Annotated in this window: 55 protein-coding genes (1 of these 55 cut by a window edge); 28 read left to right on the top strand and 27 right to left on the bottom strand. The window is 68.7% G+C overall.

What is annotated here, in order from left to right:
• From EV644_RS38050 to EV644_RS38035, 6 genes are all read left to right on the top strand, one after another.
• On the top strand, positions 1 to 287 hold the 3' portion of the coding sequence (locus EV644_RS38050; protein WP_132195648.1) for a potassium channel family protein. Its footprint begins 241 nt before the window's first position; the window shows 287 of its 528 coding nt (coding positions 242-528); its start codon lies off the left edge, out of view; it ends in the stop codon at positions 285 to 287.
• A 135-nt stretch (positions 288 to 422) separates the two neighbouring features.
• Positions 423 to 539 carry a DUF7144 family membrane protein gene (locus EV644_RS48220; protein WP_439649191.1) on the top strand — a complete coding sequence of 39 codons (117 nt, stop codon included), beginning with the start codon at positions 423 to 425 and terminating at the stop codon, positions 537 to 539.
• A gap of 45 nt (positions 540 to 584) precedes the next feature.
• Entirely contained in the window at positions 585 to 1,709 is a 1,125-nt protein-coding gene (locus EV644_RS38045) for an AI-2E family transporter (protein WP_132195650.1), read from the top strand.
• Positions 1,706 to 1,837 (top strand): hypothetical protein, encoded by a 132-nt coding sequence (locus tag EV644_RS47335; protein WP_255511452.1) that lies wholly within the window; start codon positions 1,706 to 1,708, stop codon positions 1,835 to 1,837. Before EV644_RS38045 ends, EV644_RS47335 begins: the two co-directional genes overlap by 4 nt.
• A complete protein-coding gene (locus EV644_RS38040; protein ID WP_132195652.1) occupies positions 1,830 to 2,393 on the top strand; it encodes a hypothetical protein in 564 nt (187 codons plus the stop codon). Before EV644_RS47335 ends, EV644_RS38040 begins: the two co-directional genes overlap by 8 nt.
• 280 nt (positions 2,394 to 2,673) lie before the next feature.
• Complete coding sequence (locus EV644_RS38035) at positions 2,674 to 2,940, top strand: GlsB/YeaQ/YmgE family stress response membrane protein (RefSeq protein WP_132195654.1); 267 nt, start codon at positions 2,674 to 2,676, stop codon at positions 2,938 to 2,940.
• Here the strand turns inward: EV644_RS38035 and EV644_RS38030 are convergent.
• On the bottom strand, positions 2,933 to 4,300 hold the full coding sequence (locus EV644_RS38030) for an MFS transporter (protein ID WP_199240239.1): 1,368 nt from the start codon (positions 4,298 to 4,300) through the stop codon (positions 2,933 to 2,935). The two genes, EV644_RS38035 and EV644_RS38030, sit on opposite strands and share 8 nt — an antisense overlap.
• A 29-nt stretch (positions 4,301 to 4,329) precedes the next feature.
• Positions 4,330 to 4,890 (bottom strand): TetR/AcrR family transcriptional regulator, encoded by a 561-nt coding sequence (locus EV644_RS38025; RefSeq protein ID WP_132195658.1) that lies wholly within the window; start codon positions 4,888 to 4,890, stop codon positions 4,330 to 4,332.
• A gap of 211 nt (positions 4,891 to 5,101) precedes the next feature.
• On the opposite strand from EV644_RS38025, the gene EV644_RS38020 reads away from it, so the two are divergent.
• Positions 5,102 to 6,607, top strand: a complete 1,506-nt coding sequence (locus tag EV644_RS38020; protein WP_132195660.1) for a DUF2252 domain-containing protein — start codon at positions 5,102 to 5,104, stop codon at positions 6,605 to 6,607.
• A gap of 15 nt (positions 6,608 to 6,622) precedes the next feature.
• A complete protein-coding gene (locus tag EV644_RS38015) occupies positions 6,623 to 8,335 on the top strand; it encodes a SulP family inorganic anion transporter (protein WP_132195662.1) in 1,713 nt (570 codons plus the stop codon).
• A gap of 73 nt (positions 8,336 to 8,408) precedes the next feature.
• Here EV644_RS38015 and EV644_RS38010 read toward each other — a convergent pair whose 3' ends face one another.
• Positions 8,409 to 9,713, bottom strand: coding sequence for a hypothetical protein (locus EV644_RS38010; protein ID WP_132195664.1), 1,305 nt, complete (start codon positions 9,711 to 9,713; stop codon positions 8,409 to 8,411).
• A 249-nt stretch (positions 9,714 to 9,962) separates the two neighbouring features.
• Positions 9,963 to 10,310 carry a carboxymuconolactone decarboxylase family protein gene (locus tag EV644_RS38005; protein ID WP_132195666.1) on the bottom strand — a complete coding sequence of 116 codons (348 nt, stop codon included), beginning with the start codon at positions 10,308 to 10,310 and terminating at the stop codon, positions 9,963 to 9,965.
• A gap of 252 nt (positions 10,311 to 10,562) precedes the next feature.
• On the opposite strand from EV644_RS38005, the gene EV644_RS38000 reads away from it, so the two are divergent.
• Together EV644_RS38000 and EV644_RS37995 are read left to right on the top strand one after the other, a co-directional pair.
• A complete protein-coding gene (locus EV644_RS38000) occupies positions 10,563 to 12,317 on the top strand; it encodes a SulP family inorganic anion transporter (RefSeq protein ID WP_132195668.1) in 1,755 nt (584 codons plus the stop codon).
• A 103-nt stretch (positions 12,318 to 12,420) separates the two neighbouring features.
• A complete protein-coding gene (locus EV644_RS37995) occupies positions 12,421 to 13,074 on the top strand; it encodes a phosphatase PAP2 family protein (protein ID WP_199240238.1) in 654 nt (217 codons plus the stop codon).
• On the opposite strand, the gene EV644_RS37990 is transcribed toward EV644_RS37995, so the two are convergent.
• From EV644_RS37990 to EV644_RS37980, 3 genes are all read right to left on the bottom strand, one after another.
• A complete protein-coding gene (locus EV644_RS37990) occupies positions 13,071 to 13,838 on the bottom strand; it encodes a class I SAM-dependent methyltransferase (protein ID WP_199240237.1) in 768 nt (255 codons plus the stop codon). The genes EV644_RS37995 and EV644_RS37990 overlap by 4 nt on opposite strands.
• A gap of 1 nt (position 13,839) precedes the next feature.
• Positions 13,840 to 14,097 carry a hypothetical protein gene (locus EV644_RS37985; RefSeq protein WP_199240236.1) on the bottom strand — a complete coding sequence of 86 codons (258 nt, stop codon included), beginning with the start codon at positions 14,095 to 14,097 and terminating at the stop codon, positions 13,840 to 13,842.
• 208 nt (positions 14,098 to 14,305) lie between these two features.
• Positions 14,306 to 14,806: a DUF1269 domain-containing protein gene (locus EV644_RS37980; protein WP_158293047.1), complete on the bottom strand. Its 501-nt coding sequence runs from the start codon at positions 14,804 to 14,806 to the stop codon at positions 14,306 to 14,308.
• A 271-nt stretch (positions 14,807 to 15,077) separates the two neighbouring features.
• On the opposite strand from EV644_RS37980, the gene EV644_RS37975 reads away from it, so the two are divergent.
• Positions 15,078 to 17,432, top strand: coding sequence for an arylsulfatase (locus EV644_RS37975; RefSeq protein WP_132195674.1), 2,355 nt, complete (start codon positions 15,078 to 15,080; stop codon positions 17,430 to 17,432).
• A 9-nt stretch (positions 17,433 to 17,441) separates the two neighbouring features.
• Positions 17,442 to 18,395, top strand: a complete 954-nt coding sequence (locus EV644_RS37970; protein WP_132195676.1) for an HAD family hydrolase — start codon at positions 17,442 to 17,444, stop codon at positions 18,393 to 18,395.
• 4 nt (positions 18,396 to 18,399) lie between these two features.
• On the opposite strand, the gene EV644_RS37965 is transcribed toward EV644_RS37970, so the two are convergent.
• From EV644_RS37965 to EV644_RS37955, 3 genes are read right to left on the bottom strand one after another with little or no spacing between them, the layout of a single operon-like run.
• Complete coding sequence (locus EV644_RS37965; RefSeq protein ID WP_132195678.1) at positions 18,400 to 19,137, bottom strand: DedA family protein; 738 nt, start codon at positions 19,135 to 19,137, stop codon at positions 18,400 to 18,402.
• Positions 19,130 to 19,294, bottom strand: a complete 165-nt coding sequence (locus tag EV644_RS37960) for a SulP family inorganic anion transporter (RefSeq protein ID WP_242001039.1) — start codon at positions 19,292 to 19,294, stop codon at positions 19,130 to 19,132. Before EV644_RS37960 ends, EV644_RS37965 begins: the two co-directional genes overlap by 8 nt.
• Positions 19,291 to 20,589 carry a diacylglycerol/lipid kinase family protein gene (locus tag EV644_RS37955; RefSeq protein WP_132195680.1) on the bottom strand — a complete coding sequence of 433 codons (1,299 nt, stop codon included), beginning with the start codon at positions 20,587 to 20,589 and terminating at the stop codon, positions 19,291 to 19,293. Before EV644_RS37955 ends, EV644_RS37960 begins: the two co-directional genes overlap by 4 nt.
• 457 nt (positions 20,590 to 21,046) lie before the next feature.
• Here EV644_RS37955 and EV644_RS37950 point away from each other — a divergent pair, with 457 nt between their 5' ends.
• Positions 21,047 to 23,176 (top strand): DEAD/DEAH box helicase, encoded by a 2,130-nt coding sequence (locus EV644_RS37950; protein WP_132195682.1) that lies wholly within the window; start codon positions 21,047 to 21,049, stop codon positions 23,174 to 23,176.
• A gap of 67 nt (positions 23,177 to 23,243) precedes the next feature.
• Here EV644_RS37950 and EV644_RS37945 read toward each other — a convergent pair whose 3' ends face one another.
• Positions 23,244 to 23,678 (bottom strand): YchJ family protein, encoded by a 435-nt coding sequence (locus EV644_RS37945; RefSeq protein ID WP_132195684.1) that lies wholly within the window; start codon positions 23,676 to 23,678, stop codon positions 23,244 to 23,246.
• A 312-nt stretch (positions 23,679 to 23,990) separates the two neighbouring features.
• On the opposite strand from EV644_RS37945, the gene EV644_RS37940 reads away from it, so the two are divergent.
• Positions 23,991 to 24,278: a YiaA/YiaB family inner membrane protein gene (locus EV644_RS37940; protein ID WP_132195686.1), complete on the top strand. Its 288-nt coding sequence runs from the start codon at positions 23,991 to 23,993 to the stop codon at positions 24,276 to 24,278.
• Here EV644_RS37940 and EV644_RS37935 read toward each other — a convergent pair.
• On the bottom strand, positions 24,221 to 25,135 hold the full coding sequence (locus EV644_RS37935; protein WP_132195688.1) for a DMT family transporter: 915 nt from the start codon (positions 25,133 to 25,135) through the stop codon (positions 24,221 to 24,223). The two genes, EV644_RS37940 and EV644_RS37935, sit on opposite strands and share 58 nt — an antisense overlap.
• Before the next feature lie 76 nt (positions 25,136 to 25,211).
• Between EV644_RS37935 and EV644_RS37930 the strand changes: the two genes are divergently transcribed.
• Together EV644_RS37930 and EV644_RS37925 are read left to right on the top strand one after the other, a co-directional pair.
• Positions 25,212 to 26,108 carry a LysR family transcriptional regulator gene (locus EV644_RS37930; RefSeq protein ID WP_132195690.1) on the top strand — a complete coding sequence of 299 codons (897 nt, stop codon included), beginning with the start codon at positions 25,212 to 25,214 and terminating at the stop codon, positions 26,106 to 26,108.
• A 35-nt stretch (positions 26,109 to 26,143) separates the two neighbouring features.
• A complete protein-coding gene (locus tag EV644_RS37925) occupies positions 26,144 to 26,359 on the top strand; it encodes a hypothetical protein (protein WP_132195692.1) in 216 nt (71 codons plus the stop codon).
• Here the strand turns inward: EV644_RS37925 and EV644_RS37920 are convergent, their stop codons facing one another.
• Positions 26,360 to 26,749, bottom strand: a complete 390-nt coding sequence (locus EV644_RS37920) for a VOC family protein (RefSeq protein WP_132195694.1) — start codon at positions 26,747 to 26,749, stop codon at positions 26,360 to 26,362.
• 79 nt (positions 26,750 to 26,828) lie between these two features.
• On the opposite strand from EV644_RS37920, the gene EV644_RS37915 reads away from it, so the two are divergent.
• The 4 genes from EV644_RS37915 (at position 26,829) to EV644_RS37900 (ending at position 29,721) form a co-directional block, all read left to right on the top strand.
• Entirely contained in the window at positions 26,829 to 27,551 is a 723-nt protein-coding gene (locus tag EV644_RS37915; RefSeq protein ID WP_132195696.1) for an LmeA family phospholipid-binding protein, read from the top strand.
• Between the two features lie 77 nt (positions 27,552 to 27,628).
• Positions 27,629 to 28,333, top strand: coding sequence for a PadR family transcriptional regulator (locus tag EV644_RS37910; RefSeq protein WP_132195698.1), 705 nt, complete (start codon positions 27,629 to 27,631; stop codon positions 28,331 to 28,333).
• Positions 28,330 to 28,770, top strand: coding sequence for a DUF1707 SHOCT-like domain-containing protein (locus EV644_RS37905; RefSeq protein ID WP_132195700.1), 441 nt, complete (start codon positions 28,330 to 28,332; stop codon positions 28,768 to 28,770). Before EV644_RS37910 ends, EV644_RS37905 begins: the two co-directional genes overlap by 4 nt.
• 219 nt (positions 28,771 to 28,989) lie before the next feature.
• Positions 28,990 to 29,721 carry an SDR family NAD(P)-dependent oxidoreductase gene (locus tag EV644_RS37900; protein ID WP_132195702.1) on the top strand — a complete coding sequence of 244 codons (732 nt, stop codon included), beginning with the start codon at positions 28,990 to 28,992 and terminating at the stop codon, positions 29,719 to 29,721.
• 12 nt (positions 29,722 to 29,733) lie between these two features.
• On the opposite strand, the gene EV644_RS37895 is transcribed toward EV644_RS37900, so the two are convergent.
• The 5 genes from EV644_RS37895 to EV644_RS37875 all read right to left on the bottom strand — a co-directional run bounded on the left by EV644_RS37895 (position 29,734) and on the right by EV644_RS37875 (position 35,635).
• Positions 29,734 to 30,369 (bottom strand): SGNH/GDSL hydrolase family protein, encoded by a 636-nt coding sequence (locus EV644_RS37895; protein ID WP_132195704.1) that lies wholly within the window; start codon positions 30,367 to 30,369, stop codon positions 29,734 to 29,736.
• A 2-nt stretch (positions 30,370 to 30,371) separates the two neighbouring features.
• Positions 30,372 to 30,944, bottom strand: a complete 573-nt coding sequence (locus EV644_RS37890) for an adenylate kinase (RefSeq protein ID WP_132195706.1) — start codon at positions 30,942 to 30,944, stop codon at positions 30,372 to 30,374.
• A 121-nt stretch (positions 30,945 to 31,065) separates the two neighbouring features.
• Positions 31,066 to 32,040, bottom strand: a complete 975-nt coding sequence (locus tag EV644_RS37885; RefSeq protein ID WP_132195708.1) for a hypothetical protein — start codon at positions 32,038 to 32,040, stop codon at positions 31,066 to 31,068.
• Between the two features lie 5 nt (positions 32,041 to 32,045).
• Positions 32,046 to 35,249, bottom strand: coding sequence for a caspase family protein (locus EV644_RS37880; RefSeq protein WP_132195710.1), 3,204 nt, complete (start codon positions 35,247 to 35,249; stop codon positions 32,046 to 32,048).
• Entirely contained in the window at positions 35,249 to 35,635 is a 387-nt protein-coding gene (locus EV644_RS37875) for a hypothetical protein (protein WP_199240235.1), read from the bottom strand. The genes EV644_RS37880 and EV644_RS37875 overlap by 1 nt, the downstream gene beginning before the upstream one ends.
• A 233-nt stretch (positions 35,636 to 35,868) precedes the next feature.
• Between EV644_RS37875 and EV644_RS37870 the strand changes: the two genes are divergently transcribed.
• The 3 genes from EV644_RS37870 (at position 35,869) to EV644_RS37860 (ending at position 41,079) form a co-directional block, all read left to right on the top strand.
• On the top strand, positions 35,869 to 38,622 hold the full coding sequence (locus EV644_RS37870) for an ATP-binding protein (protein WP_241999335.1): 2,754 nt from the start codon (positions 35,869 to 35,871) through the stop codon (positions 38,620 to 38,622).
• A 158-nt stretch (positions 38,623 to 38,780) separates the two neighbouring features.
• Complete coding sequence (locus EV644_RS37865) at positions 38,781 to 40,127, top strand: dihydrolipoyl dehydrogenase family protein (protein ID WP_199240234.1); 1,347 nt, start codon at positions 38,781 to 38,783, stop codon at positions 40,125 to 40,127.
• Between the two features lie 31 nt (positions 40,128 to 40,158).
• Positions 40,159 to 41,079 (top strand): universal stress protein, encoded by a 921-nt coding sequence (locus EV644_RS37860; protein ID WP_132195712.1) that lies wholly within the window; start codon positions 40,159 to 40,161, stop codon positions 41,077 to 41,079.
• A 135-nt stretch (positions 41,080 to 41,214) separates the two neighbouring features.
• Here the strand turns inward: EV644_RS37860 and EV644_RS37855 are convergent, their stop codons facing one another.
• On the bottom strand, positions 41,215 to 42,264 hold the full coding sequence (locus EV644_RS37855; RefSeq protein ID WP_132195714.1) for a DUF3800 domain-containing protein: 1,050 nt from the start codon (positions 42,262 to 42,264) through the stop codon (positions 41,215 to 41,217).
• Between the two features lie 245 nt (positions 42,265 to 42,509).
• On the bottom strand, positions 42,510 to 43,343 hold the full coding sequence (locus tag EV644_RS37850) for an SAM-dependent methyltransferase (protein WP_132195716.1): 834 nt from the start codon (positions 43,341 to 43,343) through the stop codon (positions 42,510 to 42,512).
• 274 nt (positions 43,344 to 43,617) lie between these two features.
• Between EV644_RS37850 and EV644_RS37845 the strand changes: the two genes are divergently transcribed.
• Together EV644_RS37845 and EV644_RS37840 are read left to right on the top strand one after the other, a co-directional pair.
• A complete protein-coding gene (locus EV644_RS37845; protein ID WP_132195718.1) occupies positions 43,618 to 44,157 on the top strand; it encodes a dihydrofolate reductase family protein in 540 nt (179 codons plus the stop codon).
• 3 nt (positions 44,158 to 44,160) lie between these two features.
• The gene (locus tag EV644_RS37840; protein WP_132195720.1) at positions 44,161 to 44,730 is read left to right on the top strand and encodes a dihydrofolate reductase family protein; all 570 of its coding nucleotides are present in this window, start codon (positions 44,161 to 44,163) and stop codon (positions 44,728 to 44,730) included.
• A gap of 4 nt (positions 44,731 to 44,734) precedes the next feature.
• Here the strand turns inward: EV644_RS37840 and EV644_RS37835 are convergent, their stop codons facing one another.
• Positions 44,735 to 45,103, bottom strand: coding sequence for a YciI family protein (locus EV644_RS37835; RefSeq protein WP_132195722.1), 369 nt, complete (start codon positions 45,101 to 45,103; stop codon positions 44,735 to 44,737).
• A 103-nt stretch (positions 45,104 to 45,206) separates the two neighbouring features.
• Here EV644_RS37835 and EV644_RS37830 point away from each other — a divergent pair, with 103 nt between their 5' ends.
• On the top strand, positions 45,207 to 45,731 hold the full coding sequence (locus tag EV644_RS37830) for a GNAT family N-acetyltransferase (RefSeq protein WP_132195724.1): 525 nt from the start codon (positions 45,207 to 45,209) through the stop codon (positions 45,729 to 45,731).
• On the opposite strand, the gene EV644_RS37825 is transcribed toward EV644_RS37830, so the two are convergent.
• Positions 45,724 to 46,491, bottom strand: a complete 768-nt coding sequence (locus EV644_RS37825; RefSeq protein WP_132195726.1) for a class I SAM-dependent methyltransferase — start codon at positions 46,489 to 46,491, stop codon at positions 45,724 to 45,726. The two genes, EV644_RS37830 and EV644_RS37825, sit on opposite strands and share 8 nt — an antisense overlap.
• 26 nt (positions 46,492 to 46,517) lie before the next feature.
• Positions 46,518 to 47,447 (bottom strand): SDR family oxidoreductase, encoded by a 930-nt coding sequence (locus tag EV644_RS37820; RefSeq protein WP_132195728.1) that lies wholly within the window; start codon positions 47,445 to 47,447, stop codon positions 46,518 to 46,520.
• A gap of 98 nt (positions 47,448 to 47,545) precedes the next feature.
• On the opposite strand from EV644_RS37820, the gene EV644_RS37815 reads away from it, so the two are divergent.
• Positions 47,546 to 48,217: a TetR/AcrR family transcriptional regulator gene (locus tag EV644_RS37815; protein ID WP_132195730.1), complete on the top strand. Its 672-nt coding sequence runs from the start codon at positions 47,546 to 47,548 to the stop codon at positions 48,215 to 48,217.
• Between the two features lie 49 nt (positions 48,218 to 48,266).
• Here EV644_RS37815 and EV644_RS37810 read toward each other — a convergent pair whose 3' ends face one another.
• Entirely contained in the window at positions 48,267 to 49,118 is an 852-nt protein-coding gene (locus EV644_RS37810) for an HAD family acid phosphatase (protein ID WP_132195732.1), read from the bottom strand.
• A 107-nt stretch (positions 49,119 to 49,225) separates the two neighbouring features.
• Positions 49,226 to 49,531 carry an ArsR/SmtB family transcription factor gene (locus tag EV644_RS37805; RefSeq protein ID WP_199240233.1) on the bottom strand — a complete coding sequence of 102 codons (306 nt, stop codon included), beginning with the start codon at positions 49,529 to 49,531 and terminating at the stop codon, positions 49,226 to 49,228.
• Between the two features lie 61 nt (positions 49,532 to 49,592).
• Here EV644_RS37805 and EV644_RS37800 point away from each other — a divergent pair, with 61 nt between their 5' ends.
• A complete protein-coding gene (locus EV644_RS37800; protein WP_132195734.1) occupies positions 49,593 to 50,825 on the top strand; it encodes an MFS transporter in 1,233 nt (410 codons plus the stop codon).
• Here the strand turns inward: EV644_RS37800 and EV644_RS37795 are convergent.
• Together EV644_RS37795 and metH are read right to left on the bottom strand one after the other, a co-directional pair.
• Positions 50,812 to 51,288 carry a GNAT family N-acetyltransferase gene (locus EV644_RS37795; protein WP_132195736.1) on the bottom strand — a complete coding sequence of 159 codons (477 nt, stop codon included), beginning with the start codon at positions 51,286 to 51,288 and terminating at the stop codon, positions 50,812 to 50,814. The genes EV644_RS37800 and EV644_RS37795 overlap by 14 nt on opposite strands.
• Positions 51,289 to 51,303: 15 nt before the next feature.
• Positions 51,304 to 54,912, bottom strand: coding sequence for a methionine synthase (gene metH, locus EV644_RS37790; protein ID WP_132195738.1), 3,609 nt, complete (start codon positions 54,910 to 54,912; stop codon positions 51,304 to 51,306).
• Between the last annotated feature and the right edge of the window lie 493 nt (positions 54,913 to 55,405).

The raw sequence follows: 55,405 nt of genomic DNA, 5'->3' as shown, positions 1-55,405 counted from the left end.
CCACCACGACTCCCTTGTTCCTCCTGTTGTTCGCGTCCACGTACTTCATCCTCAGCCTGGACGATGCCGCGATGTTCAGCGAGCCGATTACCCGGTCGGACTCGCTCTACTTCACCGTCACCATCTTCGCCACGGTCGGCTTCGGCGACATCTCTGCCCAGGCCGAGACCTCACGGCTCGTCGTCACCGCTCAGATGCTGCTGGACCTCGTGGTGCTGGGACTCGGCATCCAGGTGATCCTCGGGGCCGTGAAACAGAGCAAGGCCAACGCCGACACCGAGAGCTGACGGGTAGCTCACCGGCCAGGTGGACCCCGGGATTTCACACGATGTAGGTGATTCGGCATCGGACCTGCGCCGGTTGGATGAAGCATGCCGTCGCGGCGGCAGGCTCCGCGCGGCAGGTCAAGGAGGGGTAGACAAATGACCGGGCAACCCCCACAGCAGAACTACTACCCGTTCTGGGCACTGCTGGTCATCGCACTCGACGTCTTCGTCATCCGGGCCCTGGCCGCCCACGGACGCGACATCACCAGCTGACCGACGGCCGCCGGCTGCCGTACCGGCGGCGACAGGAGAAATCAGATGACGAACACGCCCAGCTCGGCACGCGACATCTACGAGCGGACCCGGCCGTTCGCGCTGACCCTCCTGTTCGGGGCCGCCGCCTTCACGATCGCCATGGCCGGGGTCAGGTCCATCGCCGACATCATCGGGCCGGTGTTCCTGGCCCTGGTCATCACGGTCACCCTGCACCCGATCCGCCGCCGGCTCGAGCGGCACCGGCTGCCCGAATGGGCGGCCTCTGTCATCATGCTGCTCGCCGCCTACCTGCTGCTCTTCCTCCTCACCCTGGCCCTGATCGTCTCGGTGGCGCAGCTGGCCGCGCTGATCCCCGGCTACGCCGCCCAGATCAACGAGGCGGTCGCGAGCGTGGGCAACACCTTGCGCGATCTCGGGGTCAAGCAGGATCAGATCAATGCCGTGGTCAACGCGGTCGACCCGGGGCAACTCGTCGACCTCGCGATGTCGGTGCTGTCCAGCACGCTGGGAGTCGTCAGCAATCTCTTCTTCCTGTTCACGGTCCTGCTCTTCATGGCCTTCGACACCGACTCCACCCGCCGGAGCCTGGCCACGCTGGGCGAACGCTTCCCCCATCCCGTGGCCGCGCTGGCCAACTTCGCGCGCGGCACCCGCAGCTACATGGGCGTCTCGGCCAGCTTCGGACTCGTCGTCGCGATCCTCGACGGCATCGCCTTGCAGATCATGGGCGTGCCCGGGGCGTTCGTGTGGGCCGTGCTCGCCTTCGTCACCAACTTCATTCCCAACATCGGCTTCGTCATCGGCGTGATCCCACCCGCGCTGATCGCACTGCTGGACAGCGGCCTCGAGACGATGATCGCCGTGATCGCCGTCTACAGCGTGATCAACTTCGTGATCCAGTCGGTCATCCAGCCACGGGTGGTGGGCGACGCCGTAGGACTCTCGGCCATGCTGACCTTCCTCTCCCTGGTGTTCTGGACCTGGGTGATAGGACCGCTCGGCGCGCTCCTCGCCGTCCCACTGAGCCTGCTCACCAGGGCCCTGCTGGTCGAGGCCGATCCCCGCACACGGTGGGCCATCCCACTCATCGCCGGTACGCCGGAGCCGGCCAAGGAGCCGGAATCCAAGACCACCCCCGAACCTCTCCAAGAGGAGCCCTCCGGATGAGCGCGAGACGGGGTTCGTTCGATCTGTGTGATGTCTCGAATCGGCCGGAGGCGCAGGGTGGTTGTGGCGTCGTACTCGCCGTCACAGCAGACTTCCTCACACACACGATGAGCGACCCCGATGACTGAGCAGCCGGTCCCTTCGCGCGAGGCTCGCCAGACGGACCTGGGGTTGCGGCGGCTGGCCACCATCACAGTGGCGACAACGCTCATCGTGTGGTGGCCGGCCTTCACTCTCGGTGTGTACAAGACGATCTTCTTCGAGCAGATCTTCGCACTGTGGGCGGCGGCGACAGCGGCGTTCGTCGTCGCCGTGCTCCTGCTCGGACGGCGGGCGCAGCCCGCCGTCTACTCGCTCCTCCTCCCGTCGGTCTGGATCTTGTTGACGTGGTTGTCCCCCGCCGACACCAGCCCCGGCCACGACGTCCTGTTCTGGCTCGGCGTGGTGGTGACGCTCGCAGGGTTCCCCGCGATGGTCGCGCTCGTCCTCGTCATGGTCGTTCCGGGCGTGGAGTCTGTCCGTCGCCCACGCGACACAGTCGTGGCGGTTGGGGCCATCGCGCTCGTCGTCGTTCTGTCCTTCGCCCTGGGCACCCAGCATCCCCACCTACTGACCTGTGAAGACTTCAAGGTCAGTGGAAACGACCAGCCCGTCAACTGCACTCAAGGCACCGGTATCAGATGACGCGTACGTCGTCACGCCGGCGGCCGGAAACACTTTGCCGGCAGGACAGATAGTAGTTGCCACCGGCCCCTTCCAGGTTTCGTTGCCGGCGTTGAGCTCTTCGAGCATGGACAGGGCTGCCGGAAAGGAGCGTGCTGGTCTCAGCGCGGTCAGAATCGGACGTTACCTGTGGGGGTTGTGGCTGGTCGTGCTCGGCGTCCTGCTGCTCAGGCGGGTGAATGTGGCGCCTCTTTCGTAGTGGCTAGTGCCATCAGGCGCTTCGAGGCCGTAGCGTCGGGCCATGCTCATCATCGGGATCTTGCTGTTCGGCATGATCGTGGGAGCCGCGGCGCAACTTCTGCTCGGCACCCGCGGACACGGCATCAACTGGACCACCGCCATCGTCGCCGGATTGCTCGGCTCCGTCGTCGGCGGCCTGCTCATCAGCTTGCTGGCCGGCGACGGCCTCTCGCTGCGCCCGAGCGGGATCATCGGGTCGATCGCCGGCGCGATCCTGGTGACCCTCGCCTGGAACTACTGGCAGGGTCGCCGGAGCAAGGTCACCTGACCGCCGCGGCCGTACGTTCACGGGCGAGGGCGAGGGTGGTCAGCGCGGCGGCTGCTGTTGCCGCGGCGCCGATCCAGGCCGCCGTCGTGTAGGCGACGTCGGTTGGGAAGAGGTGGCCGGTGTCAGTCCCCGCGGCTAGGACCAGGCCGCCGACGGCGCTTCCGAGTGAGAAGCCGACGCTGCGCACGACCTGGTTGAAGCTCATGGCGCTCGACGTCTCGCTCTGGGGAGTGACGGCCAGGATGACCGCGGGCATGGCAGCGGAGAAGCTGCCGACACCGAAGCCGAGGATTGCCATCGCCACCAGCAGGTCGGCAACGTTCGACCGGGCGACCGCGAAGAGCACGAAGGCGCCGAGAACGACGACGGCGCTGCCGGCCAGAGACAGAGGTGCGCCGATCCGCTCGCGAAGACGAGGGGTGAACCTGCCGGCGATGAAACCGAGTAAGGAGAACGGAACGAGCACGAGGCCGGCGGTGAAAGTGGTGAGCCCGAAGCCGTAGCCGGTACTGCGCGGCGTTTGGGCGTACCGGGTGATGAGGGTGAGCAGGAGGTACATGCCGACGCCGCCGACGAGCGTGACGACGTTGGCGACGGCGACCGCTCGGTGCCGCACCAGCCGGACATCGACGAGCGGCGACTTAGCGCGACGTTCGTACGCCGTCCAGGTGCAGAGCAGGAGCACCGCAAGAGCGGCCAGTACTACGGCGAGGCAGACGTGCTGGCTCCACAGGCTGGTCTCACTCGCAAGGAGCAGAACGAGAAACAGTCCACCAGCGAGGAGCAGTGCGCCAGGCACGTCCACCCGAGCAGAGCGACCCTCAGGCGGAACGGGGATGCTCCGCAGCGCCGCCAGGAAAGCGACTGCCGTGACGAAACCACCGAGGCCGTAGGCGACACGCAAGCCTCCGAGTTCGGTCAGCAGACCAGCGAGTGGATAGCCGACGCCGATGCCGATGGTGGACGCCACCGACACCAGCGCGATGGTGGCTGCCCCCCGTTCCTCGGGGAGATGGTCCCTGGCCACGCCCATCATCAGCGCGGTCAGCCCGAGGCCGATGCCTTGCGCGGCTCGGCCGACGAGCAACCAGGCGAAGGGCAGGGAAAGGACGGTGAGCGCACTTCCTGCCACCACCACCGCCAGCGTGGCGAGGATGGTGCCACGGCGATGCGGACCCGCTCCCAAGCGCCCGAGGACGGGCGTCGCGATTGCGCCGCTGAGCAAGGTGATGGTCAGCGTCCACTGCGCGCTGGCGAGAGACACCTGGAACGTGGTCGCCACGCTGGTGATGAGGGGTGCGCCGAGACTGCCGACCGCGGCGACGACCAGAGCGATGAAGAACAGCGAGGGGACCAGCAACCGCGGCTCCGATCGGCTTGCCGGCCTGTTCACTGGTTCGTCTCGGTCGTGATGTGATCGAACAGGCCGGCGTGAATGCGAGTCTGCACGCCCGTCGCCCATGGCTCGTCCAGTTCGGCGACCTGGAGGGCGGCTCCGTTGTTGAGCAGCATGCCGAAGGCCAGGAACGCCTTGATCGTCACCGGGTCGAGTCCGGTCGCGTCGGCGACCACCTGCCACATCCGCCCGAAGCTGTCGCGCACGGCGTCGCGAACCTCTGGATCGCCGCAGGCGGAGAACCCCTGGAGCTGGAGGAGCAGCGACGTACGGTCGGCCAGCATCTCGTTGTACCGCGCACCCATCAGGGCGAGTCCGTCGAGACCGGTCTCTGTACCGGCGGCGTCGCGCATCCCCTCCGTGAGGCGCTCGAAGGCCGCGATCACCACCTCCAGGAACAGGGCCTTCTTGGTCCCGAAGATCCGGAAGATGTACGCCTGGGTGATCTCGGCACGCCGGGCGATCACCTCGGTCGACGCCCCGCGCAGGCCACCGTCGGCGAACTCCTCTGCCGCGATCCGCAGTACCTGCTGTCTGCGGTCCGACCCACTCATCCTCCGGCGGCGCTCCATGGCTCCGAGGTTACTAGTCACTAACTACTAACCCCAAGCCAAGGGGCACCGCATCGAGGGGCCCAATCCTCCGTCAGGGGTGATGCGTCGGGCCGAGTCTTGCTGAATCGTCGGCGGTGTACGCGGATTGCAGGGTGGTGACCCCGGCTCGTCGACGAGCGGCGCCTGCGACGCGGAGAGAGGGCGGGCGATCATGGCGACGAAGGTTGAACATCCGACTCTGGAGGAGCGCCGCGCACGCGGTCTGGAGGCTCGCACGCGAGCGATGACGGACAGTCACGCAGGGTGGAAGCCCGCCGCGGACCGGCCGGACCCGGTGGCACTCATCGAGGAGCAGAACCTCCGGCGTGACGCGGACCTGGTTCCGGTGCGGCACGGCCGGATGATGGCGTCGCCGTTCACGTTCTACCGCGGTGCTGCCAAGATCATGGCGGCGGACCTTGCCGAGACACCCACGGCCGGTCTCCAGGTCCAGCTGTGTGGGGACGCCCATCTGTCGAACTTCGGGGTCTTCGCCTCGCCGGAGCGAAACCTGGTGTTCGACATCAACGACTTCGACGAGACTCTTCCGGGCCCGTTCGAGTACGACGTCAAACGTCTGGCCGCGAGTCTCATGGTGGCGGCACAGAACAACGGCTGCTCGGAGTCGGACGCTCGGGCGATCACGAAGGCCAGTGTCACCTCCTACCGGGAGACGATGGCCGAGTTCGCCGCCATCAAGACCCTCGACGTCTGGTACGCCCACCTCGCCGAGGACCAGATCAGGCAGTCGGTGGCCGCCTTCCTGTCCGGAGCCGACGGCAAGGGCAAGGACAAAGACAAGGGATCCAAGAAGGGCAAGAGCAAGGGCAGCGGCGAGCAGGACAGTATGAGCGGGATGACGCCGAAGCAGGCGAAAGAGGCCCAGAAGCGCTTTGCGAAGAACGCACAGAAGGCGCACTCCCGCAACAGCGACCAAGCCCTCTCCAAGCTCGGCGAAGAGGTCGACGGCCGCTACCGCATCGCCAGTGTCCCGCCAGTGATCGTCCCCGCGCGCGAGCTCCACACGACGTACGGCGTACAGCCCGAGGAGCTCGAGGAAGTCGTCTTCAGCCTGTTCCGTGACTACCGTTCCACTCTTCGGCTCGACCTTCGACGGCTACTGGAGCGCTTCGAGGTCGTCGACTGGGCACGGAAGGTCGTCGGGGTCGGCAGTGTCGGAACTCGAGCGTTCGTCGTCCTCCTGCAGGGCCGCGACGGCGGCGATCCGCTGTTCCTCCAAGTCAAGGAAGCCACCAGGTCGGTTCTCGAAGGAACCTTGCGCAAGAGCGCGTTCAAGCAACCGGGCGAGCGGGTGGTCCAGGGCCAGCGCTTGATGCAGGCCAGTAGCGACATCTTCCTGGGCTGGTCCAAGGGTGTTCAGGCCGACCGCTACTTCTACTGGCGCCAACTGCGCGACATGAAGGGCTCAGCGCTCGTGGAGCTGCTGGCACCCGCAGAGCTGGCCTTCTACGGCCGCACGTGCGGGTGGACCCTGGCCCGTGCACACGCACGATCCGGCGACGCGGTCTCCATCGCTGCCTACCTCGGCGAAGACGATGCCTTCGACAAATCGATCACCGACTTCTCCGAACGCTACGCAGCCCAGAACGACCAGGACTTCGCAGACTTCGCCAAAGCCATCAGCTCGAACCGGATCGCCGCCATCCAGGACATCTGACCGCCGCAGGCCGGCATGAACCTGGTCCCCGAGTCCCTGCGTGGGTACCGCCGGGCCTGGCTGTCCCGCGACATCGTCGCCGGTCTGACGCTGTCGGCGGTGGCGATCCCCGAGGTGATGGGCTACACGTCCATCGCCGGGACGCCGATCGTGACCGGGCTCTACACCATCATCTTCCCCACCCTGATCTTCGCCCTGCTGGGCTCCTCGCGGCTGCTCGTCGTGGGCGCGGACTCGGCTACCGCCGCAGTGCTCGCCGCGGGTCTGACCGGTCTCGGCATCGCCGGAGTCACGCCCGGATCGCCCGAATGGCTCGCCCTCGCCAGCCTGACGGCGCTGGTCTGCGGTGCGATGCTGGTCGTGGCGCGGCTGCTGCGGCTGGGCTTCATCGGGGACTTCCTGAGCGCGTCGGTACTGATCGGGTTCCTCACCGGCGTCGGCATCCAGGTGCTGTCAGGCCAGATTCCGGACCTGCTCGGCATCCCCAAGGGCAGCGGCAACTGGTTCGAGCAGCAGTGGCACTGGATCACCTCGCTGTCCTCGATCAGCCTCGGCACGTTCGCCTTCGGGCTGGCCACGATCGTGATCATCCGGGTCTTCAAGCGTTTCATCCCGGTCGTCCCAGGTGCGATCGTCGCCGTCGTGCTGCTGACCGCCATCTCCGCCCTGGCCGACGCACACACGCACGGAGTGTCGGTGGTGGGTGCCGTGGAGGGCGGATTCCCGCCGATCGGCCTCCCGTCGGGCCTCTCCTGGTCGGACGTGTCCAAGGTGCTGCCGACCGCCCTGTCCTGCTTCGTGCTCATCGTCGCCCAGAGCGCCGCCACCTCCCGCAGCTTCGCGTTCAAGCACGGAGACGCCGTCGACATCAACCGGGACATCGTGGGGCTCAGCGGCGCCAGCCTCGCCGCCGGCCTCAGCGGCACCTTCGTGGTCAACGGCAGCCCGACCAAGACGCAGATCGTCGACGAGCAGAAAGGGCGCACCCAGCTCGCCAACCTGACGATGGCAGCCGTCGCGTTGCTGTTCACGTTGTTCCTCACCGGGCTACTGGCCGACATGCCCACGGCCGTGCTCGCCGGGATCGTGTTCCTCATCGGCGTCAGCCTGATCGACCTGCCCGGCCTGAAACGGCTGTGGGGGCGACGCAAGAACGAGTTCGCGGTTGCTCTGATCACGACGGTCACCGTCTTCGCCGTCGGCGTCGAGCAGGGAATCATCCTCGCCATCGCACTCTCGCTGCTCGACCTCGTCCGGCGGCAGTACACACCGGGCGACTTCGTCATCGGTCAGAACCAGGCCGGCGAACCGACCTACCTGCCGGCAGTGCCAGGCACACAGAGCCTGCCCGGGCTGGTGGTCTTCCGCTACGACGCGGAACTCTTCTACGCCAACGCGAACCGCTTCGCCGACCACCTCGAGTCGGTGATCTCCGCCGCTCCCGACCCGGTCCGCTGGGTAGCGCTGGACTGCGGCGCGATCGACGACATCGACTACTCGGCCGGGGTCACCCTGGCCAACCTCGTCAACTACAGCCGGGCTCACAACGCCCGCTTCGTGCTCGTCCGGCCGGATACCCAACTGCTCGCGACGCTCCGGGCGTACGGGATCCTGGACACGATCGGCGAGGACAACATCTACCCCAGCCTTGAGACGGGCTTCGAAGCCTACCGAGCCGACCCCGGTACGGCGCCTGCGGCGGCCCAGGACCCAGCAGACCCCACCTGACGGCGCAGCGCACGCACAATCGATCAGGCAGACCTCGATGCGCTGCAGGTGAAGACGCTTGCGTAGCTCTCGGCTACGACGTGCCGGCGGTGGCGGGTTCAGCCGGCGGAGCTGTCCGGGCCGCGGCAGTCTCCCGGCCGGCTCCGACGAGGACCTGGACGAGGGCCAACAGCACGAGGACGAGCGCGAGCGACCAGAACAGCCGCGACGGCGAGATGTCGTTGCCCCAGAGCAGGACCACGGCTCCTAGCGCGGCGACGACGACCCGCAGCCACCGGGCGTTGGCCGCCGTCCACCGGCCGGCCCCGCCGACCGGGCTGTCGGCCAGCGCGGCGCCGATCCCCTCCAGACCGCCGGTGACGGTCGTGCGCACAGCGGTCCCGGACCGGTTGGGTCCCGCGAACCAGCCGACGACCACCAGGATCAGACCCAACCAGAGGAACACCTGCCGACCGCGATCGAGGTAGCTGAGCAGCGTGTCGTAGAAGACCCTGCTCGCTGGACCGAAGTCTGTCCCCGCCAGTTGGTCGATGAACAACTGCCGTCCGACCGACAGGGCCAGCGCCACCACCAACGCGTTCGCCGCCAACAGCGCACCGATGATCACCGTCATGTGCGGCCGTCGGCGCGCGAGCAGGAGGGCAGCCAGGTAGAGCACCGCCACGACCACGATCAGCCACTGGGCTAGCGGGTTGGCGAAGGCGTAGACCGTCCTGAGTTGCTTCAGCTGGGGCGCCTCCATCAGCACGATCTGCCGGTCCTTGTCAGGGATCGGCACGTTCTGCACGATGGTGAGTCCCCGGTCGACCAGCCGCTGCTTGACCTGCTCGATGACTTCGGAGACGTCGAGGACGACCTGGTCCCCCTGCAGCGACACCGCGCCGGACTCGTCACCCGTCAGGAGGCGATGCAAGGACTGCTGGGCCCTGGTATTGGCGGCGGTCCACAGATCGGCAAAAGCATCCGAGGCGATGAACTCCCGTACCTGCCGGTCGATCAAACCGTTGATCGCCGCAGACAGCGGCCCCACGAGTCGCTGCAACCGCGGCCGGTCGGTGATGACACCGGCGAACACGTCGTTGAGGATCGCCTCGATGTCGACCTGTTGCTGGATCGCAGCGGTCACCTTCGTCGCCAGCGCGTCCTGTACCTGCGGCGAGTTCACCAACGGACCGACGGTGTTCACGTACCGCTCCGTGTCGTTCAGCGTCCGCTGCCCCCAGTACGCGATCGCCGCCGGCGTCGTCAGCAGCGCCGCCAACACCAAGCAGACCACCGCCGCGATCGAGCGCCCCCGCGACGGCCGCTCCGCCGTCGGCACCTCGACCGGCACCGTTGGCACCGGACCACTGGGCGCCGTCGCCGCTGGATCGGACATGCTGTGCCTCCCATGAGGTGGGCTATCTGTCTCACCCAATGTGCTCCAGGGCTGGAACCCGGGCATCACCCATTTCGAGTGAACGCGGCGGCCGTCCTGACCGGATGCCTGGCTGGTCGGGCACAACGACCGCAGTGGCTCATCGCGCGCGGAGCAGGCCCCCGCGATGAGCCACCATCGCCGACCGGCTGTCAGGTCCTCGGCTGGAGCCGGTTCTCACTGGATCAATGACTGGTTCGGGGCCGCGATCTACTCGTTGCTCTGCGCATCGAGCGCATCGAGCGCCTCGAGCTCTGCGACCTCGATGGCGACGTCGAGCGCCTCGACGATCCTCCCGGTCGCCGAGGCGATCCGCGCCGTGCCCACGATCGGTGCGATCGCGGCCAGTACACCGCGGACCTGCTCGGCGTCGGCACCCACCTCGCTGGCCACGCCGAGGTTCATCAGGTACGAGATCGGCGCCGCGTCGACCGCGACCAGTGCGGCGATGCGCACGAGCATGAGGGTCGCCGGATCGAGACTCGACGCCTGGACCGAGGCGGCGGTCATCTGTGCGAGCAGGTCGAGGACCGGCCTCTCGGTTGCGGATTCAGACATGGTGCATCCCCTCGTTCGCGGTTCGGTGGCTGGACAGCTGCTGGTCCGATTCGATCCGAACTGCGACGCTTCCGCATCATCCAGTCCGCATGAGAACGCGGCTTCATCCGGGAGGGGTGATGCAGAACGTTCCCGCGGGCGGTCGAATAGTGGTCGACCGACGCCCTCGAGCGACCACCTGAGGAGGAGCGACATGCCCGGACTCAGACGATCGCCCTTCAGGACACGTGTCCGGATGGTCGGCTGACCACCATGGCCGCGCTCACCAACGGACCCGACGCCAGACCGCCTGGGTGGCAGGAGTACGTGCCTGGCGTGGGACTGGCCAGGTCGTACGAGCGGGCGTGGCTGCCCAAGGATGTCGTCGCCGGCCTCGTCTTGTCGGCGCTGCTGGTGCCGCAGGGGATGGCGTACGCCCAGCTGGCCGGGCTGCCGCCGGTGACCGGGCTCTACACCTCGATCCTGTGTCTGCTCGGCTATGCGGTCTTCGGGCCCTCCAGAGTGCTGGTCCTCGGTCCCGACTCGTCCCTGGGCCCGATGATCGCGGCGACGGTCGCACCCCTGCTTCTCGCCAACGGTGATCCCGCTCGAGCCGTCGCGCTCGCCTCGATGCTGGCGATCATGGTCGGCGTGGTGATGGCGGTCGCCGGGCTGGCCCGGTTCGGCTTCGTCGCGGACCTGCTGTCGAAGCCGACCCAGATCGGCTACATGAACGGGCTCGCGCTGACCATCGTCGTAGGTCAGCTGGCCAAGCTGTTCGGGTTCTCGATCGATGCCGACGGGCTGGTGGAGGAGGCACGCGCCTTCGTGTCGGGGCTCGCGAACGGCGAGGCCAACACGACGGCCGCGATCCTCGGGGTGGGATCGCTGGCCGGCATCCTGCTCCTGAACCGGCTGCTGCCCAAGCTCCCGAGCGTCCTCATCGTCGTGGTGCTGGCCGCCCTCGCGGTCAGCACCTTCGACCTCGAGTCGGACGGCGTCGACACGATCGGCGTACTCCCCCAGGGTTTCCCGCCCTTCAGCATTCCGTCGATCAACTGGAGCGACGTGGCACCGCTGTTCCTCGGGGCGCTCGCCATCGCGGTCGTCGCGCTCGCGGACACGATGTCGACGGCATCGTCGTTCGCCGCCCGCAGGGGCGAGCGGGTCCGCGGCAACCAGGAGATGATCGGCATCGGTGCCGCCAACATCGCGGCCGGGTTCTTCCAGGGCTTTCCGGTCAGCACCAGCGGATCCCGCACCGCCGTCGCCGATCAGGCCGGCTCCCGGTCCCAGGTGACGGGCGTCGTCGGCGCCGGAGTGATCACCGTGGTCCTGGTGTTCGCCACCGCCCTGATGCAGCACGTGCCTCAGCCGACCCTGGGCGCGATCGTCATCGCCGCCGCGCTGTCGCTGGCCGACATCGCCGGGACGCGCCGGCTGTGGCACCAGCGCCGGATGGAGTTCGCGCTGTCCATCATCGCGCTGCTCGGCGTGGCCCTCCTGGGAGTGCTGCCCGGCATCCTCATCGCCGTGGGCCTGTCGATCCTCAACGTCTTCCGGCGCGTCTGGTGGCCGCACCGGGCCGAGCTCGGTCAGGTGGAGGGGATCGCGGGCCTGCACGACACCGAGAGCTACCCCGACGCCGACCTGCTGCCCGGTCTGGTCGTCTACCGTTTCGACGCGCCGCTGATCTTCGCCAACGCGCGGATGTTCGGTGACGCGGTGCGGGAGATGGCCGAGGATCACCCGGATCTCCGCTGGATCATCGTTGCCGCCGAGCCCATCACCGACGTGGACACCACGGCCTCCGACATGCTGCAGGAGCTGGACGCCTGGCTCAACGCGCGCGGTGTGTCCCTGGTCTTCGCGGAGATGAAGGACCCGGTGCGCCAGAAGATCGAGCGGTACGAGCTCACGCGCACCATCGACCCGGCGCACTTCCTCCCGACGCTCGACGAGGCAGTCGCGGAGTACAGACGGCAGACGGGCGCGAACTGGCGCGACCCGAAGGAGAAGACGAGGTGACGACGACGGTTGCGGGCGACAAGCCCAGTCCTGTACGGGTCGCCGAGAAGCCCACGCTGGTCGCATTGTGGCGGACGGCGATCGGCCAGCTGGCGGGGACCCGATGACCCGCCTGGCCCCTCCCGACCCGGTCGAGGAGCGACTCGCCGACCGGCTGAGCGCTCGCTACGGCAACGGCGGGCCGTCAACGATGGTGTGGGTGCTGCGCAAGCTCGGCAAGGTCGACCGTGAGGTGTATCGTGCCGTCGCCGAACTGCCCACACCGTGGCTCGACACTCCGCTGCGCCGGGTGTCCGGCTTCGCCAACTTCTCCAAGCCGTGGTTCCTCGTCGCGGCGGTGCTGGCCCTGTTCGGCGGAGCCAAGGGTCGCCGCGCCGCCGTGACCGGTGTGGCCGCGATCGGAGTGACCTCGTTCGTCGTCAACCAACCGATGAAACTGGCCGGGGAGCGCCGCCGCCCGCAGCGTACGCACCTGGGTGTCCCTGAGAAGCGGTGGGTGCGGATGCCGTCGTCGGCCTCGTTCCCCTCCGGTCATTCGGCGTCAGCGGCCGCGTTCGGGGTCGCGGTCGGCGCCGCGCTGCCGCAGCTCAAGGTGCCACTGCGAGGGGCAGCCGCGGTCGTTGCGTTCTCCCGCGTGTACACCGGCGTGCACTACCCGGCTGACGTCGTCGCGGGCGCATCGGTCGGTGTCGTGCTCGGGGGTCTGACCGCGAAAGTGGCTGCGCGGCTGGCAGCCAGACGCGCTGTTTCCTCCTAGGCTCGGCGGGCCACCCAGAGCTCCTCGGCCGGCCACTGCGAGGCCCACTCGACCGAGACGATCTCGTAGTACGGATGGTCCGTCGCATCGGCCGGCGCGTAGATCTCGTGCAGCCGCTCGACCATGAAACCGGACAGGCCGAGCAGCCGGATCCAGTCGCCGTGCGACGGATGAAACTCGGCCCCGCCGCCCGGCCACCGAACGTGATAGGCCGCGCGTTGGCCACGTTGGAGCCGGTCCGAGGCGACACCCTCGTCGTCAGGGACGCAGAGCGCCGACAACAAGCTGTTGGTCAGGAACACGAGTCGTCCACCCGGCCGCAACAGCCGCGCCGCCTCGGGAAGCCAGCGCTCCGGGTCGCACCACGCCGCAGTACCGTGCTCGCTGACCACGAGGTCGAAGGAACCGCCCGCCAGTGGCACATGCTCCGCATCCGCCTGCAGCAGCGGGAAGCTCGGACCCGTCCGACGCTGGAGGTCACGGGCCGTCAGCAACTGTTCTGCCGACAGGTCGACGGCCACCGCACGAGCGCCGGCCCTGGCCAGCCACGCCGAGCAGTACGCCGTACCGCAGGCCAACTCGAGCACGTCGAGCCCGGAGACATCTCCGAGCGCACCGAGCCTCAGTTCCGGTACCGCGAACAGGCCCCACGCCATGTCCGGCTTCGACCAGAGCGCCTCCGCCGCGGGACCGGTGAAGCGCTCGTTGACCAGCGCCCACAACTCACGGTTCAGGGCGATCTCGTCAGCCCGGCCTGCCTCCACCTCACACTTGGGCGCCGGCTGGATAGCCGGGCGCCTGTCGGCGCTGGGTCCACCCGGCGCCCCAGTGCAAGAGGTCGAGAAGGCCGGCCAGGACCACCCAGAACCAGTCGAAGCCGTGCAGGCCGCCCCCCGTATAGAGGATCACGTACATGAGAGTCGCAAAGGGCAGGAAGATGATGCCGAGCAGTGGCCAGAACCACGTGTCGAAGGCGGCGTCCACCAGCTTGGGTCGTGCCACCCAGACGATGAACAGGGCCAAGCGCGGAAATATGCCCGCAAACAAGGCGAACAAGCACCCCATGTCACTCCTAACGCGCACTCCTGGCCCGTCACCGGATGGACGGTCGACTTGGATCGTCGCGCGGGGGCCGGACGTGGGCATCATCCGCGCGGGGTGAATTCATGACGTTCGAGTTCGACCCCGCGAAGCTATTCGACCCCGCGAAGCCAGAGGTCCGCGGAGAGGCTTACTTGGCCGCGTTCTTGACCTCTGTCGCGCTGTCCGCGTCGACCTCCTGCTTCATGACCTGGTCGGCATGCGACAACGCCTTGTCGACCTCCGCGACCCACTGCTCCTCGAACAGCGCCACGATTCCCGAACTGTTGAGCGGGAGGATGTCTTCGACCTCAGCCTTGATCGCCTTCTTCTCCCGGTGAGACTTGAGGCCACCGATCCCAAGGCCCGCACCCGCACCGACCGCCGCGCCGGCCAGCAGGCTGGGCGGGAAAATGAGGCCGATGACCGCACCACCGACCGCACCCCACGCGGCTCCCTTGCGGGCCGAGTGGAAATCGTCGTCGACGTTGATCTTCCCGTCGGAGCCGCGGCTGACCAGGACGAGCCCGTCGACCGTGATCACGTCGTCCTCGGCGAGCTGCTTGATGGCGGCCCAATCGTCCTGGGCTCCTTTCGCGTCCGGGTAGGCGGCGATGTACAGGTCGACTGGAACGTTGCTGTCAGATCCCACGATTTCCTCCTCTTGACCCGGCGACCGGCACAGAAACAGCCGATACCTCTTGTCCTCACCCTGCCTCCGGCTCCGACGGAAGGCCTCACCCCGCGCGGACGATCAACCATCGGGTCGCGGATGGGTGGTGCCGGTTCATCCGTTGGGGGTGACGACTTCGGCAGCGGGCTCGACAGAGGCTGAGCTGAAGGCAACCGCCGTCGCCGTCCCGGCGGCCACGTCGACGGGGTGAGCCGCGCCCGCCGAGCCGCGACCAACGAGGAGTGACGTTATGCCTGTGCAGTTCCGTGGGAAGGTCAATGTCGACATCCGGGACTCCGAGCCGGACTGGACGCCCTTCGAGCCGCCGAAGGCGCCGGAGGGTGCGCCCAATGTCGTCTACATCGTGCTGGATGACGTCGGCTTCTCGGCGATGAGCAGCTACGGCGGCCCGATCGAGACCCCCAACATCGACGCGATCGCCTCGCGCGGCGTGCGCTTCACCCAGTGGCACACGACGGCGCTGTGCTCGCCGACCCGGTCGTGCCTGCTCACCGGTCGCAACCACACGCGCAACAGCATGGCCTGCATCACCGAGGCGGCGATCGGATTCCCGAACGCGAGCGGCACGATCCCACCGGAGAACGGGATGCTCCCGGAGATCCTCGGGGAGCGCGGCTGGAACACGTACATGGTGGGCAAGTGGCACCTGTGCCCGACCGACGAGATGAACCTCGCGGCGACTCGTCGCAACTGGCCGAGCGGCCGGGGCTTCGAACGGTGGTACGGGTTCCTCGGGGCGGAGACGAACCAGTGGTATCCCGATCTCGTCTACGACAACCACCCGGTCGATCAGCCCCGCTCGCCCGAGCAGGGCTACCACCTCACCGACGACCTCACCGACAAGGCGATCGAGTTCATCAAGGACGCCAAGTCGATCGCTCCGGAGAAGCCCTTCTTCCTGTACTACGCACCCGGTGCCTGCCACGCACCGCACCACGCGCCGAAGGAGTGGATCGAGAAGTTCGCGGGCCGCTTCGACCAGGGCTACGAGGCGATGCGGGAACAGACCCTGGCCCGGCAGAAGGAGCTCGGTCTGGTGCCGGCCGACACCGAACTGCCTCCGGTGAATCCGATCGGCACGCCCCAGACCCGCACCGGTCCGGACGGCCAGCCGTTCCCGGAACTGGACTACACCCGCCCGTGGGACACGCTGAACGACGACGAGAAGCGCCTCTTCGCCCGGATGGCCGAGGTGTACGCCGGGTTCCTCGGGCACGTCGACCACCACATCGGCCGGTTGCTCGCCTACCTGGAGCAGACCGATCAGTTGGAGAACACGATGGTGGTCGTCGTGTCCGACAACGGCGCGAGTGGTGAGGGCGGACCGAACGGGTCGGTCAACGAGATGAAGTTCGCCAACGGGATCCCCGACGACCTGGCCGAGAACCTCGCGAAGCTCGACGACCTGGGTGGCACGAAGACGTACAACCACTACCCGAACGGCTGGGCGATGGCGTTCAACACGCCGTTCAAGATGTGGAAGCGCTACGAGTTCAACGGCGGTACCGCGGACCCGTGCATCATCTCGTGGCCGATGGGTTCGTCCGCCCGCGGCGAGATCCGGCACCAGTACCACCACGCGATCGACATCGTCCCGACGATCCTCGACGTCCTCGGCGTCGATGCCCCGGAGACGATCAAGGGACACACCCAGAGCGCCTTCGACGGGATCAGCATGCGGGCCAGCGTCGAGGACGCGTCCGCCGCGTCCGGCAGAACGACACAGTTCTACTCGATGCTGGGATCCCGCTCGATCTGGCACGAGGGCTGGAAGGCGGTCACCACCCACCCGACCGTGTCGGGCTGGGCCAACTTCAACGCCGACGAGTGGGAGCTGTACCACGTCGATGTCGACCGGTCCGAGATCCACAACCTCGCGGCGGAGCAGCCGGAGAAGCTGCGCGAACTGGTGAACATCTGGTTCGCCGAGGCCGGCGCGAACAACGCCTTCCCGCTCGACGATCGCTCCGCACTGGAGATCCTCACTACCCCCCGGCCCCAGCTCAGCGCGCCGAAGGACCGGTACGTGTACTACCCGGACACCGCCCCGGTCTCGGAGTGGCAGGCGGTCAACACCCGTGGCCGCTCGTTCGTGATCGGTGCACTGGTCGACATTCCGGAACCTGGAGCCGAAGGCGTGCTGTTCGCCATGGGGGCCCGGTTCGGCGGTCACGCCCTGTACGTGAAGGACAACCGGCTTCACTACGTGAACAGCTTCGTCGGCGCGGTGGAGCAGCAGGTGGTCGGTACGACGGACATCCCGACGGGTGGGAATCTGATCCTGTCGGCCTCCTTCGAGAAGGAAGGGATGGACGCCGAGGCCGCGTCCGGAACACTCTCGCTCTACCACGGGGACGAGAAGGTCGGTGAGGGACACATCAAGACTCAGCTCGGCGCCTTCGCCATCGCAGGATCAGGTCTCTACGTCGGCAGGCACAACGGTGAGCCGATCACCGACGACTACCCGGGCGAGCCCCCGCACACGTTCACCGGTGGCACGATCAACCGGGTGGCGATCGACGTCAGCGGCGAGCCGTACATGGATCTCGAACGCGAAGCCGCTCTGATGCTGATGCGCGAGTAGGAGCCCGCGATGAGCACAGAACAACGGTCGGACACCCACCTCTCGTCCTGGAACGACACCCCGACGCGCCAGGCGTTGGTGGACTACGTCGACCGCGCGATCCAGGAGGGCGGGGCGCTGTACGTTCCGCCCTCCGAGCGGATCGCGGTGTTCGACAACGACGGCACGCTGTGGTGCGAGAAGCCGATGCCGCCCGAACTCGGTTTCGTTCTGCAGCGGCTGGCGGAGATGGCCGAACAGGACCCGAGCCTCCGAACCCGCCAGCCCTGGCAGGCCGCCCGGGAGAAGGACTATGCCTGGCTCGGGGGCGTGCTCACCAAGCACTACCACGGCGACGACAGCGACGTGAAAGTCCTGCTGGGCGGCATCCTGCAGGCGTTCGCCACGGTCAGTGTCGACACCTACGCGGAGCTGGCCGAGCGATTCCTCCTGACCACGCACCACCCCACGCTCGGCCGCCGGCTCCGGGACTGCGCCTACCTCCCGATGGTCGAACTGTTGCACTACCTGGAGGCCAACGGATTCACGACCTACATCGCGTCCGGAGGTGACCGCGACTTCATGCGACCGGTCACCTCCGAGATCTACGGCATCCCGGCCGAGCGGGTGATCGGCAGCTCCGCCGGGCTCAGGTACCAGGAGGACGACAGCGGAGGATCACTCGTCTACCAGGCCGAGATGGACGTCTTCGACGACGGTCCGATGAAGCCCGTCCGCATCTGGAGCCGGACTGGTCAACGGCCCGTGATCGCCGGCGGAAACTCCAACGGCGACATCCCGATGCTCCAGTACGCCGGGCTTCCCTCGCGTCCCGGGCTCCGGATGCTGATCCTGCATGACGACGAGGAACGCGAGTTCAGCTACACCTCCGGGGCGGAGACCTCGCTCGAGCGGGCCCGCGCACAGGACTGGACGGTGGTGAGCGTCAAGAACGACTGGGCAACAGTCTTCGCCGAAGTCTGAAGGGTCAGGGCCGCACACGGTCCCCACCGGCGGTACGGCGCCGGCGGGCGACCAGGATGACGACGCCGATCGCGACGGTGGTGATTGCGCCGGAGATGATCACCGAGGCGAGCGGGAAGCCGGCCAGCGCCGTTCCGACGAGATAGGCCAGCCCACAGGTGAAGACCGACCAGATGGTTCCGCCGATGGCCGACCACAACAGGAAGTGCCGGTACGGATAGGCCGCGAGCCCGAGAGTCGCGTTGACAACGAATCTCAGTCCGGGCAGGTAGCGTCCGAAGATCAGCAGCAGTGCGGCGCTCGAGCCGATGAAATTCATCCCGGCCGCGACCTTCTGGTGCCGCATCGCCGCATCCAGCCGCGGCTTGAACCTGTCCCTGTTGCGCCGGGCGATCCAGTAAAGCGCCGAGTCGCCGCCGACGGCTCCAGCGGCACCGGCCACCATGATCAGCGCCAGGTTCAGCACCCCCTGGGACGCCAGCGTGGAAGCGGCGTTCAGAGTGGTCTCCCCCGGGAAAACCGCGCACAGCGCATCGCCGAACACGAGCAGGAACACTGCGAGGTAGGCCCAGTTCCCACTGCTCTCGTCGATCGTGGAGAAGCCGTCGCCGCCACTCAGGATCTGCAGCGCCACGACGATGATGAGTACCACGGCGACCACGAGCAGGATGACAACCACCGGGTGCCTGAGCCGGTGCCGGCGCTCCCGCTCCTCCGCTGCGTTCTCCACCGGTTCAGTCATCCGGTGACCCCTGGCGGATGGTATACAGGCCGAGCACTGGCGACACCCCCGCGATGGAGGCGTAGGCAAGACTTTCCGGGATGAGCACCGCCCACACCGTCAGGCCGGCGACCAGGTCAGCAGTTCCTTCTCCTTGATCTCCATCAGGTCCATTCATGGCCTCGTTCGTGGTGAACTCGCGGATTCCCGGCCGAGGGCGATGCGCACCAGCTCGGCCAGGGCCGCGCGGAGGCCCTCTGGGGCCCTTGCGGAAGGCGATGAACCCGGATGCTGGGGTGCGATGCGCACCCGGAGAACGCCGGGCCGGATCCGGAACCGCAGCGGCGCATCGAAGACCAGCGCCTCCCCGTCGACACCTGCCGGAAGGGGCCGGTCGGCATCGACCTCGAAGGACGTGGCGGACCACTCGCGCCAGGGCCGCTGAAGAGCGCCGCCTGCCTCGCCATCACCGGAGGGTTTCCCGATGACGGTGATACCGAGTAGGCCGTCGTCGATCCGGGGCCGCGTGCCGGAGCCGACGGCACGACCGAGGCGGTACTTGTTGTTGGAGACGAGCACAGCCGCACCCCCGCTGTGTTCGTTCCCACCCGGTCCCGACCAGCGCATGTCGAATTCGCTGCCACCGGTTCCGAGCACGTCGGGCACGGTGTCGAGAATGGTCCGGATCTTGGCGGCGCGGTAGCCGGTGCGCTGGACCGCCTCGGCATACAGGCCGAGCGACACGTTGTTGACGAACACGCGGCCGTTGACCTCGGCCAGGTCCACCAGCCGCTCGCCGCCGTCGACGAAAGCGTCGAGGGCGCCGACGACATCGTCGCGGTCGACCCCGAGGTCGAGGGCGAAGTGGTTGCGGGTGCCGGCGGGCACGCAGGCGTACGGGAGTGAGAGCTCGGCGGCGATCGCGGCGACGACCGCCTGCGAGCCGTCTCCGCCGGCCATCGCGAGTCCGTCCGCTCCGCTCTCGACCGCGCGGCGGACGAGGACTTCGAGGTCGTCCCCACGCTTCAGTTCGATCGGCTCGATCCCGCGCTTGCGCGCCTCCTCGGCCAGTGCGAAGCGTTCTGCCTTGCCCCCGCCGGAGAGCGGGTTGTAGAACAGCACCGCTCGCTTCGGGGCCGGGGCAGATGGCAGGTCGACGTGACTGGCGTAGCTGGCACGCGCCGCTGCCAGTGTGGCCAGGAGTCCCGCCACGACGACAAGGACTGCGAGGACTCCCCCGCCAGCAATAAGGAAGGCCAGGGCGCCGGCAAGGGCCAGGCCTGCCACCGTCAACCCCACCACGCGCGCGGTCCCCCGCCGCAGTACGCCGTACCAGGCCGCCGCAGCGGCAATCACCACACAGACCAGCAGACCGAGTCCGCGCGGGAAGTGGTCCACGGCGACGACCACGCCGAGCACGATCGTCGCCAACCCCACCAGCAGCGCGACGGCCGCCGCGAGTCGCCGCCTCATGGAATACCGTCCTCAGGGTCTCGGTCCCGGCGTCGAGGCCCGACGCCAAGGCCATCCTGTTCGCCCGCGCCGGTCGAGGCATCACACAGACCGGATGATTTGCCCTCCCGCGAGCCGTGCCCAGCCGGGTGGGGAGGAGGCTGGGGGCCCGGTTGACCGTGGCCGCGCTAGTATTGGGGTCGATAGCTAGGCAGCATCTCTTGGTGAGGCCTGTCCCGGCGGCGGTTGTTTGTGATGACCGGCGCTCAGGCCGTCTGCTGGTGGTCGTTCCGACACGGTGGGCGGTTCCGTCGGAGTTCGAGAGGTTGATCGCCTGCGGAGGCGGTGGGGCCGAGCCGCGCTGTCGAGTGGCCGATACGGGCCGCTCCGCGCGACGTCTCGTCGGCCGCGTCGATGGCCTGCGGTGTTGTCGTTCCGCCATGGCAAGGGGTGCCATGGCAGTTTTGAGGAGGATTCCTTGGCCCGACGAGGCCAGCGCCAGTCCGGCGCCAGCAGTACTGCGTCACGTCGTCGGCGTCGCGTCCGCGATGTCGAGGTCGACGGCATCCTGCCGGTGCTCGCGAAGGCCGTGCGGGAGGTCGAGGGGGCCGTCGAGCGCGCGAACGTGCGGCCGTCGGTGCGGACCAAGTTCCAGGTCGTCGCCCTGCTGGTGCGCGAGGAGCGGGCCCGGGTGAACGCCGACCCGAGCGCCACCGACGCCTATCGGGCCGAGCAGCTCAGGCGGCTCGACGGGATCGCGACGATCCTCGCGAAGACCGCCGCTCGCGACACCTCGCTGCTTGCCCTGCTCGCCGAGGACGCTGTCATGTCCGAAGCGGCCGTGTCGCTCAAGCGCGAGATGTTGCTCGCGGCCGGTGCGGAGCCGCCCGCCGAGGAGCCCGCGCCCAGTGAGCCTCCGACCACGCCCGAAACGAATGCCCGGCGGGTCGTGCCGCAGTCAGTTGTCTCGCGGCAGCTTGCCAATCCTTTCCTCGCTCCCGACTTCTCGTCCGCCGCGCCACGGGAGCCGCAGGCCCGGCGCCTGGCCGGCTGGGAGCTGATCGGTCCCCTGCTCAAGTCGTTCGAGTACGCCGCCGCCTCGGCGAGCAAGACCTTGCCGGAGCCGTCGTCCCTGCGCGCGCCGGGTGCCCTGGAGCTGATGCCGCACCAGGCGCGTCTGGTCGCCGCCGCTGCCGCCGGTCATCGGACCTTCCTGCTGGCCGACGAGCCGGGTCTGGGTAAGACGGCTCAAGCTCTGCTCGCCGCGCAGGCCGCGAACGCCTACCCCCTGCTGGTCGTCGTACCGAACGTCGTGAAGACCAACTGGGCCCGGGAGGCCCACCTCTGGACGCCGAAGCGGACCGCGACGGTGATCCACGGCGACGGGGACTCGATCGACGGGTTCGCCGACATCGTCATCGTCAACTACGACGTCCTCGACCGGCATGTCGGCTGGCTCGGCGACCTCGGCTTCCGCGGCATGGTGGTCGACGAGGCCCACTTCATCAAGAACAAGAAGTCCCAGCGCTCGCGGAACGTGCTCCAGCTGTCCGAGCGGATCCGGACCCGTACCGCGCGGCCGCTGCTGATGGCGCTCACCGGTACTCCGCTGATCAACGACATCGAGGACTTCACGGCGATCTGGCAGTTCCTCGGCTGGATCGACGACAAGGCGCCGCGCGCCGAGCTGATGGAGTCCCTCGAGCGGAGCGGCCTGACACCGGCCGACCCTGGGTTCTACGCCGCCGCCCGCGCCAGCGTGATCGACCTGGGCATCGTCCGTCGCCGCAAGGTGGACGTGGCCGCCGACATCCCCGCCCGTCGCGTCGCCGACCTGCCCGTCGAGCTCGACGATGCCGCCGGCCGGTCGATCCGCGAGGCCGAGCGCGAGCTCGCCGACCGCCTCGTGGCGCGGTACCAGAGCGCACTCGCGACGCGGAACTCCGACGCCCCGGTGGACGGCATCGACCACGAGCTCGTACGCCGGGTCGCCGGGTGGGAGCGGTCCGACCCCGACACCGCGAAGACCGGCGAGAACGTCTTCAGCCTGGTGCGCCGGATCGGCAACGCGAAGGCCGGCCTGGCTGCCGACTACGCCGCGCAGCTCGCGCACAACGTCGGCAAGGTGGTCTTCTTCGCCCGGCACATCGAGGTGATGGACACCGCCGAGAAGCTCTTCACCGAGCGCGGTATCCGCTACTCCTCGATCCGGGGCGACCAGACCGCCAGGACGCGCCAGAAGAACATCGACGCGTTCGTCAACGACCCGGACGTCTCCATCGCGGTCTGCTCGCTGCTGACCGCCGGCGTGGGCCTCAACCTGCAGGTCGCCTCCAACGTCGTGCTGGCCGAGCTCTCCTGGACCAACGCCGAACAGACGCAGGCCATCGACCGCGTCCACCGCATCGGCCAGGAGGAGCCCGTCACCGCGTGGCGCATCATCGCCGCGCAGACCATCGACACCAGGATCGCGGACCTGATCGACACCAAGGCCGGACTTGCCGCCAGGGCACTCGACGGCTCGGACGAAGAGGTGTCGTCGTCGGCCGACTTCCAACTCGAGGCACTCGCGGCCCTGCTGACGAACGCACTCACGGCATTGCCGTAGCAGCGGCTGGGAGCTCGTCCCAGAGCACGTTGGACGGCACCGGCGTCAGCCAGCCCCACCGGAAGCGCTATCCGGTTTGCTCTGGTAGTGGTTCTACGTAGACCCACTGGCCGTCTTCGCGGGTGAAGCGGCTGTTCTCGTGCTGGTCGTCAGGCCGGCCGTCGAGCGTGAAGTGGGCGCGGAACTCCACGGTTCCCTCGGTGTGGAAGGCGCTGCCACCGGTCGTCCTCAGGATATCGAGGCCAGTCCACTCGATGTTGTCGTCGAACCGCAACGCGGGCGGCCGCGTCTCGGCGGACCAGGTGCGCAGCAGGTAGCGAGCGTCGCGGACGGCGAAAGCGCTGTATCGGGAGCGCATCAGTCGCTCTGCCGTCGCTGCCGTACTCCGGCCCTGGTGCAGCGCGCCACAGCAGTCTCCGTAGGTGGCGTCGAGGCCACACGGGCAGGGCGCCGCGGGCGACAGCGGGGAGACCGCCGGCCGGCGGGCGGAACGTTTGGCCATCCCCCGATTGTGGCGGACGGCCCGGGCGCCACCAACTGCCGGCCGTGGGTCGCGATAAATTGCCTAAGGCAACGAACGTGCCGGATCCTCCGGTGCCCTCGCACGGTCAGTCACCACCTGTACAAGGCGTATCCCAAGCTGGACGTCAGCAGACGCGCCCAGCTCGCACAGCTCGACCTGTGACCCAGCCGCGCCCAGTACCGGTCGTCCGAGCACCAGTCATCTGACAGATTCAGGCGGACCAGACCGGCCCACTGGGGTTGAGTAGTTCACCGCATGTGGTGGGGGCCTGCCGCGCCTGACGATGAGCGCATGACGAAAACGATTCAGCCCTCGCAGACCTCCGCGTTCTACGCCCAGGCGATCGCGTCGTTCGCCATCTCGCTGACCTCGATGGGCCTTGCCCTGGTCTACCTGCCTGCTGCTGGGTGGGTCCGGGCCTTCCTGGGGCTCGGCCTGTTGTACCTGGTCACGTCGACGGTCACGCTTTGCAAGGTGGTGCGGGACCGGCAGGAGATGTCGGTGGTGACCAATCGCGTCGATCAGGCGAGGCTCGACAAGTTGCTGGCTGAGCATGATCCGTTCAAGGTGGACGCCTGACGACGACGCGCGGGCCACTGGATCACCGCTACCGCGCTGAGGACCAAGACGCCGCCGAGTAGTTGAACGACACCCAGGGACTCGCTGAAGGCTGTTGCTGCGAGGGTGACTGTCACTACTGGTTCCAGGGTCGACAGGATGGACGCTGTCGACGGGCCGACCCGGTTCAGACCCGCGAAGAACAAGAGGATTGCGGCCACGGTGCTGATCAGCGCAATCGCGATCAGCCAGGTCCAGCCGGCGGCGCCGAAGGTGAGGTTCGGGCCGCCGCGGACCGCGGAGACCAGGGCGAACGTGCAGGTCGCGCCGGTGCAGACGAGGGCGGTCAGGGCGAGCGGTGGCATCCCCTGGCCGACACGGTCGCCGGCGAGGATGTAGAGGGTGTAGGCGAGCGCGGCGCCGAAGCCCATCGCCGTACCGACGGCGTCCAGGCTGCCTGAGGCTGCGCCGCCGAGGACGAGGGCGGTCCCGACGGAGGCGATCAGCAGCGCCGCGATCCTGCGGGTCGACGCCCGTTCCCGGCCGAGTGCGATGGCACCGACCATCACGAGGGCAGGGTAGACGTAGAGGATCAGCGCGAGCAGGGAGGCGTCCATCCGCTCGAGCGCGCCGAAGAACAGCCCGGACTGCGTCGCGTAGCCGATGCCGCCCATCGCGAGCCCGGCGACTACCGACCGGCGGGGCAGCCCACGCAGGGCACCGGTCGCCCCGGCCACGACCAGCAGCAGCGCGGCCGCGATCGCGAAGCGGACGAGCAGCAGATCCCCGACGTCGACCTGCGCGTCGTACGCAAGCTTCCCGAAGATCGCCATGGCGCCGAAGCAAACGGCCGAGAGGAGGCAGAGGAGAGGTCCCACGTGACGATGCTGACAGCGGGCAACTGTTCACGTCCATCTCCTCTTTGTGCACGAAACCGGGTAGCTTTTGTGAACGATGCTCGACCTTCGCCGACTCAGACTGCTGCGCGAACTGGACGCCCGTGGGACCGTCCACGGCGCGGCCCGGGCGCTGGGCTATACCCCGAGCGCGATCTCCCAGCAACTGACGGTGCTCGAGCGTGAGGCCGGCGCCAAGTTGCTCGAGCGCACCGGGCGCAACGTGCGGCTCACCGACGCGGGTCGCGTGCTCGTACGGCATGCGGCCACGCTGCTCGACGGCATGGAGGCGGCCGAGGCGGAGGTGGCCGCGATCGCGGCCGGGCACCCGGCCGGCGTAGTACGGGTGTCGGCGTTCCAGTCGGCGTTCCTGCGGATCGTGGCGCCTGCCGTCGCCGCGCTGGCGCGGAGCCATCCCGACATCCGCGTCGAGGTGACCGAGGCGGAGGTCGAGGAGTCGGTACCCGCCCTTCGCCTGCGGCAGCTCGACGCGGTGGTCGGCGACGAGTACTCCGGCCAGCCGCGTCCCGTCCACAGCGATCTCATCCGGGAGTCGCTGGTACGAGAGCAGGTGCGCGTCGTCCTGCCCGAAACGCATCCGCAGGCGAGCCAGAGCCGCGTGCGGATGGCGCAGCTCGCTGACGCGCGGTGGGCCGCTTGCCAGCCGGGCACCGGTCATCGCGAGATGCAGATCCGCGCGTGCCGGGAGCTCGGCGGGTTCGAACCGGATCTGCGCTACGCGTCGGACGATTTCCTGATCCTGGTGGAACTGGTCCGTACGGCGGGCGCCTGCGCGCTGCTGCCCGACCTCGTGGTCGGCTATGGCACACCCGGCGTCGCGGTGCGGTCGTTCGCCGAGGGAGCGATCGACCGCGAGGTCTTCCTCCTCACCCGAGCGACCCGGACGCCCGCGGTCGAGGCCGTCGCCGCCGCGCTCCATCAGGCGACTCCCTGACGAGCGTGAATACTGGAGGGACCCAGGTGAAGGCGGTGAGCTCAGTCGTGAGCGGTCAGGAACCCCAGGACATCTCGGACCCCGGCACGGATCTCGAGTACGACCTCGCCCACGAGACGGGTCGCGGGACCGCCTCGGTCACCCCGCCGAGCCAGGAGGACCACGAACCGGTGGTCACGGCGACACCGGAGTACGACGGCGACTACTCCTACGACCTGGCACACGACGTGCCCCGGCCCACCAAGGACTGATCAGGTACTGCGTACTCGCCGGCGCGGGATCTCCTGGGCCAGTTCGACGACGAAGCCGTCGGGGTCGGGGATGTGCAGGGTTCGGTGACCCCACGGGCGATCGGCCGGAGGGCTGAGGATCGGTACCTGCAGCTTCGTCAGGCGGGTTGCCTCGGTGTCCACGTCGTCGACCAGGAGCACGATCTCGGCGGCTGGACCTGGGGTCACCGGGTGGGCGGTCAGCCATTCGGCGCGGCGGCGTTCGTACAGGGCGAAGCGGGTGCCTTTGGTGGCGAACTCGGCGAAGCCGGCGTCGGTGAACTTGTGCGGCAGACCGAGGATGTCGCGGTAGAAGGCGATGGACGCGTCGAGGTCGGAGACGTAGAGGATGACGTAGCCGATCTGGTCCATGGGGGCACGCTACGCCGGGAGGTTCGGGGCGAGGCTCTATTGTGGGCCCGGTTCGGTGGGCGACCTTGGGAAGGCTTTGATGGCGTCGAGGAGACCGCGGCGGCGGTTCAGGTCGCTGATCGTCGTGCTGGTCATACTGGCGGGCTTGCTGGTGGTCGCCGATCGGGTGGCGGAGTCGTTCGCCGAGGGCCGACTGGCGACGATGGCGGCGGACGAGGCCGCGCAGTACGACGTGCAGGCAGCGGATACGTCAGTCGAGGTCGGCGGATTCGGGTTCCTGCCCCAGGTCGCCCGGGGCGAGTTCTCGCAGATCACGTTGACGATGGATCAGCCGACAATCTCCAAGGTGCCGGCGGAGGACCTGACCGTGGTGATGAACTCGATCCAGGTACCGCGCGAACTACTCACCGGCGATACGAGTGCGCCCGTGAACGTAGGGACGGCCGACGTCCACCTCCGGTTGTCACCTGCCGCGCTCACGAAGGTCGCTCGGACCAGTGGGCTGGACGGACTGTCGTTGCGGATCGTCGGCGGGAAGTTGCAGGCACGGGTGACCGTCCGGGGCGTCGAGGCCCGCGCGACGATCCAGCCGCAGGCGCAGAACGGGCGGATCAGGCTGACGGTGGGTGAGCTGCCGAGCACGGTGCCGTCCGTCGTACGGAACGCGATCGACAACCAGCTCGCCCGGGGCCTCGAGATCCCGGAACTGCCGTTCGGGGCGTCGCTGAAGGCGATCACGGTCGACGGCCAGGCGGTCCTGCTCACCGCGACCGCCTCCGACATCCAGCTGAACGGGGCTTAGAAGGCCCTTGGGTGGTGATCTGTCGCGATATATCGTTGAGCTATCGCAGCGGTACTTCGTGAGGGACGGTGGTTGGGATGACCGGATCGGCGTACGTGGGTTGGTGGCCCTGGCAGCAGCGGGTCGCGCAGCATTGCTCGATCGTGGAGGACATCAAGCGGGAGTTGTTCGCCGCCATGGGCGGCCGGCGCGTCCACGGTGGACATGGCGGAACCGGCACCCATGGCGGGCCGAATCCGTTCGGCGCCGAGTGGGGCATGTTCGGCGGATCGAAGTTCGGGCCGCCGTGGGCGCAGGGTGGACCGCGCGGCTGGCGGGGCCCGAAGGCACGGCGCGGTGACGTCCGGGCCGCGATCCTCGCGGCGCTCGCCGCGCAGCCGATGAACGGCTACCAGATCATCCAGGAGATCGCGTCGCGCAGCGGCGGAGCATGGAAGCCCAGCCCGGGCTCCATCTACCCGACCCTGTCGCAGCTCGAGGACGAGGGCCTGGTCACGGCGGACGCCGCGACAGGACGCCGTACCTTCTCACTCACCGACGAGGGGCGCACCTACGTCGCCGAGCACGCTGAGGAAGTGACAGCTCCCTGGGAGGCGATGACCGCCTCTGCCGACGACGACGCGGACGGCTTGAAGCCACTGCTGGGACAAGTCGGTACTGCGTTGTGGCAGATCCTCGCCGCCGGTACTCCGGACCAGCAGGCCCAGGCCCGCACAGCGCTGATCGAACTGCGCCGCACGCTGTACGGAATCCTCGCCGACGACGAGCAGGACCGGTCATGAGCCAGCATCTCCCTAGTCCCAGAGGCTCATCGGCCCGGCGGGGCCCGCTCCGCATCGGCGACGCGGAACGTGACCAGGCGGTCGCAGTACTCAGTGATCACTTCGTGGCCGGGCGGCTGACGCAGGAGGAGTTCGAGGAGCGCAGCGGCCAGGCGACCCGGGCGCGGTACGACGACGACCTGGCGCCGCTCTTCGACGATCTCCCGGAGCCCGCCGCGGCGCAGTCGGGGCCGAACAGGTGGTCGCCGGGCTTCCGGTCCGGTCCGCAGCGGATGGGCCCGCCACCCATCCTCTGGTTGCTGCCGGTGCTGATGATCGGCCTGGTCGTCGCCACCATCACCTTCGCCGCGCCCTGGTTCCTGTGGGTGTTCTTCTGGATCGCGCTGCTGGGCGGACCGCATCACCACCGCCGCTGGCAGCACCCGCACCGTCGCTGAGCGATGCGCGCCGATCCCCGGCTGTAATCAGGGGGTAAACACCAAGAAGACAAGGGGTTCAAGCAGGTGGGAATGCGAGCAGGAGGGACGTAGGCTGCGTTCTGACTGGCGCACCGCCAGGCGCTGCAGGGGGGAACTGCATCATGAGCGACTTATGCCTGCCGTCTGATCGACAACTTCCGCACGCCGCCCCACTGAACAGGAAACTCGAGTAGTGCCATGGGCGCCGTCAGCCGGATGCTCGTGTGGATCTCCGGAGCATCGGCCGGTATCGGGGCCGCCCTGGCGGCGACGATCCCCTACGAGGCGGAGATCGTCGACCTCTCGCGACGCGGTGGTACGCCGGGGACACAGCACGTAGCGGTGGACCTCGCGGACCCGGCGTCGTGGCCGCTGGTCGAGGAGGACTTCACCCGCCGGCTGGCCGACTTCGACGGCGACCGGGTCGTCTTCGTGCACAACGCCGGCACGCTCACCCCGTTGGGACCCGCCGGCGTGGTCGACACCGCGCAGTACACCCGGAACGTCTTGCTCAACTCGGCGGCGGCGCAGGTCCTGGGACACGCCTTCCTGCAAGCGGTGGACGGCCGGGACTTCGAACAGCACCTGATGATGTTGACGTCCGGCGCCGCGCTCTGGCCGTACGAGGGTGAGTCGAGCTACTGCGCCGGCAAAGCCGCAGTGGACCAGTGGGTCCGAGCCGTCGGACTGGAGCAACAACGCCGAAAACCTGGATGCAGGGTGATCTCCGTGGCGCCCGGCGCGGTCGACACCGCCATGCAGGAAGAACTCCGGGCGGCCGCCGAGGAGCAGGTCCCGAACGCCCGCCGCTTCCGCGAGCTCGAGGCGACCGGCGGCCTCGCCAGACCCGAGGACGTCGCCCGAAGGATCTGGTCCCTACTCAACCGCGACGTGCCGAACGGCGCCGTCCTGCACGTCCAGGACCTGTGAACCAGTACTGCGTTACTGCGTGGCCAGGTCTTCGTAGATGGTCCACGCTGCCTCGCGGAGTTGTGCGGCGGTGGCTGCGTCGAGGCCCTTGACGGGGAGGTCGATGTCGACGGGGTGTTCGTTGAGGAGGGTGATGAGGAAGACGCAGGCGGCCAGGTAGCTGCCGGGGAGCGCGGGGTGGCTGTTGTCCGCGTCGTGGAGTCGCGGCTGGTCGTGGGTGGCGAGGAAGCGTTCCCAGACCATGCCGACGGGGACCAGAGTGGCGCCGAGTTCAGCGGCGATGGTGGCGTAGGCGGTGGTCAACGCCTGCTGGGTTTCCGGGGCGTTCCTGCGCGCCCACGTCATGTACAGCGCGGTCTGGGCGCCGGCTGCTTTGATAGCGGCATCGAAGTCCCGAACGCTGTCCTGCATCCGCGCCGCGTTCTTGACCGGCAGAGTGCTCTGCTCCTGCAGCACCACCACGTCATGCCCGCCCTCGGCGATCGCCGCCAACGCAGTACCCGCGTTCAGGTGCTGCCGAAGCGAGGCACCACCCGCCGAGATCAGCCGATGCTCGACCTCATGCCCCCGCACCTTCGCAAGCGAAGCAACCAGCCCAGGCAGATTGTTCCGCGCCGTAAAGCTGTTCCCGACATAGAGGATCCGCACAGCTATGACAGTAGCGCCGCGGCAGCGATGATCCGCTGGTTTACCTCGGGGACCTCGCCTGAGCCGTCGACTGGGATGACCAGGTTGCGGGTGCGGTAGGCCTCGAGGACTGGGAGGGTGCGGGCGGTGTAGAGCTCGAGGCGGTGGCGGATGACTTCTTCGGTGTCGTCGGAGCGGTGTTGGGCGGCAGCTCGGGCGAGTAGGCGCTGGACGAGTTCGTCGGAACCGACCTCCAGTACGACGGCGCCGTCCAGCGCGTGACCCTGCTCCGCGAGGAGGTCGTCGAGCACTCCCACTTGCTCGAGTGTGCGGGGATAGCCGTCCAGGACGAACCCCTGGTGGGTGTCGTCCGCGGAGAGGCGTTCGCGCACCATCTCGTTGGTCAGCTCGTCGGGCACGTACTCCCCCGAGTCGAGGTACTGCTTGACGCGCGCGCCGAGCTCCGTCCCGTCGGCCACTCCGGCCCGGAAGATGTCGCCGGTGGAGATGGCCGGTACGCCGAGCCGCTCGGCCAGGACCTTCGCCTGCGTCCCTTTCCCGGCCCCGGGCGGCCCCGTCAGGACAACGATCGTCATCGATCCCCCTCAGGGTCACGCGGGCCGGTGCCCGCCGAGTGAATCCCCCAGGCTAGCGGCCCGGCCGCCTCAATGACCGGTACGCGGTGTTTCGCGGAGCCTGCTCAGCCCAGACGAGCCGCTACTCGCACGTCAGGTGGTAGTCGTGCTTGCCGCTGACGTTGTTCGGCTCGTCGACGACCAGGGCCTGGGTCAGCTCCACCCGGTCGGCGTTGTCGTCGAGGTCCACCTTGGTCTCGAGGATGCTGTCGCCTTCGGGGATCGACTGCTCGAGCTGCTCCGAGGGCGGGAAGATGTTCGATTCCCAGTGGTACTTGATCTTGGTCGCCGCGTCCGCCGTGACGGTGGCTCGCAGCGTGAACGGCGCGGTGCAGAAGACCTTGCTGGAGGAGGGCTCGAGGAAGTTGACCTTGGTGATCTTCCCGTCGTCGCCGCGGAAGAGCACCAGCCAGGCGATCAGGGAGACCGCGACGATCAGAGCGGCCGCCAGAACCGGGGAGAAGGCCGGTCTTCCAGGCGCAGGCGCAGCAACGGCCGCGCCTGCCGGGACGGGTGGCGGACTGGGTGGGTACGGCGCTGGGGTGGCGTCGCCGACCGGGGTGGGCTCCAGGACGGGCTGTTGTTGCTCGGCCGGAGCGGTGACGGAGCGCAGGATGAAGGGCCTGGAGGACTCGACCATGAACCCGGACTCATCGGCGAGGAACCGCTGATAGGTCCGCAGCGCCTCCGCCCGGGCCGCGGCGAAGTCTGCCTGCTGGAGGTCGATGATGTCGGCGCCGCGACACACGAAGCCGTACAGAAGATCCAGCGGCCGCCCGAACTCGTCGGTCACCGAGCCACCGGCGGGACTCCCGTCCAGATCCGCCGGGGTGAGCCGCTGGGTCAGGTAGACCACGGTCACGTCACCCGCCGCGAGGCCGTTGATCCGGGAGAACCTGGGTGCACCCTCGGGCGGGAAGTCGCCGCTCGCGGCCTGCCCGAGGACGCCGTACTCGTTGCTCTGGACAAGGAAATCGGGAACCAGCAGGGACTGGTAGCCCTTGCGCCGACCGCGCGCGACCAGGAAGGCCCATCCGTGCACCGGGTGATCGGACACTCGCCCTACCTTCCACTGAGCCGGGAGGCCGGCAGCCGCTCTTCCAGTCGACCCAACTCAACGCCGAACTCCGTCAGCACCTGGCCGCGGGCAGCCTCGATCGACTGGGCCTGCAGCCTGCCCTGCTGCCTGGCCCGCCCGGTAGCCCGGATCTCCTCAGCCGTTGCCCCGGCCATCCAGTCGAGGAACATGCCCATCACCTCTTTGCCAGAGGTTCCACCGACCACGTCCTGGAGCTTCTGCCGAAGCGCCAGACCCGCGGGCAGGTTGACGAAATTCCCCAGCGACGTACGGGACTGGTCGTCGGTGAGGCCGCGCCTGGATCGTGCTTCTTCGGCGAGACGCGTGCGGGTCGGGGCGTCGAGCGACAGCTCCACCTGGCGGAAGAGGTCCGGCAGGATCGCGGTGAGCGGGACCTCGACGTTGGTCGGCTTCATCTCGCCGTCGGGGAGCTTGAGGACGTGACCCTCGTGATCCATCTGGGCGAAGTGGGGGCCGACGGCACTGACCGGGATCAGCCGGATGACCCGACTCCCCCAGGTGTGGGTCTCGACCAGCGCTCGGAGGTGTGCGGTCTCGAGCAGCGCGTCTCGTACCAGGTCGAGACGGGTGTTCTCGTCCGCGTCCTCGGGTTCGCCGAAGCCGCGAACCAGGTCCCACTTGGTGAGGACGAAGTGGATCGGGCACGAGGCGCCGGCCATGATGCCGGTCATCGGCTGGATCTGGCTGCGGAAGTACCTGCGGCCGGCCGGCTCGTTGCGCAGGTACTGCAGGACGCGGTAGCCGTCGAGCATGCCGAGCAGACCGTGCGCGTTCCGGATCCGCCCTTCGAGGTCGCTCAGCGCGGTGGAACCGGCCTCCTGCTCGGATTCCAGCAGTTCGCCGGCGTAGTCGAGGTAGCTGATCTTGAAGACCGTGTGCCTGACCCCGGCATCGAACGACACGCAGTCGAAGTCGAGCTCTCTCGTCTCACCGGTCCTGGTACCGCGTGGCCAGGGCTCGGAGGTGTCGCTGACCTCGTCGAACACCTTGCTGAGATACACGCGGTGCGCGGCGTTCGTCTCCAGGAAGTAGGAACGTCCCGGCATCGGCACGTTGACCGTGTGGAACATGCTCGACAGGTAGACGGTCTTGCCCGAACCTGCCACTCCCAGGGCAACCACGCGGAAGTGCGGGACGGCGACTTCCGCTGCGGTTGCAGGGCTTTCAGCCGTACGACGTTCGCGCGGCGCCGGCGTACCGAGCAGTCGGGTGGTTCGTTCGGCTGGTTTCGCGGGTTGGCGGGGAGGTGCTGACGGTCGGGGTATTGGGGGGCGCGGGGACGCAGGTTGTGCCGGGGCGAACACGCGGGGGCGCAGGACGAACGCGTGGACGGTGGCGATCACCGCGAGCAGGATGAAGATCGGCATCACCTGGGCGTCCGAGCCCAGTCCGATCAGGAGGACGAGCCAGGCGAGTGAGTAGATCACCGCAGCCGTCCACAGCGCGCTTTCCTTGAGCTTGCTCGCCGCATGGATGAAGGGCGCGGGCGTCAACAGGCCGAGCGTCAGCACTGGAATCAGAGCCCAGAGCACGGACCCCGCGCCAGGCTGAGCATTCGCCGGCTGAACGGGCTTGGCCGCCTCAACCTGCTTGGCCGGATGACTGGTTTTGGCAGGTTGAGTGGGCTTGATCGGCTGCGTGGGTGTGGGTTGGGGCGCTTGCTGTGGCGGTGCAGTGGTGGCCGCAGGCGTTGGCGTTGGTGTTGGCGTCGGAACTGGAGAAGTTGGCTGCGGTGCCGGTGCCGGCGTCGCGGCCGGCGGCGGCGTGGTGGGCGTCGGTGTGGTGGGCGTCGGTGTCGCGGTCGGTGTCGGGACCTTTACTTCTGGAGTCGGCTCTGGCGGTGCCGGCTGCCGTACTGGCTCCGGCGGTGCCGGTTGCGGCGGTGCTGGTTCCGGCGGTGGCGGTGCTGGGGTTGCGGCCGGGGTGATGGTGGTGGTGACGGGGATGGTGAGTTCGCCGCTGGGGCCTTTGAGGGTGAGGGTTCCGGTGCGGGGGCCAGGGGTGGTGGTTTCGATGGTGACGGTGAAGTTTTCCGCGGCTTCCTGGAGGCGGATCCAGGAGTCGTCAGCGTGCGGGATGGCAGCGCGGGCGATCGGTGGCCCCAGCAGGTTGATGACCTGCGCAGGGGATTCAGAGCCCTGCTCCACCGGCGGGAAGTGGACCTCGGCGTGGCTCGGGTGGAGAACCGCCTCAGCCAGGGCCGCCTTCGCCGGGTCGGCGACGTACTGGATGTCCGTGCGGGCGATCTCGACCAATGCCTCGTAGGCGCCGACTGCCGAGGGGAGGTTGTCGCTGAGCAGGCGGACGCGGAGTTCGCTGACCGCGCCGAGGCGGGAGAACATGTTCGGGTCCGTCATCGCGGCCTGCAGGTCGGCCGGGATCGGCATCGGCTTGATGCGCTTGCGGCGGCTTCTCGCCAGATACAGCTCGCCCTGCATCTCGACGTCGCGGCTCGGGGTCTGGTGCGGGGTCTGCGCGCGGACCCGGTCGAAGACGTAGTCGTACAGCTCGTTCAGCGAGACCCAGCCGTCCTCGTCGCGGTCGGCGTCGCCGGTCGCAAGCCCTTCCACCAGAGCCGTCGTGAAGACCGACGGCCGTTGGGTCTTGTCGTCGGCCAGCCGATCTCCTTCGAAGGCGTACTCGATCGAGCTGGACGCCGTGATCACCGCCCGGCCGCGACCACCACCGACCCGGTTCTCGGGGAAGCTGTCCGCCACGTTGACGTCCCCGGTCGACCGGACCGTCACTCCTTTACCGAAAGCCCCGCCGTAGCAGCAGTCCAGCAACAACACGATGCTCCGCGACCTGCTCGCCCGCATGCACCGCTGAACGAAGTCGGCGGAGATCGCGGTGGAGCTGAGCCGGTTCGGCCGGGTGTTCTTGGCCGCGAAGAACAGTTCGCCCGACTCGCTCTTGAGGCCGTGGCAGGAGAAGTGCAGCAGCAGTACGTCGTCGGCGCGGCTGTCGGCGAGCAGGTCCTCGATGTGGGTCTGGATGACGTGCGCGGGCTGGTTGCGAACGGTCTCCACCTCGAAGGCGCCGATCTGCCGGTCGCCCAGCACCTGGGCCAGCGCCTCGGCGTCGGCCGCGGGAGACAGCAGGTGCCGCAGTCCCTCGTGGTCGTACTCGTCGTTCGCGACGATGAGGGCCTTGCGCCGGCCGTCCATCACTCGTCCTCGGATCCCGCGTGCCTGCTGACGAACAACTCGATGAGCCGGGTCTGGTCCTTCTCCGAGACTTCCGACAGCTCGAGCACGTCGCCGTCGAGCTCCAGCCGCACCGTCCGTTTGCTGCCGTCGCCCTGGGCGAGCCAGCCGCGGATCGCGGACACCACGTTCCGCACTCCCTGGGCGGTGCGAGTGAGGGTGATCAGCAGTCCACCGATCGCGATCGCGTCGATCGCGCGCGCACCCGGCGGCGGCGGACCGGCCCGCAGCGCGGTGACGTCCCCGACATCCAGCTGCACCAGTTCCTGCCGCAGATACCCCGTCAACGTGTCCAGACGCTCGGCATCCGCTCCGGACTCGGACAGCTGCACACGCAGCTCACTCATCCGGGCCACCCCCCTTCTCACTCAGTGGACCCGATCCGCGACGATGGCCCCCCACGTCGCGTGACGCCCACGTCACCCAGGTTAGTCTCCTGACTACCTTCCCGCTACGCATCGTGAACCCTGGCCCGCAAGGCCGGAAGTGCCTGAAAATCCCCTTTCTCTGCCCGATCGGGCAGAGTAGGCCGCCAGCGATCCTCCTTCCGGTTTGAGCTGCGGCGGGTGATGCTGGTCGCGTGAGTACGCCGGCACGGGGCGGGGTCGAGGGGATCGTCGGGCGGGAACGCGAGCTGGGGTTGTTGCGCGGCTGGCTGGATGCCGCGCGCAACGGCTCCGGACGGCTGGTCCTCTGCAGCGGTGAAGCCGGGATCGGGAAGACCCGGCTGGCCCAGGAGCTCGCGGGGATCGCGCTGGCGGCAGGGGCGACTGTCGCGTGGGGCCGGTGCGTCGAGACGGAAGGCGCCCCGGCGTACTGGCCGTGGCGGCAGGTCCTTCGGTCCTTGGGGATCAACGCGGACCGGACGCTCTCGGGCGAGGGGACCGAGGATCGCTTCCGGCTCTTCGAGGACATAGTCCAGGTCGTGGAGGAAATGGCCGGGCGCGACGGGCTGGTCGTGGTACTCGATGACATCCACCGGGCCGACGAGGATTCAGTGCTGGTGCTCAGGCATCTCGCCGACCAACTGAGCGGGATGCCGGTGCTCGTGCTGGCGACGGTGCGCGACTTCGAGCCGGCGAGCACGCGGCTGATGCCCGAGCTCCTCCGGGCACCGTCGGCGGAACGTCTTGCCTTGAAGGGCTTCGGGGTTCCGGAGGTCGGCGAACAGTTGCCAGACGCAACGATCAAGGAAACCCAGCAGGTGCATGCGGTCACCGGCGGTAATCCGCTGTTCGTGCGCGAGGTCGCCCGGGCGATGAGGGACGGTTCGTGGCGTCCCGATCGGCCGCCGCGGACAGTGCTCGACATCGTCGGCGCGCGGCTGGACCGGATCAGCCCGGACTGCCGTCGGCTGGTGCAGGCAGGGGCGATCGTCGGTCGGGACTTCCAGACGGGTCTGCTGGCCACCACCCTCGGCCGGCCTGTCGACGACTGCCTGCCGCTGATCGACGAGGCCGTCGCCTTCGGATTCGTCGATCGCGTCAACGACAGTGGGGACTACCGCTTCGTCCACGCGCTCACCCGCGACGCGGTGGAGGCGTCCCTGGCGACTGCCGACCGGGTCGCCCTGCATCGGGCTGTGGCGGAAGTGCTGGAGGCACGGTTCGCGGACGATCTGTCCGAGCACCTCGCCGAGATCGCCCGCCACCGCGCCGAGCTCGCGCAGTACGGGGAAGGTGAGACGGCCCGGCTGTGGTTGGTGCGGGCCGCGGACGACGCAGTACGACGGCTTGCTTATGAGGAAGGTGCTCGGCTCTATCGCGCTGCGCTGGCTGCGACGCCGTTGCCCGCAGAGGAGCGATCCCGGATCCAGGTGGCGCTCGGTCGGGCTGCGTACCTCGCTGGCGATCTCCAAGGATGCGTGACGGCGGCGGCCGCGGCTGCCGAGGCGGCGCAGAGTCCTGAGCAGAAGGCCGAGGCCGCACTGGTAGTAGAAGCCGTTCCCGATCCGGGGATCAACGCGACGGCGAAGAGGTTGTGCGAGGAAGCGCTCGCGATCACGGACGACGACGCCCTCAGGGCACGGCTGCTGGCTCAGCGTAGCCACCTCGCCTTCTACGACGGCGAGCAGGAGCGGCTCGACGTACTGAGCGCTGAGGCCCTCGACTTGGCTCGCACCTCGCACGACTTCCACGCGTTGATGGACGCGTTGCGTGCCAGGCAGGAGGCCTGCCCTGGTCCGGCTGGCCGCGCCGAGCGGCTGGAGCTCGCCTCCGAGATGCTCTCGCTGGCGCAACGAACGAACAGTGCGCGTGCGGCCATGTGGGGCGAGCTCTGGCGACTCGACGCGTTGATCGAGAGCGGACAACTCGCGGCAGCCGCCGAGGGACTCCCGGCGCTGGAGGTCGCGGTCAAGAGACTCGGTGGACCGGTCAGCGCGTGGCACCACGACCGCGTCGCCGCTTGTCTGGCCCAGGCCCGAGGCCGGTACGACGAGGCTGCCGCGATCGCGCGCCGGGGATTCGACCGGATGAGAGTGGTCGAACCTGCGCCCGCGTCGGGTGCCTACTTCGCCCTGCTGACCTCGCTGGCGGGTCACGTCGGGGTCAGCGAGGACGCGGCCGCGTTCGCCCGGCAGGCCTTCGACCCACCACCTCGGTTCGCGACGATGTCCCGGCTCTCCAGGTCGTACCTGCAGTTGTGTGCGGGCCTCCCGGACGAGGCGGCATCGTCGTACCGGCAGGCCGGGCCGATGGAGACCTGGTCGCTGCCTGCGTTCTTCGTCCTGCCTGGTTACGTGTACGCCGCCCTGGCGTGTGCCGGGCTCGGGCGGCACGACGACCTCGCAGTACTCCTCGAGCGGCTCGAACCGTTCCGCGGTGAGCACATGGTCGGCAACGGGGTCGCCTTCATGGGCCCGGCCGAGCTCGCCCTCGGACGGGCGGCGGCGGCCCTCGGGCGCTTCGACGCCGCGATCGACGATCTGACCACGGCCGTCCGCCAGGCCGAGAGCGCCGGTGCACCCGGGTTCGTCGCCGAGGCGGAGTTCCACCTCGCCACTGCATTGCGGGCGAGGAACGCAGCGGGTGATCGCGACCGCGCCCTCACCGTGGCCCGCGACGCCGACCGGCTGGTCAGATCGCTCGGCATGACCGCGTACGCCGACCGCACCGCCGCGCTGCTGGGCGCCGGCCACGCGCCGAACGGCCTCAGCCCTCGGGAAGCGGAGGTGGCCGCGCTGGTGGCCGAGGGGCTCACCAACCGGCAGATCGCCGAGCGCCTGGTGCTGTCCGAACGCACCGCGCAGAACCACGTCCAGCACATCCTCAGCAAGCTCGGGTTCGCCACCCGCAGCCAGATCGCCGCCTGGAGCGCCCGCTCGGACCGCTGAGCCTTTGAGTGGCTGACACCCCGCGCCCGGCCCTGGGCCAGGGATGACCAGGGCATGGCCAGGGCATCTCCCGGGCGCGAACGGATGGCCCGTCGGGCGACGGTGAACGTGGCGGTACCGCCGGAGTGCTGCCCCGACCACGCCAGAGAGGTCCGACCGTGGAGACGAAGAACGACTACGACTACGACGTCATCGTGATGGGCGGAGGGGCACCCGGCGAGCACTGCGCCGGCGCGCTGGCCGAGGGTGGGCTGCGGGTCGCGCTGGTCGAACGGGAGTTGGTCGGCGGCGAGTGTTCGTACTGGGCGTGCATCCCGTCCAAGACGTTGTTGCGGGCGGGCGAGGCCGTCCAAGCGGCTCGCGACGCCGAGGGTGTCGCCGAGGTGGACGTCGCGAAAGCCCTGGCCTGGCGCGACTTCATGGTGTCCGACCACACCGACGTGGGTCAGGAGCGGTGGCTGGCGAAGGCCGGCATCGCCCTGATCCGCGGCAGCGGCCGGCTCGCCGGTCCCGGGGCGGTCGAGGTCGACGGTGTCCGGTACACCGCGGCAAATGTCGTCGTCGCGACCGGTGCGGACCCCGTCATTCCGCCGATCCCCGGGCTCGGCGACCTCGAGGGGATCTGGACCAACCGCGAGGTGACCGCGATGACAGCGATCCCGCGTCGCCTGGTCATCCTCGGCGGCGGCCCGGTCGGCGTCGAGATGGCCCAGGCCGTACTCCGCCTCGGCGGCGAGGTCGTTCTCGCCAACCGGGGACAACACCTGCTCTCACGGGAACCCGCGCCGCTGGGTGAAGCCGTCGCGGCGGTGCTCCGCCGGGAGGGTGTGGAAATCGCCCTCGGAGTACAGGCGATCGCAGCCCGGCGCGACGGCTCGGAGTACGTGGTGGAGTTCGACGACGGCACGGAGTTGCGCGGGGATCGCCTGCTGGTCGCCACCGGCCGGCGGCCGCGGGTGAACGGGATCGGCCTCGAGACGGTCGGCATCGAGCCCGAACCGGACGGGATCCCGGTCGACGAACACCTGCGCGCCGGCGATCGGCTCTTCGCGATCGGCGACGTCACCGGGATCTGGCCGACCACCCACGTCGGCAAGTACCAGGGCGATGTGGTCGCCGATCACCTGCTGGGCGGATCGCGGCAGACCAACTACGAGGCGGTCCCGCGGGTCGCCTTCACCGATCCGGCGGCGGCTTCGGTGGGCGTCGGTGAGGACGTGTTCAGCTCGACCGTCCCGGTAGCGGAGGTCGCCAAGACAGCGACGTACACGCGGGCCTACGCGGAGTCGAACGGCTTCCTCACGCTGCTGAGCGACGGTGACCGGCTCACCGGCGCCTATGCCCTCGGCCCGGAAGCGGGCGAATGGCTGCAGCAGGCCACGCTGGCGATCCGGGCCCGGCTCCCGCTCGACGTGCTGGTGGACACCATCCAGCCGTTCCCGACCTTCTCGGAGATCTACGTCTCCGCACTGCACGCGCTCCAGCAACACATCGCCGCGCGCTGACGCCACCTGGTCACTCAGAACGGAGCCACTGATGAAGTTCTTCCGCCGGCTGCAAGCAGACGAGGTGAGGCCGCCGGTCCGGGCGGCCCCCACGCCCGGCCGGCGGAAGACGATCGGCCTGCCACTGCGCGAGGAGTCGGGTTCGGTCCTCGTCGCAGTGGACGGCCACCCGAAGGGGTGGGGGGTGCTGGACTGGGCCGCCGCCGAGGCGGCCGCCCGCGGCAGCGTCCTCCGGATCGTGCACGCCTACACCTGGTCGGCCTTCCCGATGGACGCGTTCGGCGGGCTCATGATGGTGCACCGGGATCCGCAGGCCGAACTGGCCGCCGGGCTGATCGTCGAGGAGGCCGCGAGGCGCGCTCGCCGCATCGCGCCGACGCTGCGGGTCAGCACCCACCTCCAAGGCGGCTCCCCCGCCGAAGCGGTGCTCCGGGAGGGCCGGTGGGACTCCCTGATCGTCCTCGGCCGCTGCTCCCGCGCGCACTGGACCACCCCGTTATCCGAACCGCCCGGCCTGCGGGTGGCCCGCCGGGCGGCGGGCCCGGTGGCGATCGTCGATCTGCTCGGCCACGAAGCGCGAGGGCCCTCGGCGGGACGGGTGGTCGCGTGCCTGGGCGAGACCGGGGACCCGAGGCCGGCGTTGGGAGTGGCCTTCCGTGCCGCCCTGCGTCGCGGGGTCGGAGTCACGGTGCTGGCCAAACCGGCCAGACCTGTCCTCAAGGAGGCCCTGCGCATGTGCCAGGATGCCTTCCCCGAGGTGCGCTTCCGCCGCGCCTCTCCTTTCGCGCTGGCAAGCGAGTCCGCGGGTGCTGCCCTGACGGTGCTCGACGCACGCCCCCACGGACGCCTGCACCGGGTGTTCACCTCGTCCTCGAGTGAGGCCGTCCTGCGCTCCCGGCGCGGCCCGATCGTCATCGCGGGAACCACCGTCGACGTGACCGGCACCTGGTGAGCCGGAGGAGCAGTGCCACGGGCCCCCACAGCGCTTGTGGGGGCCCGTGGTCTCAGTGGGTCACTGACCGCTGAAGGTGAAGCTCGATCCTGGCTGGGTGACGATGTCGCCGTCGGCCGAGTTGGTGGCTGTTCGTCAACGGCTCGTCACGGATCGGATTTCCGGCGCTCCGGTCGGGCGCTGCCAGCTTGGGGCGTCCGGCCAGAGGGAGTTGTGGGAGAGGTAGGGCCGGAGGAGCTCGGTGAGGGCCGGGTCCGAGCGGGAGTGGAGTTCGGCGACGGCGATGTGGCGGGCGGCGCCGGCGAGGAGGTCCGCGAGCTGGACCCGAGGGTCCGTGCGGGAGTCGGTCATCGTGACGCTCAGGAGCGGCGGCGGGCCGGAGGAGACCTCAGCGAGGATCGCCTGGACCTGAGCGACGCGATGCCGGGTCAGGGCACTCTGCTCGTCGTGGACGATGGCGACGGAGCGGCCGCCCCCGCTCCAGTCCAGTGCGGTGCTCCAGTGGAGTGCGGTTTCGAGGAGCGCTGGGAGCAGGGGTTCGAGGGCCGGTGGCACTGACGAGCGGTCGTCGAGGAGGAGGGTGAGCACCTCTTCGAGCTGCGGCCGGGACTTGCTCAGGTGGTCGAGAATCCCTTGCAGGCTGTCGGATTCCTGTCGCTTCGGGAGTGTGGAACGAAGGTCCCCGAGGGTGGCGTAGAACTCGTCGACGGCGGCTGCGTTGATCACTTGGCGGCGTTTGGTCCGCATCACCTTGACGAAAGTGGCCAGGAATGCGCGCCACCTCAGCTGACCGAAGACCGCCGGGCCGTCGCGGTACAGAGTCACGGCCGCGGGGCGGAGTTCTGTCGCCAGGCTGGTGCCCGCGGCGTACGTGGGTTCGCCGAGCAGGAAGTCGACGATGCGGCAGGTGATGAAGAACGGCTTGTCGGTCAGGTGCACGTGCCCGACGCCGCGCAGCGAGCCGAGCAACCACTCCAGCACCGGACGCTGCCGGAGCATCTGGGTCGCCTTGTACTCCGTGCTGGTGTGGCGGAATCTCGCCCGGACCAGCGCGACGTACTCCGCCGCTGCCGGGCGGTCGAGGTGAACGCCGGCATGGGTGATCACGGGCGAGGTGGGATCGAGCAGGTTGGTGCCGGTGAATCCGGACTCGTCACAGGCGATCTCGAGAGGACGCGAATGCATGGGGATGGCTGCTCCCTGGGGAAACGTGGCTGCACGCCGAAGATCCCGGCCGCGCAGGCCGGGTCGGGCACCGGCACCACGCGAGGTGGCCGGTGGTGATCACACAGGGATCACACGGGGATCCCGCGGATCAGTGAGCGGCAGCAGCCGTTCCAGCAGACATGCACCCCATCATCGGCGAACCACCGGTGACCTGTCACCGGGTTTCGCCTCGGCCCTGGCTGTCAAGGCCGCGGCACTGGCCGTCAGGGCTTGCGGGCGAGTCCTCCGAGCAGGAGGCGGCTGGCTCCGCCCGGGGTGCGTCGGCTGCCGTCGGTCGGCCACCAGTCGCCGAGGCCGGCCAGCCCCGGGCCGACGAGCTCGAGTCCGGTGAAGAGCGAGGCGATCTCGTCCGCGGTACGGAACGTCATCGAGGGAAAGGCCGTGCGGACCTTGTCCTCCACCGAGGTCGCGAACTCGGCGAGACGGCTGCCGTCGCGCGGGTTGGTCGCATGCGTCACCGCCAGGTACGAGCCGGCCGGGAGCGCGTCGACATAGCCGGCCACGACTCCGCGGGCCTGCGCGAGATCGGCGATGCAGTGCAGCACCAGGCACTGGATCAGCCCGACGGGCCGGTTCAGGTCGAGTGCGCCGGTCACGGTCGGATCCGAGAGGACGGCAGCCGGTTCGGTGAGATCCGCGGCCGCGAAGTAGACCCGCTGCCACTCGTCGGCGAGCAGAGCCTGGCCGTGCGAGATCACCGTCGGGTCGTTGTCGACGTACACCACGGTCACGTCCGGAGCGGCCTTCTGCGCGACCTCGTGGGTGTTCTCGGAGGTCGGCAGGCCGGAACCGAGGTCGAGGAACTGGTCGATCCCCCGGTCGCGAGCCATCAGGTCGACGACTTTGGCGAGCCAGCGACGGTTCTCCTTGGCGAGCTCGGGCGTCTCGGGAGCGATCTTCAGGATCTGCCGATACAACTGCCGGTCGATCTCGAAGCTGTTCTTCCCACCGAGGAACAGGTCGTAGACCCGGGCCCCGCTAGGCCGGTTGGTATCGACCTCAGGCGTGCGCGATCGGACGTCGCCCCCCTCGCCCATCGCCCAGCCTCCTGAATCAGAACTACCCGGATCCGAAATTCATGATTACCGGAGGCTACCCCGGCACCGGTCTGCGTAGGCCCGGTGCACAGGTCCTTCCTGACAGTTGTCCAGACCGAGATCCGTGGGACCGGACCGGTGACACCCCTGATCCTCCGAACACCTGGACCTGGTGACCGCGTCGCGATCACCGACCGACCGCGTTGCGATGAGTTTTTCCGGGCCTGCTCGTCTCTACTGAGACACAACCGGAAACTCGGAGGAGACACACATCATGGCGAAGGTCTTGTACTCGGTGACGATGTCGTTGGACGGCTTCATCGCCGGACCCGGCGGGGACATGTCATGGATGACGGAGTACCTCGGCCCCAACCCGGAGATCGACGAGCTGATCGGGCGGATCGGCGCCCTGCTCGTCGGGCGCCGGACGTACGACGGGGACGATCCGCACAAGGGCGACGAGGGCGAGGGCAAGGCCTTCGGCGGCGGCTGGGAGGGCCCGCAGTTCGTCGTCACCCACCACCTCCCCGCCACCGCTCCACCGAACACGACGTTCGTCGACGACTTCGCCACTGCCCTGGCGCAGGCCAAGGAAGCCGCCGGCGACAAGTACGTCAACGTCATGGGCGCGAGCATGGGCAAACAGTGCCTGGAGGCCGGCCAACTCGACGAGGTCCTGACCCTCATCGCCCCCGTCCTTCTCGGCGACGGTGTCTCCCTCTTCAACCACCCGGGCGGCCGCAACACCAAACTGGAACGCCTCTCAGTCGGCCAGGTGCCCCTGGCCACCAGCCTCTGGTTCAAGGTGGTGTGACCGATGGGCAAACTCATCTACTCGATGATCACGTCGCTCGACGGCTTCGTCAGCGATGCCGACGGCAACTTCGGCTGGGGTGCTCCGGATCAGGAGGTGCACGAGTTCGTCAACGAGCAGTTCCGATCGGTCGGCACCTACCTGTACGGCCGGCGGATGTACGAGACGATGGTCTACTGGGAAACGGCGCACAAGGAGCCCGGGCAGCCGCCCTTCGTCGTGGAGTATGCGCGGGTCTGGCAGGTCGCCGACAAGATCGTCTACTCCACCACGCTGAACGAGGTCGCCAGCGAGCGGACCCGGATCGAGCGAACCTTCGACCCGGACGCGGCGCGCAAGCTGAAGGCCGAGTCCGACCGGGACCTCACCGTCGACGGCCCGCACCTCGCGGCGCAGGCGATCAAAGCCGGCCTGGTCGACGAGTACCAGGTCTTCGTCGGACCGGCGATCGTCGGTGGCGGCAACCCGTTCTTCCCGGCCGACGTCCGCGTCGACCTCGAACTGCTGGATGAGCGGCGATTCGCCAACGGCGTGGTCTTCCTGCGGTACGGCGTCAGGGCGGGCCTCGTCTAGGCCTTCAGAAGTCGGCGCCGGCGGAGTACATCACCGCGCGGATCTCCACGGCGAGTCCGTCGATCCTGGTGTCGGGCAGCAGGTCGGCGAGCTCGATCGCCCGCTCCTTGCTATCCACGTCGATCAGGTAGTAGCCGCCCATGAACTCGTCCGTTTCCCGGAACGGCCCGTGCGACACCGCCGGTACGCCGCCGCGGCTGCACAGTACCGTGCTCGTCGACGGATCGGCGAGCGCCTGCGTACTGATCAGCTCCCCCGCCTCCGACGCCACCCGCTGGAACTCCTGATGCCCGGCGTGCACCGCCTTGCGCTGCTCCTCCGTGAGGCGCGCCAGCACAGCCGTGTTGACCTGCATGATCAGCAGGTACCTCATCGCCCACCTCCGCTCCGGCCGCTCACCGCGACCCTCACGAGAAGTACGAGACAGACCTGCTGTTCTTGACATCCGCGACTGGCTGCCACCCGATACTGGGTGGATGATCTCGACGGACCGGCTCACGCTGCGACGCTTCCAGCCCGGCGACGCGGACGCGTTCGCGGCGTACCGCTCGGCGCCGGAGGTTGCCCGCTACCAGTCGTGGGACACACCCGTCAGCTTGGAGACAGCCCGTACGACGGTCGCGCAGTACGCGGAAGGTGATCCCACCCAGGCCGGGTGGTTCCAGTACGCGATCGACCTCGACGGAGTACTGATCGGGGACATCGGCCTCAAGCTGCATGACAACCTGAGGCAGGCGGACCTCGGCTACACCCTCGCGCCCGCGTACCAGGGCAAGGGCTACGCCACGGAGGCTGTGCGGGGATTGCTCGACCACCTCTTTCGCGAACGGAACATCCACCGGGTCTCCGCGGAGTGCGACGCGCGCAACGAGTCGTCGGCGCGACTGCTGACAAGGCTCGGCTTCCGGCAGGAAGGTCTGCGGGTCGCCAACACGTGGTTCAAGGGCGAGTGGACCGACGACCTGCTCTTCGGCCTGCTCCGTTCCGACTGGCTCAGCTGACGGCTCGGGCCGCCCAGACCCGCGCGGTCAGGTCGATCGAGCCGTCCGCCTCGGTCGGCAACCTGTCCCGGAGAACGTCCCGAACGGCAGCCTGCGCGGATTCGTCGAGCGTGCGCAGGTAGGCCGGGGCAACGCCCTGGCCACCGAGGAAAGGCTTCCAGTAGTCGTCGAACGAGGCAAACACCGTCGGTACGTCGATCGCCCGGGTGGTGACGTCCGCGAACCCCGCCTCGGTGAACAGGCCCTCCAGTCCCTCCGCGCTGCAGAACGGGAACCTGAGCCCCTCGTCCTGGTCGCGATCCGCCGGCCGCAGGTCACCGACGACGTCCCAGAAATACTTCATCAGCTGCATGCCGTCCGCGTAGTCCCAGACGTAGACCGCGACGGTCTTCCCGATCGACCGCAGCTTGCGCAGTGCCTCGACCCGATCCGGCAGGAAGTTGAGCACCAGCCCCGAGACGACAACGTCGAACGACTCGTCCGTCAGTTCCTCGGCCGAGCGGACCTCGAAGCGGGCTCGCTCGTCCTGCACGGTCTTCCGCGCGTAGTCGACGAACCCGGCCGAGCGATCCACACCGAGCACCGCCGCCGGGGACGCAGTACTGAGGATCGTGCTGGTCAGGGCGCCGGTCCCGCAGCCGACGTCGAGCCAGGTCAGGGCCTCGGGCTGGTCGAGCCAGGCCACGAACTCCTTCGCGACCAGGCGACTCCAGCGGCCGACGTACGACTCGTAGATCTCACCACTCGACCATTCGTCCATCTCGGCAGGATAAGCCTGCACCGTCGTCAGCGGACCACCGTCGAGAGCGATACTCCGGTGAGCTTCTCGGCCACTGACCAGAGTCGCGCATTGGTCTCCGCGTCGAGCGATCGGCGCGGGGCGTTGGCCAGCTTCGTCGGGCCGACCAGACCGAGACGCTGACTTGGTCCGTAGTACGCGCCGGCCTTGGCCTCTGGGCTGGTCGCCGCGAACAGCAGCGGCTCGGCGCCCTGCTCGACTCCCTGAGACGGCAGCGGGTTGAACCGCTCCACGAAGGAGTGCCACCACGGCAGCTTGTCGCGACCGAGACTCGCTCCGGCGGTCTGGAGGTTGGTCCTGGTGTAGCCCGGGTGCGCCGCCGTGCTCATCAGGTTCCACCCGCGCTCGGCCGCCACCGCAGCCAACTCGTGCGCGAACATCAGGTCCGCCAGCTTGGACTGCGCGTACGACGTGGTCGACCGGTAGCTCCGCTCCCACTGGAGATCGTCGAAGTGGATCCGCCCGAAGTTCGCCGTACCGCTGCTCATCGTGGCGACCCGCGGAGCCGGCGCGGCCAGCAGCAACGGGAGCAGCCGCAGCGTCAGTGCGAACGGGCCGAGGAAGTTGCTGCCGAACTGCAGCTCGAAGCCGTCGGTCGTGGCCATCCGGGTCGGCGGCGCCATCACCCCCGCGTTGTTCACCAGCAGGTCGATCGGTGTGCCGTCCGCGATCAGCCCGTCCGCGAACTCCCGCACGGAGGCGAGGTCCGCGAGATCGATCCGCCGCACTTCGAGCTGGGCGTTCGGGTACTGCGCGAGGATCTCGGCGCGGGCCGCTTCGCCCTTGGCGAGGGTGCGAACGGCCATCACCACGCGGGCTCCGGCACCGGCCAGTCGCCGGACGGTCTCCTTGCCGGTGCCGCTGTTGGCGCCGGTGACGACGGCGTACTTGCCGGTCTGGTCCGGGACGACGTACATGGGGCGCTCCTTCAGTAAAAGACTGGTGGTCTGTTATGAAGGACGCTATCAGACCGCTGGTCTGATGACAACAGACCAGCGGTCTGTAGACTGTGACGATGACGACTTTCCAGCGCGCCCGCAGCGAGGAGCAGCGGGCCGTCCGGCGCGAGGCGATCCTCGAGACCGCGGCCGCGATGCTGGCCGAGATGCCGGTCGCGGACCTGAGCCTGAACGAGCTGAGCCGGCGCGTGGGGTTGGCGAAGTCGAACGTGCTGAAGTACTTCGAGTCGCGCGAGGCCGTCCTTCTGGAACTCCTCGACACGGAGATGCGCGACTGGACGCGGCAACTCGAGGACGCGCTCGGAGTACCGGCTTCCGGCGAGTCGGTGGATGCGCGGGTGCGACGGCTGGTGGAGACCGTGGTGGCGACCTTGGCGTCGAGGCCGATGTTCTGCGCGCTGGTGAGTGCACAGGCGTCCGTGCTGGAGCACAACATCTCGACCGACGTGGCGCTGCGGTTCAAGCGCGCCGCGATCGCCGGCTACCGCGACCTGGTCCGGGTCCTGCTCGGCACGCTGCCGGAGCTGGGCGAGGACGGCGCCGGACGGTTCATCGCCGCCGCCAGCATGCTGATCGGCGCGATCTGGGCCCACGCCAACCCCGCGTCGGCCATCCTCGCCGTCTACGACCGCGATCCCGAGTTGGCGGCGCTGCGGATGGAGTTCGCAGCCGACCTCCAGGAGACCCTCGAGATTCATCTGCGGGGTCTGCTGGCCGGCCCGGCGTAGCAGTGGGCCGGCCCAGTGCGTAGCGCCGGGCCGGCCCAGGAGTTGTTGCTTACGGCAAGTAGTAGTTGGGGTTCGGGAGCTTGAAGGTGCGGTCGGCGAAGCCGCCCTTCAGGTCGCTGAACTGGTCGCCGAAGTTGGCCACGATGTCGTAGCCGAGCGACTCGATGTGAGCGCGAGTCGCGGACTTGTAGTGGATCGTCGTGCAGGAACCGTTCGGGTCGTTGGCACACGCCTTCTGCAGGTAGGCCGGGTAGTCGGCGACGGCCGGTTTGGTGAACAGGCCGTCCTCACCGTTGCGCAGCCCGGTCGGCTTCGGGAATCCCGCGTCGATGCCGACGCCGTCCGCGGTGAGATTGCCGAGTGTCGCCTGCTCCTGGGCAGCACCCCGGCCGGTCAGGAAGAAGATCGCGTATCCCTCGCGCTCGGCCGTCGTCACCAGGTCGACCATGCCCGGGACCGCCGGGAACCGCTGCTCGGTGACGAAGGTGCCGTTCGTCGTCGGGTTGAACGCCCAGTTGCTGAAGATCTCGTAGTTCCAGGTGGCCAGCGAAGTGTCGTCGACGTCCAGCAGGATCGCCTTGGTGCCGCGGGTGTGGTGACTACCGGTCAGCCAGCGCTTACCGGACGCGGCCACCGAGGTCGCCTCCTTGGCGTAGTTGCTGTTCGCGCCGAAGGTGCCGGTGCCCAGCGGATCGCCGTAGTAGTTGCGGAGCTGCTGGCGCAGGACGTCGATGTTGGTGACCTGCTTCTCGGACCGCGGCGTCGACGTCTGGATCGCCGGCTGCTGGGAGGCGACCCCGGCGGAGTACGCGACACCGCCGGCGACGGAGGCGACGGCCAGGGTGGCGACACCGGTGAGGAGCAGCCGGCGCGATGGCCGGCGCCAGGAACGGTTGAACATGATGACCCTCTTCCCAGGACGAAAGCTTGCAAAAGCAAACTAACCCCGTCCTTGCCGACCGCTCCTCCCCCGCACCCAAGTCCAGGGAAATCCTCCGGCGAGCGTCGTCAGCGCCGGTCCGACGGCTCCGAGGCGACCGCGACCAGGGCCTTGACCAGGTTGCCCACCTCCGGCGAGGCCAGTTCGTAATGCACCGTCCGGCCGTCGCGCTGACTGGCGACGAGCCCGACGGACCGCAGTACGGCGAGGTGGTTGGAGACGTTCGGCTGGGTGGTTCCGGTGTGGTCCACCAACTGGCTCACGGTGGCCTCGCCGTCGGCCAGCGCCATCAGCAGCGACAGCCTGACCTCGCAACTCAGCGCCCGGCCGACCTCGAGCATCAGCGGCGCTGGAACACCTTGACCTTGCATCATCCGTCGATGATATCTTCTGACTCATCAGCCGTCACTGATGAGTCCCCGAGGAGCCGACGGAATGAGCTGCACCACCGACCTGCCGACCGTCGTCGTCCCGGCGCGGACGCTGTGGTCACCCAACTTCCGCCTGTACTTCGGGGCGCGCACCACCTCGCTGCTGGGTGACGCCATGCTGCCGGTGGCGTTGTCGGTCGGCGTGCTCCAAGCCGGGTACGGCGCGAGCGGCGTCGGCTACGCGCTGGGGTCCTGGTTGGCCGCGGTGGCGCTGTGCATGCTGGTCGGCGGCGTGCTGGCTGATCGGTTCACCGCTCGCCGGATGATGGTGCTCGCCGACCTCGCGCGGTTCGTCCTGCACGCCGGGATGGCCGTGCTCTTCGCGCTCGGGACGCCCTCGCTGGTCACGATCGTGGTGCTGCAGTTCCTCAGTGGTGTCGCCAGCGCGATGTTCCAGCCGGGCGTGGCGAGCATGGTCCCGCAGGTCGCGGACGACGTGCAGCGCGCCAACGGAGTACTCCGGATCGCCGAGTCGATGGCGGGTGTGCTCGGGCCGGCGGCGGCCGGCGTGCTGGTCAGCGTGGCCGGACCGAGCGTCGTCTTCGCGATCTACTCGGCCACCTACGCGATCAGCGCGCTCTGCCTGCTCGCGCTGCGGCTGGAGACGACCAGAGCCGCGGCCGGGGCGTCGTTCCTGACCCAGTTGACCGAAGGCTGGCACGAGTTCCGGTCCCGCACCTGGTTGTTCAGCGTGATCACGATCTTCTTGCTGTACGGGTTCTTCGTCGTCGGCGTCTCGCTGCCGATCGGCGCGGAACTCATCGTCACCAACCTCGACTCGGCCGCGTTGGGGATCGGCCTGGCCGCCTTCGGTGCGGGTGGAGCGGTCGGCGGGACGCTCGCCATCCGAATCCGTCCGGCCCGGCCGCTGGCCGCCGGCTCGATCGGCTGGGCGCTGTTCGCTATCTACCCCCTGGTCCCGGCCCTCAGCCCGAACCTCGTCGTCCTGGTGATCGGCTGGGCGATCGCCGGCAGCGGGATCGCCTTCTGGGCGGTGATCTGGTCCACCACCGTGCAGACCCAGGTCCCCGCCGAACTACTCAACCGGGTCTACGCGTACGACGTCGCGGGGTCGCTCGTCACGATGGCGCTGGGTCGTTCGGTCGCCGGACCACTCGCGTCGGTGACCGGTGAGCGCCCGCTGATGATCTTCGCCTCCGGACTCGGCCTGGTCTGCGCGTCCCTGCTGCTGATCGTGCCGGCCACCAGGCGACTCCAGGCGGTCAGACCTTCTTGACGTACCGGTGACAGGGCACGGGGATCGGCCCGGCCTCGGTGGTCGCCGGATAGTCGAACTCGCCGCCGTCGGCCCAGCCGCTGCGCTCGTAGAACCGCCTGGCCCGGGCGTTGCCGGTGGCCACAGCCAGCCAGGCCTCGTCGTACCCGTTGGCCTTGACCTGCCGCTCGGCCTCGGCGATCAGCGTCCCGGCGACCCCGGAACCGCGATGCTCGCCGGACACGTACACCTGCTCGACCTCGGCGGCCACCACCATCACGAACCCGGCGACCTCGTCACCCAGCACCGCGACCGTCGTGTCGGGGATGCGCGGCGGCACCCGCTCCCAGAACGACTCCTTGGTGCGGATGGCAACGAGTTCCTCCGGCACATTCCCGAAGTGCCCGTCGCCCCACCCGGCGTACCAGATGGAGGCGACGGCATCGGCGTCAGCAGCGGTGGCAGCGCGCAGCGAGACGGTCATAAACACCCTGGCGGTTCAGTCCGGGTCGTAGGCGAGGTTCGGGCGGAGCCAGCGTTCGATCTCGGCCAGCGGCATACCGCGGCGGGCGGCGTAGTCCTCGATCTGGTCCTTGCCGACGCGACCGACGCTGAAGTACCTCGCGGCCGGGCTGGCGAAGATCAGCCCGCTGACCGCGGCGGCCGGCGTCATCGCGTACGACTCGGTCAGGCCGAGGCCGAGCTTCTCCGCCTCGAGCAGGTCGAACAACTGCTTCTTCTCGCTGTGGTCCGGGCTCGCCGGGTACCCCAGCGCGGGCCGGATCCCCCGGAACCGCTCGGCGTGCAGGTCCTCCAGCACCGGGTCGGCGTCCGGCTCGAACCAGGCCTTGCGGGCCTCCAGGTGGATCCACTCGGCGAACGCCTCCGCCAGCCGGTCCGCCAACGCCTTCACCATGATCGCCCGGTAGTCGTCGTTGTCCGCCTCGTACCGCGCGGCCAGCTCCTCGGCGCCGTGGATGGCGACGCCGAACCCGCCGAGGTAGTCCCCGGCCGGTGCGACGTAGTCGGCCAGGCAGCGGTTGTCCCGGCCCTCCGGCTTCTCGGTCTGCTGCCGCAGCATCGGGAAGGAGACACCCAGGTCGTCGAGAATGATGTCGTCGCCCTCGCTGTGCGCGTTCCAGAACCCGTACGCGCCCTTCGCGGTGAAGGAGCCGTCCGCGATGATCTGGTCCAGCAGCGTGTTCGCGTCGTCGAAGAGCTCGCGAGCGACCGGCTGCTCCAGGATCGCCGGGTACTTGCCCTTCAACTCCCAGGCCAGGAAGAGGAACTGCCAGTCGATCATCGCCCGCAGCGTCTCCAGGTCGGGCTCCTCGACCCGCAGCCCGGTGAACGCCGGCACCGGCAGCTCGCCGTACTCGACCTGCTCGCGGTTCGCCCGGGCCTGCTCGATCGGCAGCACCGGCTTGCGCTGCTTGTTGGCGTGCTGCTCGCGGAGGATCTCCTGGGCCGCACGGTTGCTGACGGCAAGCTCTTCGGCCCGGCCGTCGTCGAGCAGGTCCGACACCACGCCGACCACCCGGGACGCGTCCAGCACGTGCACGGTGGTGTTCCCGTACGCCGGTGCGATCCGGACCGCGGTGTGCTGCTTGGAGGTGGTCGCCCCACCGACCAGCAACGGGAAGTCGAGGCCGCGACGCTCCATCTCGGCAGCCACCGCGACCATCTCGTCCAGCGACGGCGTGATCAGCCCGGACAGGCCGACCACGTCGGCGCCCTCGGCGATCGCCGTGTCGAGGATCCGGGCCGCGGGCACCATCACGCCGAGGTCGATCACCTCGTAGTTGTTGCAGCCGAGCACCACCCCGACGATGTTCTTGCCGATGTCGTGCACGTCGCCCTTGACGGTGGCGAGTACGACCTTGCCCTGACCGCGGACCGCTTCCTCGCGGCCCTCCAGCCGGGCCTGCTCCTTCTCGGCCTCCATGAACGGTTCGAGGTAGGCGACCGAGCGCTTCATCACCCGGGCGCTCTTCACTACCTGGGGCAGGAACATCTTGCCCGCGCCGAACAGGTCGCCGACGATCTTCATCCCGTCCATCAGCGGGCCCTCGATCACCTCGAGCGGCCGGGCCCTGGTCAGCCGGGCCTCCTCGGTGTCGTCCTCGATGAAGTCCACGATGCCGTGCACGAGCGCGTGCGACAGCCGCTCCTCGACCGAGCCCTCCCGCCAGGTCAGGTCGATCTCGCGCTGGGTGCCCTTGCCCTTCACGTTCTCGGCGAAGCTGACCAGCCGGTCGGTGGCGTCGTCGCGCCGGTCGAAGATCACGTCCTCGACGAGTTCCAGCAGGTCAGCCGGGATGTCCTGGTAGACCGCGAGCTGGCCGGCGTTGACGATTCCCATGTCCAGGCCGACCTGGCCCGCGTGGTACAGGAACGCCGAGTGCATCGCCTCGCGGACGACGTCGTTGCCGCGGAAGGAGAAGGACAGGTTCGAGATCCCGCCGCTGATGTGGACGCCCGGACAGCGTTCCTTGATCAGCGGCAGCGCCTCGATGAAGTTCTTGGCGTAGCCGTTGTGCTCGGACATCCCGGTGGCGACGGCGAGCACGTTCGGGTCGAAGATGATGTCCTCGGGCGGGAAGCCGATCTGCGTCAGCAGGTCGTACGCGCGGCCGCAGATCGCCACCTTGCGCTCGACGGTGTCGGCCTGGCCCTGCTCGTCGAAGGCCATCACCACCGCACCGGCACCGTAGTCGCGGATCCGCCGGGCCCGGTCGAGGAACTCCTCCTCGCCCTCCTTCAGGCTGATCGAGTTGACCACGCCCTTGCCCTGCACGCACTTGAGCCCGGCCTCGAGCACCGACCACTTCGAGCTGTCGATCATGATCGGGATCCGGGCCACCTCGGGCTCGGTCGCGACCAGGTTCAAGAAGGTGGTCATCGCCTGCTCGCTGTCGAGCAGGTCGGCGTCCATGTTCACGTCGAGCAGGTTCGCGCCGCCGCGGACCTGCTCCAGCGCGACGTCCACCGCGGCCTGGTGGTTGTCGGACTCGATCAGCCGGCGGAACCGCGCCGAACCGGTCACGTTGGTCCGCTCACCGATCATCACGAACCCGGTGTCCGCACCGATCGAGAACGGTTCGAGGCCGCTGAACCGGGTGGCGGTGTTCGCCGGAGCGACCTCGCGCGGCGCCATCCCCTGCACCGACTTGGCGATCCGCTCGATGTGGGCGGGCGTCGTGCCGCAGCAGCCGCCGACGATGTTGACCAGGCCCGAGGACGCGAACTCGGCGAGCATCTCGGCCGTCTGCGCCGGGGTCTCGTCGTAGCCGCCGAAGGCGTTCGGCAGTCCCGCGTTCGGGTGCGACGCGACGTACGTGTCGGCGAAGCGGGCCAGGTCCGCGACGTGCGGGCGCATCTCCGCGGCGCCGAGCGAGCAGTTCACCCCGACGACCATCGGCTTGGCGTGCTCGATCGAGCTCCAGAACGCCTCGACGGTCTGGCCCGACAGGGTCCGGCCGCTCAGGTCGACGATCGTCACCGAGATCCACAGCGGCAGGTCGGGAGCCACCTCGCGGGCGGCGGCGATCGCGGCCTTCGCGTTCAGCGTGTCGAAGATCGTCTCCACCAGCAGCAGGTCGACACCGCCCTCGGCCAGCGCGGAGATCTGCTCGGCGTACGAGTCCCGGACCTGCTCGAACGACACCGCGCGGTACGCCGGGTCCTCGACGCGCGGGGACAGCGACAAGGTGACGTTGAGCGGGCCGATCGACCCGGCCACGAACCGGCCGCCGGCCTCGTCGGCCGCCTGACGGGCCAGCCGGGCACCCTCGAGGTTCATCTCCCGCACGAGCGACTGCAGTCCGTAGTCGGCCTGGCCGATGCTGGTCGCGGTGAAGGTGTTGGTGGTGGTGATGTCGGCGCCGGCGTTCAGGTACTGCCGGTGGACGTCCAGGATCACGTCCGGGCGCATCAGGTTCAGCAGATCGGGATCACCGCTGACGTCGTGAGTGTGGTCGGCGAAGCGATCACCGCGGTAGTCCTCGGGAGTCAGCTTCGCGCCCTGCAGCATTGTGCCCCAGGCGCCGTCCAGAACCGCCACCCGCTGGTCCAGCAGGGTGCGCAACTCCGTCTGACGTTCGTTCACCTCGGCCCACCTCCAGAAAAGATCCGGAGGCGCCCTTGCAGTCAAACCCCCAGGCCGAGCGTGGCGAACCCAGCGGGCCCGTCGCAGCGCCTCTCGACCTGGACCGCAATCCTACTGATCGAGCTCAGCCATGCCGAATGATTGCCCGCTTACTGAGATACTTCATCCATAATATGAGACTCCCCAGGCAGTGCCGCTGTCGACTCCAGTCCGTTGGGACCCAGACTCCCCCACGGCGGCAGCGACCTCCCGAAACCACCAACCACCCCCAAGGCGGTCCGCCCACACCCCGAAAGGTTGTCCCCGGTCCCCACCGCTGCACCCCCGCCACCGTCAGCGGCTCCACGCCACGCACCGGGCTTGCCCGATGACGGGTTGTCCGGCCGCTGGCGCCCTAGAGAGCCTGTTGAGAAATGGGTGTGGCGGTGGTGTGGGTCACCGGGTGGGCGTTCGAGTATTGGGTATGGCGAATTCGTATCGGCCGGTTGATCGT

It is taken from the genome of Kribbella orskensis (assembly GCF_004342085.1).
GTDB classification, from domain to species: Bacteria; Actinomycetota; Actinomycetes; order Propionibacteriales; family Kribbellaceae; genus Kribbella; species Kribbella orskensis.
This window is presented reverse-complemented; position numbering and strand designations above follow the sequence as displayed.

Excerpts from the sequence above, each read along its gene's own strand:
- EV644_RS38045 (WP_132195650.1), top strand. The coding sequence starts at position 585 with ATGACGAACACGCCCAGCTCGGCACGCGACATCTACGAGCGGACCCGG.
- EV644_RS38000 (WP_132195668.1), top strand. The coding sequence starts at position 10,563 with ATGGCCGCGCTCACCAACGGACCCGACGCCAGACCGCCTGGGTGGCAG.
- EV644_RS37945 (WP_132195684.1), bottom strand. The coding sequence starts at position 23,678 with ATGGCCAAACGTTCCGCCCGCCGGCCGGCGGTCTCCCCGCTGTCGCCC.
- EV644_RS37850 (WP_132195716.1), bottom strand. The coding sequence starts at position 43,343 with ATGGGCGAGGGGGGCGACGTCCGATCGCGCACGCCTGAGGTCGATACC.
- EV644_RS37920 (WP_132195694.1), bottom strand. The coding sequence starts at position 26,749 with ATGGACCAGATCGGCTACGTCATCCTCTACGTCTCCGACCTCGACGCG.
- EV644_RS37995 (WP_199240238.1), top strand. The coding sequence starts at position 12,421 with ATGACCCGCCTGGCCCCTCCCGACCCGGTCGAGGAGCGACTCGCCGAC.
- EV644_RS37975 (WP_132195674.1), top strand. The coding sequence starts at position 15,078 with ATGCCTGTGCAGTTCCGTGGGAAGGTCAATGTCGACATCCGGGACTCC.
- EV644_RS37875 (WP_199240235.1), bottom strand. The coding sequence starts at position 35,635 with ATGAGTGAGCTGCGTGTGCAGCTGTCCGAGTCCGGAGCGGATGCCGAG.
- EV644_RS37955 (WP_132195680.1), bottom strand. The coding sequence starts at position 20,589 with ATGAGGCGGCGACTCGCGGCGGCCGTCGCGCTGCTGGTGGGGTTGGCG.
- EV644_RS37815 (WP_132195730.1), top strand. The coding sequence starts at position 47,546 with ATGACGACTTTCCAGCGCGCCCGCAGCGAGGAGCAGCGGGCCGTCCGG.
- EV644_RS37900 (WP_132195702.1), top strand. The coding sequence starts at position 28,990 with ATGGGCGCCGTCAGCCGGATGCTCGTGTGGATCTCCGGAGCATCGGCC.
- EV644_RS37810 (WP_132195732.1), bottom strand. The coding sequence starts at position 49,118 with ATGTTCAACCGTTCCTGGCGCCGGCCATCGCGCCGGCTGCTCCTCACC.
- EV644_RS37890 (WP_132195706.1), bottom strand. The coding sequence starts at position 30,944 with ATGACGATCGTTGTCCTGACGGGGCCGCCCGGGGCCGGGAAAGGGACG.
- EV644_RS37905 (WP_132195700.1), top strand. The coding sequence starts at position 28,330 with ATGAGCCAGCATCTCCCTAGTCCCAGAGGCTCATCGGCCCGGCGGGGC.
- EV644_RS38035 (WP_132195654.1), top strand. The coding sequence starts at position 2,674 with ATGCTCATCATCGGGATCTTGCTGTTCGGCATGATCGTGGGAGCCGCG.
- EV644_RS37860 (WP_132195712.1), top strand. The coding sequence starts at position 40,159 with ATGAAGTTCTTCCGCCGGCTGCAAGCAGACGAGGTGAGGCCGCCGGTC.
- EV644_RS37800 (WP_132195734.1), top strand. The coding sequence starts at position 49,593 with ATGAGCTGCACCACCGACCTGCCGACCGTCGTCGTCCCGGCGCGGACG.
- EV644_RS38005 (WP_132195666.1), bottom strand. The coding sequence starts at position 10,310 with ATGTCTGAATCCGCAACCGAGAGGCCGGTCCTCGACCTGCTCGCACAG.
- EV644_RS37930 (WP_132195690.1), top strand. The coding sequence starts at position 25,212 with ATGCTCGACCTTCGCCGACTCAGACTGCTGCGCGAACTGGACGCCCGT.
- EV644_RS37940 (WP_132195686.1), top strand. The coding sequence starts at position 23,991 with ATGACGAAAACGATTCAGCCCTCGCAGACCTCCGCGTTCTACGCCCAG.
- EV644_RS37795 (WP_132195736.1), bottom strand. The coding sequence starts at position 51,288 with ATGACCGTCTCGCTGCGCGCTGCCACCGCTGCTGACGCCGATGCCGTC.
- EV644_RS37880 (WP_132195710.1), bottom strand. The coding sequence starts at position 35,249 with ATGGACGGCCGGCGCAAGGCCCTCATCGTCGCGAACGACGAGTACGAC.
- EV644_RS37855 (WP_132195714.1), bottom strand. The coding sequence starts at position 42,264 with ATGCATTCGCGTCCTCTCGAGATCGCCTGTGACGAGTCCGGATTCACC.
- EV644_RS38040 (WP_132195652.1), top strand. The coding sequence starts at position 1,830 with ATGACTGAGCAGCCGGTCCCTTCGCGCGAGGCTCGCCAGACGGACCTG.
- EV644_RS37910 (WP_132195698.1), top strand. The coding sequence starts at position 27,629 with ATGACCGGATCGGCGTACGTGGGTTGGTGGCCCTGGCAGCAGCGGGTC.
- EV644_RS38015 (WP_132195662.1), top strand. The coding sequence starts at position 6,623 with ATGAACCTGGTCCCCGAGTCCCTGCGTGGGTACCGCCGGGCCTGGCTG.
- EV644_RS37965 (WP_132195678.1), bottom strand. The coding sequence starts at position 19,137 with ATGACTGAACCGGTGGAGAACGCAGCGGAGGAGCGGGAGCGCCGGCAC.
- EV644_RS37915 (WP_132195696.1), top strand. The coding sequence starts at position 26,829 with ATGGCGTCGAGGAGACCGCGGCGGCGGTTCAGGTCGCTGATCGTCGTG.
- EV644_RS47335 (WP_255511452.1), top strand. The coding sequence starts at position 1,706 with ATGAGCGCGAGACGGGGTTCGTTCGATCTGTGTGATGTCTCGAATCGG.
- EV644_RS37820 (WP_132195728.1), bottom strand. The coding sequence starts at position 47,447 with ATGTACGTCGTCCCGGACCAGACCGGCAAGTACGCCGTCGTCACCGGC.
- EV644_RS38010 (WP_132195664.1), bottom strand. The coding sequence starts at position 9,713 with ATGTCCGATCCAGCGGCGACGGCGCCCAGTGGTCCGGTGCCAACGGTG.
- EV644_RS38020 (WP_132195660.1), top strand. The coding sequence starts at position 5,102 with ATGGCGACGAAGGTTGAACATCCGACTCTGGAGGAGCGCCGCGCACGC.
- EV644_RS37825 (WP_132195726.1), bottom strand. The coding sequence starts at position 46,491 with ATGGACGAATGGTCGAGTGGTGAGATCTACGAGTCGTACGTCGGCCGC.
- EV644_RS37960 (WP_242001039.1), bottom strand. The coding sequence starts at position 19,294 with ATGAATGGACCTGATGGAGATCAAGGAGAAGGAACTGCTGACCTGGTC.
- EV644_RS37805 (WP_199240233.1), bottom strand. The coding sequence starts at position 49,531 with ATGATGCAAGGTCAAGGTGTTCCAGCGCCGCTGATGCTCGAGGTCGGC.
- EV644_RS37970 (WP_132195676.1), top strand. The coding sequence starts at position 17,442 with ATGAGCACAGAACAACGGTCGGACACCCACCTCTCGTCCTGGAACGAC.
- EV644_RS37845 (WP_132195718.1), top strand. The coding sequence starts at position 43,618 with ATGGCGAAGGTCTTGTACTCGGTGACGATGTCGTTGGACGGCTTCATC.
- EV644_RS37840 (WP_132195720.1), top strand. The coding sequence starts at position 44,161 with ATGGGCAAACTCATCTACTCGATGATCACGTCGCTCGACGGCTTCGTC.
- EV644_RS48220 (WP_439649191.1), top strand. The coding sequence starts at position 423 with ATGACCGGGCAACCCCCACAGCAGAACTACTACCCGTTCTGGGCACTG.
- EV644_RS37835 (WP_132195722.1), bottom strand. The coding sequence starts at position 45,103 with ATGAGGTACCTGCTGATCATGCAGGTCAACACGGCTGTGCTGGCGCGC.
- EV644_RS37830 (WP_132195724.1), top strand. The coding sequence starts at position 45,207 with ATGATCTCGACGGACCGGCTCACGCTGCGACGCTTCCAGCCCGGCGAC.
- EV644_RS38025 (WP_132195658.1), bottom strand. The coding sequence starts at position 4,890 with ATGAGTGGGTCGGACCGCAGACAGCAGGTACTGCGGATCGCGGCAGAG.